Source organism: Streptomyces acidiscabies (assembly GCF_020010905.1).
Lineage (GTDB): Bacteria > Actinomycetota > Actinomycetes > Streptomycetales > Streptomycetaceae > Streptomyces > Streptomyces acidiscabies.
On sequence record NZ_JAGJBY010000002.1, the window covers coordinates 2821170 to 2877478 of the forward strand.

Sequence of the window (56309 nt, forward strand, 5' to 3'; positions counted from 1 at the left end):
ATACGTATGGCCCGGGGCCGGACCCCGGGCCTTTCATGTGTCGAGACGCCATACCGAGGCGGACGACGCCGGTCGAGTGTCCTCCCCCTCGGTTCGGCGCAATCCCTCACGGGCGGGCTGCGGCCCGGCGCCCGGACCCCGGCGACCGTACGCACGCCCGGTTCGCGATCGGCAGCGGCCATGGCATCGGATGTCCTCATCCCGCTGCATGCCGCCCACCGCTTTGAAAAGGATAACGATGCGAAGAACGAACGCGGCCGGGACAGCCCTCGCGTCCTCTCATGTCATGGCCTCGCCGAGCCGGCTCCCGGCTGCCGCTCGGGCCGCCTTCCGAAGGGCGGGCGGCCCGAGCGCCTCCATGCGTCGACGGACGTCCGCCGCACTCCTGGCCGTTCTGTCCCTCGTGCTGGCCGCCGGGGGCACGCTGACGACCGCCGCCCCCGCGCAGGCCGAGATCACCGACGGGCTGCTCCTGCGGTACAAGCTGGACGAGACGTCCGGCACGGTCGCGCACGACGCCTCCGGCCACGGGAGCGACGGCACGGTCAACGGCACCACCGACTGGGGCGACACGGACGGGCTGGGCTTCAACGGCTCCAACACGTACATCAAGGTGCCGAACAACATCATGGCCGGGCTCAGTTCGGTCACCGTCGCGTTCGACGTGTGGATCGATCCCACCATGGGCAAGCCGTACTTCCTCTACGGGTTCGGCAACACCAGTGGCACCAGCGGCAACGGCTACCTGTTCAGCACCGGGAACCAGTTCCGCACCGGCATCACACTGACCGACTTCCACGCCGAGCAGCAGACCCGGCCGCCGACTTCGTACGCGCTGTCCCGCGGCATGTGGAAGCACTTGACGTACACGCAGACGGGGAACACCGGTGTCCTCTACGAGAACGGCGTGGAGAAGGCCCGCAACACGTCGGTGACGATCACCCCGGGCGCGATCGGCGGCGGGACGACCACCGCGGACTACATCGGACGGTCGCTGTATTCCTCCGACCTGTACTTCAAGGGCCGGATGCGGGACTTCCGCATCTACAACCGGGCCCTGTCCGACTCCGAGGTACATGCGGTGGCCACCGGCGCCGAGGCGCAGTGGGAGCAACTCCAGGCGCTCGCCTCCTACAACGGCGCGATCGCGGCGTTCGACGACCCCGATGTCGGACCGGTCGTCATCTTCCCGTCGGACTACACCGGCGACATCTACGACCTGCAGATACCGCCGGACTGGACCGATGAGTTCGGGCAGACCCCCACCGACTGGCCGGACCTCACCCCCGGACTCAGCCAGCAGTTCACGGTCGACCAGATCAACGCCCTCCAGGACGCGGTCACCGCACAGATACAACCGGACGGCGACACCACCTACCAGCTGAACGTCCACTACGACGGGATGCACGACTGGGTGGTGGCGGAGACCAACGCCCCCGCGTCGGTGACCGATCCGCTGGTCGCCCAGTACGCGGGCAAACTCGAGATCAAGACGTACACCCTCGACAATCCGCCGCTGGCCAAGTGCACCCCGGACCAGATCGCCGTGGGCAAGATAGCGACCACCGCCGCTGCGCCCGCCTCCGGTTTCAGCGACGCCGCGACGAAACTGCAGTGGCAGCAGATCCAGGCGCTCGCCGACTACAACTGCGCGCTCGCCGCGTTCGACGACCCGAACATCGGACCGGTGATCATCTTCCCCTCCGACTACAGCGGCGACATCGACGACCTGCAGAAGCCGCCCGGTTGGACCTCCGCGTACGGAGAGATCCCTGCCGACTGGCCCGACCCCACCACCGCGAAGAGCCCCCAGTTCACGCTCGCTCAGATCACTGACATCCAGAACGCCGTCGTCCGGCAGGTGTCGGCCGACGGCGACACCACCGCCTACAGCGTGGCCGTGCACTACGACGGTACGAGCGACCGGGTGGTGGTGGACACCGACGCCCCGGCGTCGGTCACTGACCCATTGACGGCCGCCTACCCGGACGAGGTCGTGATCAACACCGTCACGGCACCCACTCCGGCCGCCACCACCGACAGCTCAGCCGTGATCGGTGGCTGACCCTCGTGCACGCGTCACGCACTCCTCGAAAGGACACAGCATGAGGATTCCCCTCCCCTGGGCACCCCGCGAAAGACCGCACCGCCGCCGTGGCGGCGGTCTCCTGCGGACCAAGTTCATTGCGCCGCTGCTCGCCGTGGCCGTGCTGGCCGACGTGCTCATCTCCCTCGGAACACCGCAACACGCCGCCGCCGCGGTGGAGGACTACCGGCCCGCGACCTACAACATGCAGGGCGGCGGCGGCAAGTGGTCGACCGATATCCCCCAGCTGACCAGCGCCGGCTACAACGTGATCTCCTTGCAGGAGGCCGGCCCCAACCCGCCCGGACAACTGATCTGGACATCCCCCTACCTGTCGGAAAGCACGCATTGGAGTGGGTGGCGCGTACAGGAGTACCTGTGGCGGCCGCCCGGCCAGTCCCAGAACTGGCACATCTACTTCGTGCGCACCGACTTCGGCGCCAACAGGGTGAACCTCGCCATTCTGACCAGCTACGACGCCCCTGAGGTACACGTCGCACGGCCCGCGTTCTACGGCAACAACGGCCTTCCGACATCCCGGCCGGCCCTCGGTATCACCCTGGGCAGCACGCTCTTCTTCTCCGTGCACGCCCTGGCGAGCGGGGGAAACGACGGCGCACAGCTGCTGGCGAACATGAGCGCGGTAGCGGGAACCCGCATCTGGGCCGCCATGGGCGACTGGAACCGCGACCCGAGCAATCTCGCCATCAGACGAGGTTGGCACAGGTACACCGCCGGAACCTCCACCCAGCAGAGCGGTGGGGAACTGGACTACATGGTGTCCAACGAGCGGATCGCCGGCTACGGCGGCGTCCTGCGCGGCATGACGTCCGACCACTACGCCGTCGGGTTCCGCCGCCTGGCCGCGAACGCGGGCGTCCACCTGCTCAACGCCCACGACAGCAACCGCGACCTGGGCGTCGATACGACCGCGAACGGTGCACACGTGAACGCGTCAGGATTCAGGGGCTACAACACGGTGAACGGCAGCTGGAAGTTCGTGTCCGCCGGCAACGGTCTGTACAGCATCGTCAACCGAACCACCGGAAAGTGCTGGAGCGACAACTCCGGAAGGATCATCCAGTGGTCCTGTAACGGCGCCTCCGATCAGCTCTTCGACCTGAACTACTGGAACGACACCGGCCAACTCTCGATCAGGCCCAAGAACCGCACCACATGCGTCGGGGACGATTCCCAGTTCGGATATGGAACCGACATGCTCACCACCGATAGCTGTAGTGGAGGCGAGACCCGGATCAACTTCAGATTCGACTACGACCCCGGCCCGAACGCACCCCTCGTCGTGTTCTGACCGGTAGGGGATCCGCTTTCCGACGGCAGCATGCTGCACCCGCGCTCAGAACGGCGGTTGGCAGCATGCTGCCCTGCGAGGGTGTGACCTGCTCGCCGTACGGGTGTCTCCTGGCCTGACGGGGCTGAAATGCTGACGGGCTGCAGTGCGCCTTGGCGCGGGAGCGGCCCCTGGCAGCTTACGCAGCCAAATGAGATGACTTCCTAGCCCTCGCGGGGGTATCGATCTTGTCTATGCTCACCATCGGCGATCTCTTGTTCCCCAAGCACATGTTCAAGAGCGAGAGTTGGACATGAAAGCCCCCCCACGTAATGAGGACACGAGTCCTGGTGTCGCGGGACCTTCGTGTCATCACAAGGAGCCTACAGACATGAATTTGAGTAAGCGCCGGTCCACCAGCACATCGAATACTCGGCGCAGCCGCAGGATGCGGACAGCTGGTACCACATTCGCCCTCGCCGCTGTCGCCACCGTGGGCGGTGTCGCTGTGGCCACCCCCGCCAGCGCCGCCGTCCTCGGGCAGGTGCCCGCCACGGCCTACGGATTCCCCAGTAACATCGAGGCGGCGACCAAAGACCTGGCATTGGCCGTGTGCAAGGCCAATTACCCGGGGACCAAATCGGTCCAATACCTTGACGGCAGCATCCTCACCGACAGCTCAGGCAATGTGTATGCCCTGGCGCACTACAACTGCATTGGCTGATCCGACGCGCACTTGGGCCGACGGAACGAATCCGCCGACCGACGGCTACAAGCGGTGCGACAACGGGGTTCTCCGCCTGTAGTCGTGCCCGAAGTTGTCATGCTGTCAGGGGTTCCCGTTGGCCGTGGCGCCGGAGGCAATGGCGTCCCGGTCGACGAGGACCTCGATCGTTCGGAGGTTGCGGGAGAAGAACCCGGCATCGCTGTCCGCCCTGGTCTTCAACTGCCTTACGAGCACCGCGATATGGCTGCGGTTCGTGCTCTCCGAACAGCGTGTCTACGCCGCCACTGCCGGAGTCGACCGGGTTAAGCGCTCCGCGCCATACCGGCGGCGACGAGTCGGCCGGCCTCGGCCGCGGTCCGCCGGAACCAGATGTGCGCGGGGTCGCGGGCGTGCGCGGGATGCCACCACAGGGACTCGACCAACGTCCCCGTGTGGGAGGGCCAGTCCACGACAGCCGTCCCACTGTCGGCGGGAAACAGGCGGGCGGCTCGTTCGGGGGCCACGCCCACCCGGTCGGTGCCCGCGATGAGGTACGGCATCGTGAGGAAGCTCTCGATGGTCAGCTCGACCCGTGGTTCGGTGCCGTGCGCGAACAATTGGCGCCACGCCGGGAAGCCCGTCGCCAGGAAGGGATACGGCACCACCCAGGGGCGGGCGGCGAGTTCCTCAGGGGCGGGCGGCGTCGGCGTGACGGTGTCGACGGACACGACACACGCCCACCGGTCTTCGTACAGATCGATGGCCGGGACGTTCGTGAGCACCCCCGGCGGCAGCAGCATCCCGTCGACGACGCGCAGATGTTCCTGGGCGTTCCTGACGAGGTGCGAGGTGGCGTGCTGGAACCGCAGCCGCACCTCCGGTGCCGCGTCACGCACGAGAGCGGCGAGGGTGCGCCCGAAGGTCGCCAGTTGGATGTCGGTCACCACCAGGCTGAACTCCCGCCGGGCGCGGGCGGGTTCGAAGACCGAACGGGCTTGGAAGACCCGGTCGGCCGAGCCGAGCGCCTGTACGGCATGCTCAGCCAGGCTCTCTCCCAGCGGGGTGAGCTCGTAGGCGTTCCCCATCCGGGTGAGCAGTTCGTCACCGAAGTGCCGTCGCAGCCGGGCCAGCGCCGCGCTCACGGTCGGCTGACTCAGACCGAGCCGCCGCGCCGCCCGGCTCACGCTCCGCTCCTGCAGCAGCGCCTCCAACGGCACCAGCAGGTTCAGGTCCAGCCCCATGACGCCAGGCCTCCACCGAGCTTCTCAGCGACGTGTGCTGCCGCCGTCCGCGACAACGATCTGCCCTGTGATGAACGCGGCGTCCTCGGAGGCGAGGAACGCCACGACGCCCGAGACGTCGTCCGGCATCTGCACCCGCTGGATGTTCTGCCCCTGCACAGCCTGTTCGAAGAAGGCCTCGCTGGTGTTCTCCAGGGCCGCGGCGGTCCGGACCAGACCCGCGGCGACGCCGTTGACGGTGATGTTGTGCGCGGCGAGGTTGGCGGCCAGGACGGAGGTGAGGCCGTTCAGCGCGCCCTTGGCGGAGACGTAGGAGACGAAGGGCGGCGGCGCGGTCCAGTAGCTCGACGAGGTGATGTTGATGATCCGTCCCGCCCCGGACTTCTTCAGGTCCGGCAGGAACGCCCTGGAGGCCAGGAAGGGGCCGTCCACGTTGACGGCGAAGGTGCGACGCCAGTCTTCGTAGGTCACATGGTCGAAGTCGGCCAGCAGCACCACGGCCGCGTTGTTCACCAGGATGTCGACGGAGCCCAACTCGCTGCGGACCTTCGCGGCGAACCCGTTGATCGCCTCCTCGTCCGAGATGTCGACCGTGTCGCTGAAGAACCGGCGGCCGGTCTCCGTGACCAGTTCCCGCGTCTCGTCCGCCGCGTTGACGTCCGGGACGGCGATGTCCGCTCCCTCCGCCGCGAGTCTCCGGGCGATCTCCTGCCCGATGCCGGAACTGCCTCCGGTCACAACGGCGGTCCTGCCCACCAGTCGTCCAGCCATGGCTCATGTCTCCTCGGTCGGCGTCGAACACAGCCGGAGCGGGCGCCGCCCCGTGGGGCGCCCGGTGCCGCAAGGTCCTCACCCTTGATCTTGGTGCGTCGAGGCCGCGGGCGAGTACGGCTTGTCCGTTCAATGAACACCCACCCGCGACGCTCACGAGAAAGCCGCGACGGCCGTCTCATCGGTAGGGAGGCAGGTAGGTGATGTCGATCGGGGAACGTCGATGACGACGCCGGAACGGATGAGGGTCTCTGTCTCCTCGGCGGTCTCGCCGCTCTCCGCCCGCAGTTCGACGGAGTGTTCGCCGAGACCGGGCGGCATGAAGTACGTGTCCACTGTGGTGCGGGCGAAGTCCGTGAGCTGGTCGTTGGTGACGAAGCGGCGCCCGTCCGTGGCGGTGAACGTGCCGAGGAGGTGTCCGGCGTGCAGTCCAGGGTCCGTCGCCACTTCCGACGCGCGCCGCGCCGGCACTGCCGGAACGCCCGCGGCAGTGAGCTTCGCGACCGCGCTCTCGCGGGTGCATGACGCGAGCACCCGGGATATCACCGTCACCGGGTCCGATCGCAGTGCCGTGTCGTCCAGGTCGATCCGGCCGCGCGCCATGTCTCGGGTTCCAAGACCGCTGTCCGCAGGCGTACATGACCGTCGCTCACGGGACAGAAGCGGTCCGTGGGCCCCGGCCCAGCGTAGTCCCGCCCGCCCCACCGGCCCGCCGGGCGATCCGCGTACTCGACGAGGTCCGCCGACTGAAGGAACACGGACGTCGTCGCGAGTGAGGTCGACAGGTGCTGTCCCTCCCCGGTCATTGCCCGGTGTAGATACCGAGCACCGAGGCGAGCGTCCCGCACACTCCGGTCGTCATGTCGTTCGGCCGTTCGCCGTACGCCGTACGCCGTACGCCGTCACCAAAACCGTGACGATGTCCTTCGTGTCCTTGGCTAGGTCCTCATGCCTCGTGCCGAGTCGCCGTGTGACACCGAGTCGAAAGTTGTCGACGATCACATCGCAGGGGGTGAGAAGCCGATAGAGCGCCTGCTTTCCGCCCTCGCCGGACAGGTCGATCGCGGGCGACCGGTAAACCCGGTTGAGGCTGAAGCCCTGCATGCGCCACGGATCACCGACCAGCGGTTCGACCTTGATGACGTCGAACCCCAGCTCGGCCAGCAGACGACCGACGTAGGGCCAGGCGACATAGGCGCCTGAGACGGCGGCCCCTTAGCCGGCCAGCGCTCCGAGTCGCTCCGCGCCCCGCAGGGCACGCCTTAGCCCGGTGGGCCCCGGACACCCCGGCTCACCGGGTCGGCCGGGGCACCACGATGCATGTCAGCCTGGCCGCCGAGCCGGTCACGGTGGAAGGGGCGGTCACCGCACTGGTCGTCGAGCACGGCGCGGTGCAGGTGGTGTGAGTGCTGGACGGGGCCCGATCGGTGATCGGGGTCGAACCGGTGACCGTGTCCTTGCTGGACTGATGGTCGGCCCCCTATGCGCCCATCAGGGCCGACGACACCCCTAGAAGCCCAGGCCGGCCCTGGCGCGACGCCGCAGCGAGCCTACCCGTGGCGGGGCTCGTGTTCGCCCGGCTCTCCCCGTTGCGGCTGAGCAGTACCCTTTCCGGCAGCGATGGGGTGAGTGGTGGACTGGGCGTACCAGCTGGCCAGGATGCGTAGTCTTCCAAGGTCGTCGTCGGTTTTGCCGGCATAGACGAAGAGGATCTGGTCGGGGTCGCCCGGCAGGGAGAGGGCTTCGTAGGTGATGTCGAGGCGGCCGACGACGGGATGGTTGAACCGTTTGCTGCCCCAGGTGCGTTCGACCACGGTCCGCTCGGCCCACCAGGTGCGGAACTCGGGGGATGCGGAGCGCAGTTCGGCGACGAATTCGGCGATCTGCGGGTCGTCCGGGTTACGGCCGGCCTCCGCACGCAGCACGCCGACGACCTCGGAGGTGATCTGCGCCCAGTCGAGGTACAGGGAGCGGGCGGCGGGGTCGAGGAGCAGCCAGCGCAGCAGGTTGCGCTCGCCGGGCGGGCGGTGGTTGAACGGGGTGAACAGGGCGTCGAGAAGGTCGTTGGAGGCCAGGACCTCGTTGCGGCGGCCGAGGACGAAGGCGGGCTGGTCGTGCAGCCCGTTCAGCATACGCAGCAGAGCGGGCCGCACCTGCTGGGGCGGCGCCGGTTCAACGCTGCGGCGGGGCTGGGGGCGCAGCAGGTCACGCAGGTACTGGGTCTCGGCCTGCGTCAGTCGTAGGGCCTCGGCGATGGACAGGATGACGCCTTCGGAGGCGCTGGTGAGGCGTCCCTGTTCCAGGCGTGTGTAGTAGTCCACGCTGACCCCGGCGAGCTGCGCGACCTCTTCGCGGCGCAGGCCGGGTACCCGTCGGCCCGGGTAGTTCGCCAGGCCGACTTCGGAGGGACGGACCGCGTCGCGCCGGGCGCGCAGAAACTTCTTGATCTCCTCGGCATTGTTCGCCATGTCCGCCAGTGTTCCCCGGGTCGCAGCGGGGATCCACGGGCGTGAGGGGGAAGGTTTTTCCCCGGCAGCAATGGCCCCCGTTCACGGCTTGGTCCGCCGCCTCACGGCGTGCATCGTTGGTTGGGCGGCCATCGCAGCGACCTTGAGAGGTTCGCGGCCCGCCTGCCGTGTGCGTGACACAGGCCGGGCGGGTGTCGCTTTCCCCCGTACATAGCACCCCCTTCGCTGTCACATCTGGTGATCGCCGTGGGAGAAGTGCGCCCGTTCTGAGGAAGATCCGCATCGTGACTGTTCAGCAGAAGGTCTGGTTCATCACCGGATGCTCGACCGGCTTCGGCCGTGCTCTGGCCCAGGAGGTCCTCGCCGCCGGCCACAAGGCGGTCGTCACCGCCCGCGACGTCGCCCAGGTCCAGGATCTCGTCGAGGGCAATGACCAGGCGCTCGCCCTGCCCCTCGACGTCACCGACGGCGCGCAGGTCAGGGAGACCGTCGAGGCTGCGGAGAAACACTTCGGCGGCATCGATGTGCTGGTCAACAATGCCGGCATCGGCTACTTCGCCGCCGTGGAGGAGAGCACCGACGACGAGATCCGCCGGATCTTCGACATCAACGTCTTCGGCCTGTCCGACGTCATCCGCGCCGTCCTGCCCGGTATGCGCGATCGCCGCTCGGGAACGGTCGTGAACTTCTCCTCCATCGGAGGACTCCGCGCCTTTCCGGCTGTCGGCTACTACGCCGCCACCAAGTTCGCCGTCGAGGGCCTGACCGACGCCCTGCGCCAGGAGGTCGCCTCGCTGGGCATCACCACGCTGCTCGTCGAGCCCGGCCCCTTCCGCACCGACTGGGCCGGCCGGTCCGCCAACGAGACGCTGCCCGAGCGGGAGATCGCCGACTACGCCGACACGGTCGGCGCGCAGCGCGCGGTGTTCCGCGCGGACACCGGCAAGGAGCCCGGCGACCCCCACGCCGCCGCCCGGGCGATCATCACCGCCCTCGCCTCCGACACCCACCCCCAGCGCCTGCTGCTGGGCGCTCCGGCGTACGGCATGGCGATCGAGCAGTTGGAGTCCATGCTCGCCGAGATCCGCGCGAACGAGGCGCTGACGAAGTCGGCCGACTTCCACGCCTCCGCCGGCTGACCTCGAAATCGGGCGGGCCGGCCGGTGACGACGCCGCACAGCCTGTCGCCGGCCTCGGCCTCACCCACGGCCCAGGGAACGCTGGTACCGCACACGGTTCTTCGACGACCTGACCTACCAGCCCGACGCGATCACGGACGCCGATGTGGACTTCTGCGCGCGCACCGTCCGACCAGTGCGCACGGCAAGGAGGAAGCCACCTTGGCAGACAGCCACGAACCCCACTTCCAAGGCCGCGTCAGCGCCATCACCGCGCCTCCTCCACATCGGCGCGACCACCGTCCGCGTCGTCCCAGCCGCCCACAACGCCGATGTCACCCACCCAGACGACGTCGAGGGTCTATAGGTTTCACCGCCAGTGAGTACGGCCCTGCCAGCCACCTGGTCAGCAACGCAGGCCCGATGCTGTTTCTCCAAGTGGTCCGACCGTGCAGTCGACGACTGGGACAAGATGATCGACACCAACCTCCGTGGCTTCCCGCACGCCGGCAGCGCCGTCCTGCCCGGAATGATCGCCCGCCGGTCGGGCCACATCGTCAACCTCAGCGCGGTGCCGGCATCCGCGTCGGGGACGTCGGCGGCGTCCACAGTGCCACCAGGTTCTTCATCCGCGACATGACCGAGAGCCTCCGCCAGGAGGTCGGCACCGTCCACGGCATCCGGGTCTCCTTGATCAGCCCCGGTGTCAACGACACCGGCTGGGCTGACGGGGTCTGCAACGCCGAGGGGGACAAAAAGCCCAGGGCCGCAGCGGGTGCCATCCGCCCGGACCGCGTGGCCGACGCCGTTCTACGCCCTCGGCCAGCCCACCGACGTCACCGTCAACGGCCTCGTCATCCACCCCACCCGCCAGGACTGATACCCCCACCCCCGGCCCCATGGTCGGCGATCGGCAGCACCGGCCAGCAACCAGCCCACGAAAAGGAGCACCTCTCATGAGCAGCATCACCTCCCACCGCCCGCTCGCCCTGGTGACCGGGGCCTCCGCGGGCATCGGCCACGAACTCGCGAAACTGTTCGCCATCAACGGGTTCGACCTGATCGCCACCGGCCGTGGTGAGCACACAGACCAGGCAGCGGCCGACCTCGCGCGGCACGGCGTCCACGTCACACCCGTGCGCGCCGACCTCTCCCGGAGCGAGGGCGTAGAGGCGGTGTGGCGGGCAGTGCAGGCGACCGGCCGACCGCTCGACGCCGCGGTCCTCAACGCCGGCCGGAGCATCGGCGGGGCCTTCCTCGACACCGACCTCGACGACGAACTCTCCCTGATCCAGCTGAACGTGGCCTCCGTCGTCCACCTGGCCAAGTACGTCGCCCGGCACATGGCCGGCAACAGCCGCGGCCGCATCCTGATCACCTCGTCGCTGTCGGCGACCCTCCCCACCCCCTACGAGACCGTGTACGGGCCCTCCCGCGCCTTCACCCGTATGTTCGCCCTCGGACTGCGCGAGGAACTCAAGGAACACGGCGTCAGTGTCACCTGCCTCATGCCCGGAGCCACCGACAGCGACTTCCACGCCAGCGCCGGCATGAACAACACCGCCTTCGGCCCCGGCATGAAGAAGAACAGCCGCAAAGAAGTCGCCCGCCAAGGTTTCCTCGCCCTGATGAACGGACGTGCCGAGGTCGTCGGCGGCGACACCGCCACCAAGCGCACCGCCATCGAACACCGCTTCCTGCCCGAGACCTACAAGGCCGCCCGCCACGCCACCAAGGCCAAGCCGCGCCCTGAGCACTAGCCACAGCTAGGCAACCGTCACGTTTCAGGGCCCGGGGTGGCTCGCAGTCGGGTTCGCGAAACGCTTCCTGGTACCCGTCCCGTTCTCCCGGTTACGCCACCGGCTCGCGGGTCCCGTCGGCGCGCTGAGCGCGAACCGGAGCATGGGAACGGACCAGCGGCGCGAACGAGACATCGTCCAGTGCTCTGCCGGGGGCTGTACGTTCTCCAGCTTTACAGACCCGGTGGGTGCCGACGGTCCACCAGGGCAGCCACATCTCACCGGCAGCGACGGTGTTCGGCAGCAGCGGACCCCTGTGTCTTCCGCGACGGTGACGTCATTGGTGATGCAGCGGTCGTACCCACCTTCCAGCGGACGCGATAGCCCACCCTATGGAGGCGGACAGCCTCGTCCTGACGCCATTGTTCGATGAACGGACAGACGGCTTAAGGACAGGGCGTCGGCGAAAGAGAGTTCGCTCAGCGGAGGTGAGGCACCACATGCCAACGTCACGGCCATCGACGGCTGCTGCTTCGCGACGACCGAGGCCCGTGACCGGTGAACCGGTCACGCCCGTCGTCGGGTGGAACCGGCGGCCGTCCCACTCGGCGAGCACCACGAAGACATCGTGACCACGAAAAGCCGCGAGGTGGGCGCCGCGCTGCTTTGGCGGGTCTTCAACGTGCACGTCGCCGAGGCCATGCTCCCCGAATCTCCCCCCAAGGGCGAGCCGATCGATGTCATCGGCGGGACACGGAGCGAGATCGCTTCAACATAGTCGTCGCCCCGGCGCGGGCATGAGGCATTAGGACAAGGAGAAGACAGACGATGGGCGATCGAGTGACGGAGATCCGTAAGCTTGCTCCCGATCTCTTCATGATTCGGACGGGCTTCCCACAGGTCTACCTCTGGTGCGACGGATCAGGGGTCACGATGATCGACGCGGGGTTTCCCGGGGACGAGCCCCGGCTCGCCGCCGCCTTCGCTGAGCTGGGCTTCCGTACCACGGCCCTCCGGCGGCTGGTGCTCACGCATCATCACGAGGACCACACGGGCGCGGCCGCGGACGTGGCGAACTGGGGCGATGTCGAAGTGATCGCGCATCGCGCGGACGCTCCGGTCATCCGCGGCGAGCGCCGACCTCCGCGCCGGACGCTCACTCTCGAAGAACGCGTGGTATTCGAGCGGCTTTCCGCCGGCATCCCACCCGCCCCTCCGTGTCGCGTCGATTCCGAGGTGGAGGCGGGAGACATCGTCCCGATCGGGGGCGGGGCGGTGGTGATCAGTGGAGCAGGGCACACGGAGGGCAGCATCGGCCTGTTGGTGAGGGAATCCCGCGTCCTGTTCACCGGTGACCTCATCGTCACCACGCCGGAAGGGCCGACGCTGGGCCATTTCAACGATGATGCAGCTTTGGCCCGTCGCTCCGCCGCAGCCATGGCCGCCCACGACGTCATGCTTCTGTACCCCGGACACGGCGAGCCGCTGGCTGATCCGCGGGTGCTGAGCGGGTTGGGATCGGCGCTGGCGCCCTCCGCACCCGGCGACCTGTAGCGTCGCGCGCGCCAGCCCCGGCGACACGACCCGCGCAGACGCCCCGTCCGGCTGAGTGGGGAAACCCCAGCCGCGTACGCCCTGAGAACGCTCCCGGTCGATCCACGTCGCTGACGCGGGCATGCCGACGCGATCCGCTTCCAGCAGGGACCGGATCGCGTCAGTACTCAAGTCTGGTGGGGTCACTCGAGTCCGTGGATGACCTTGCCACCGGGCGGCGGACGGAAGGCATCCCAGTGCTCGACGAGCAGCCCGTCCCGTATGCGGAAGACGTCGATCAGCATCCCGTCCTCGCGGATTGCCTGGCGGGCGATGAACTCGCCGTCGGCGATGACGTTCACCTGGATCTCCTTCGCCGGGTCGAGACGCTCCTCCGGGGGCAGCGAGAGGATGTAGGTGAAGAATTTCCGGAGCCCCTCGCGCCCCTGCTCGATGTTCGGGTTGTGCTGGATGTAGTCCGCGGCCACATACCGGTTGAGGTGCTCCAGGCCCGCCACCGTGCCGTGGGCGACATCGAAGAACTCGGCGACGATCTGCTTGTTGCGCTCAAGATCGTGAGTCTCGTCGGCCATTCCCATTCCCTTCGCTGGATCAGAATTACAGAAGAAGCTCGTTCCCTGGCGGGAGCGCCGGGTTTCTCAGTGCTCACGGAGCATGCCGTCGCTCAGCCGACGGAAACCGTGCCGCGGGCGCGGTCCCTGATCGAGCGCGCCCTTGTTGAAACCGCCAGGGACCTCGGACGCCTCGCGGCCCTGGCCGGCGTGAGGATCCTGCTGAATGTAGTTTTTGACGCCTCATTCGAGACCGTGGATGATCGCGCCGCCGGGCGGCGGGCGGAATGCGTCCCAGTGCTCCTTGACGAGGCTGTCCTCCAGGCGGAAGACGTTGATCAGCAACCCGTCTTCGCGGATCTCGTGCCGGACGACGAAGTCGCGCTCCGCGATGAGACGCACCTCGATTTTCTTGGAGGGGTCAAGGCGCTCGGAGGGCGGAAGCGAGAGGATGTGCGCGAAGAACGTGCGCAGTCCGTCGAGCCCTTGCCCGATGTTCGGGTTGTGCTGGATGTAGTCCGCGGACACGAACTCGCCGAGCCGGTCCAGGCCCGCGAGATCGCCGTGGGCGACCGCCAGGAAATCCTCGACGAGCCGCTTGTTGCATACCAACCGCTCGGGCTCCGGCTCCGATCCGGGCGCCTCACCGGGTCCGATTCCCGCCATCACGAGCCCGCCGGCGGGTCACAGCCCGGCGTCGAAACGCCACGCGTCCCAGTGCTCCTGGAGCATGCCGTCCCGAACCCGCCAGATGTCGATGTGAAGTCCGTTGACACGGATCTCGTGACGCACCACGAGATACCCCTCGCCGATCAGGTGGATTTCGATGGTCCCGGAAGGATCGAGGTCCTTCTCGCGTGCGCGATGAAATCCGGCGAAGTACGCGCGGACGCCCTCTCGTCCTTGCCCGGCGTGTGGGTTGTGCTGGATGTAGTCGACCGCGACGAGGTCGTCAAGACGGTCGAGTCGCTTGGCGATCGCCACATCGCTGACGAACGCCTCGACAACCTGTTTGTTCCGCTCGGTGGTTTCGTCGCCTGTCATCTAGTTCTTGCCCCAGAGTTTGAGGAACCCGTTCGCGTAGTCGGCCTTGCCGTACCACGAGCCGCTCGACCACCCCTTTCGGGTGAGGTCAAGGCCTGTGACGTTGGCGGACGTGAACAGACGCTGGAACGGGAAGTCCAGCTCGCCCGCGCGCGGCTGACCGACCATGAGCCGCAGCAGCGAGTCGGACATGTACCAGGAGAGTGCCGGAAGACTGAACGCGGCGACCGCGCCGACCCACTGGGACTGGCCGAGCTGCTGCATCACGGCCAGGGCACCGCCCACGGTGCCGATCCGAGTGTCCGCGGCGCTGCGGCCCGCGGCCTGCGCTCCCGAGACGACATCGGGGATGTAGTTGTTCGTACCGGCCACGATGTACTTCATCCGGGAGTCCGACACCAGCGACGTCGACACCCCGGTGGAGATCTTGTCCTGGTTGACCGTGTTCACGTCGATCACCTTCGACGAACAGCCGCCGCAGTCGTCCTTCAGCACCTTGACGACGCCGTCGTCGGCCCAGGCCGGCGTGATGTCGTTCGAGGTCGTGCGCATCGCGAGCACATGGGCCGACCCCTTGGAGTCGACGATGAACTGATCGGTCAGCCAGGAGTGGAGCTTCACGAAGCCCGGGGCCACGTAGCTGACGAGCTTCGGGGCACCGGGGCCGGAGGACGTCGTCATGCCGTTCACCAGCGGGATACCCGCCCTCGCGACGTCGGCGATCGCGCTCGGGGCGGTGTTCTGAGTGATGCCGACCGTGACGATGCCAATGGCCTTCGCGTTGATCGCCTGGTGAAGGCAGTTGGCGACGCCGTCCGGCGAGCCGCCGGTCGTGCCGCACGCCTCCACGTCGACGCCGAAGCGTGCGAACACGCTCTTGATCTCGTCGGCGACGACCGAGAAGTCCTGCACCTCCAGCGCCGGCACGACGACGTAGACCTTGCCGCCGGTGATCTTCGACGTGTCGATGGCCGGACCTGGCCCCGCGAACGTGTCGATCGGCTGTCTCGCCGCCTTGACCGCCTCCGCGACGCCGGCCGGGACGGCACCCTTCGCGTCCCCGGACGAGCCTGAGCTCTCGGCGGTGCTGCCGCAGCCGACGAGGGTGAGTGCCAACACCGTGCAGGCCGCGAGAAGTCCGTGCGACCGATTGCGCCCGTTCAGCATGAGATTGCCTCTCTTCATTGAGTGTGTGATCACTTGGCTCTCCTTCGAGAGCAGACCGCTGTCACGTCTACGGGCGGGCAACGTCAGGGCCCGGCCCGGGTCTGACTTGGCGACGAGATGTGGCAGCCGCCGGTCAGGAGGGCTGCCGCGGAACGAGCTGCCCTTCATGAGCCGCCCGACTTCACCCGCCGTGTCGCGCTTCGCTTCCTGGCTGGAGGAAGTGGCGTGCAGGAGCCGCTTCAGGTACGTGTGCGGCGCCGGAGAAGCAGCGACACGGTGATGGCGATGATCAGCGCCGCACCGTAGAAGACGTTCGTCACCCAGCCGGACAGCCCGAGCAACTGCAGGCCGAACATGCCCGTCAGCAGGAAGTAGGCGGCGATGAACATGCCGATCGCGTTGAAGCGCCCGGGGACCACCGCGACCGTTCCGAGGAACACCGCGGCGAGGGCCGGCATCATCTGCACCTGAGCCGTCGCGGTGCTGAACCCGCCGACGCCGCATGCGAGGATGACGCCGATGCCGCCGCTGAGCAGGGAGGCCATCAGGTAGCCGCCGAAACGGATGCGGCGGACGGGGATACCGGCGAGCCTTGCCACGTTCGGGTTCGAGCCGACGAACAGCATCGATCGGCCGAGCGGGGTCGCGGTCATGACGTACGCGGTGATGACGACGAGGACGACGCCGTACCAGAACACCGCAGGCAGGCCGAGGAAGCTGCCGATCGCGATCTGCGCGAGCCCCGGGTCGAGGCCGCTCACGTTCGACTGGTTCGACATCAGCAGCGCGATCCCCAGGGCGAGGCTCCCCGTGCCGAGGGTGACGACGATCGAGCTGATCCCGACGATGACCACGAGTACCGCGTTGAGGAGGCCGACGAGCACCGCGGCGGCGAGGGCTGCGAGGATCGCCAGCGGAACCGGCCAGTCGTGCAGGACGACCAGGGCGGGGAACGTGGTTCCCGCCAGGCCGTAGATGTAGGCGAACGACAGGTCGAACTCGCCGACGGCGATCGTGACGATGACCGCGAGACCGAGGAATACCACCGGTGTCTGCTGGCCGAAGACCGCGCGTGAGGCGCTCGTGAGGTCGACGCCGTTCGGAAGCAGCGTCAGGAAGAGCACCACCATGATGATCCAGAGCAGCACGAGACTGTAGCGCTGGAGCACGTAGGAGGCCGCCCGGGTGAACGGAAGGTCTGCCTTCCGAGGTGCGACGCCCGAGGCGATCGTGGGTCGTGACCGTGTGGTTGCCATCAGGCCTCCTTTGCGGGAGTCGGTGCGGAGGCGGGAGTGTGCGCCGCCTCGTCGACGGCGAAGACCGCGAAGAGAAGGGCGTCCGCGTCGAACGGTCGCGTCATCTCGCGAATGATCCGGCCGTCCTGGAGGATGAGAACCCGGTCGCAGATCGCCGCGAGATCCTCGACCTCGGCGGAGCAGACCATGACCGCCGATCCGTCGGCGGCTGCCTGCCGGCTCGCCGTGAGGATCGCGTGCCGCGCGCCGACATCGACCGCCTGGGTGGGGTCGTCGAGCACGAGCAGGTCGGGCGTCCCAAGGAGCCATTTGCCGAGCAGCACCTTCTGCTGGTTGCCACCGGACATCGAGGCCACGGGCATCGTGGGGTTCGGCGGCCGGATGTCGAACCGCGCGATGATGCCCTCGGTCTCGGCGCGCTGCCACTTGAACCCGGTCCACCAGGGCTTTCCTCTGCGTCGCAGGTGGGGAAGGGTCGCGTTCTCCTCAACCGTCAGTTCGAGCGCGACGCCCTTGTCGTGCCGGTCGGCGGGGATGAAGGCGATCCCGGCGTCAAGGAGGTCGACGACCTTGCCACGGGCCAGGTCGACGACGCGTCCGCCGAGCCTGACCTTGCCCGTGCCGCGCCGGTCGCCGCCGAGGAGCGGCCCGAGGTCAGACAGGCCGGAGTCCACCGTCCCCGTGAAGCCGACGACCTCGCCGCGACGGATGGTGGCGCTCACACCGTCGACCCGTCCGCCGCGGACGTCGACGAACTCGACCGTCTCGGGCCGGGGCTCGGGCGGCAGGCTTTCCATGATGTCGCCGAGCTCAGCGGCGCGCCCGAGGACGAGTCCGGCCAGTTTGGCCTCATCGAGCCCGGCCGTCTCGATGCCCGTCTCCACGACGCGGCCGTTGCGCAGGACGGTCGCCCGGTCGGCGATCTCGAGTACCTCCTTGAGGTTGTGGCTGATGAACAGCACGGCCGTGCCCTGGCTCTTGAGCAGGCGGATCATGTCGTAGAACGTCGGTAGCGCGTCGTGAGGGACGGCGCGCGAGGACTCGTCGAAGACCACGACACCCGCGCCGGGGGTCCGGTCCTGCAGCGCGCGTGCGACAGCGACCGCGACCCGCTCGCTGGGTAGCAGGGTCGAGACCTTGGCCGACGGGTCGATGTCGGTGCGCAGGTAATTCAGCGTCTCGCCTACGGCGACGGCGTCCTCGGAGGTGCGGATCCAGCGGAAGATCCGGTTGACCGAGTGCCGGCCGACCCGCACGTTGTCACGCACCGAGAGGTCGGGCACGAGACCGAGATCCTGGTGCACGAACGACAGGCCCTGTCCGTGCAGCGCCTTCGCGTTGACCGGCGGGCCGATCCGCTCGCCGTCGAGGAGGATCTCGCCGCCCGGATCCGCCGAGTGGACACCGGAGATCAGTTTGATGAGCGTGGACTTGCCGGAGCCGTTCTGCCCGACGAGGCCGTGCACCTCCCCTGGGGCGATCGTCAGGCTCGCGTTCTCGAGGACCGTGACGCCGGCGAACGTCTTGGAGAGACCGCGGACCTCAAGTCGGGGGATCGGCGGTATCGCGGATTCAGCGGCCATGGCTAGCGACCGTGCCATGCGGGGTTGGTCTCAGCGACGCCGCCGAGGAGACCGGAAAGGGCGGTCCACGCGTGGCGGACGGCGTGAATCGCGGTGGGCAGAGTTCCCGAGATCCGGGGGCGTCTGCCCCCTTCCCCCTGTGCCTCATCGGGTGAATCGGTCTGAACCATGGATGACTCCTTGCGCGTAAAGCGCTCCTGTCGGAGCCGACGTTCACCGGCGACCCCTGATGCGGGTGCTTCTGTCGCGGCCACACCGGCAACACCGCTGCCGAACCGCCCATGGGCCTTCGCGGAGTTCCTCCGCGCGGCTCTTCAACCGACCTGACGCAAACCACTCGGCACGGTGACCGGCCGACGAGCAGCGTCAAGGTAGGAAGTGACCGGCGTCACGCTCAAGGGACATGTTCATTGGATGAACAAGTCACCCATATCGCCGACTTCGCTGTGCACCATCCAGTTACGACCTGGCCGACCGGCCGCCCCTGTCCTGGCTGGAGGCAAAGAAATGACGGTCCCGACAAGCCGTGATGTCCTTGAAGGCTTTCTCTCGGCCCTGGAGGCTCATGGCGCTCGCCAGGCCTTCGAGCAGTACGCGGTTGAGGACTACGTCCAACACAATGCCAAAGCCGGAGAAGGCCGAGAAGGCGCCATCGCCTATCTGGAAGAAGAAGCAGTCAGGGGCGGTCGGGCCACGGTCAAGCGGATCATCAGCGACGGGGAGATGGTAGCCCTTCACCTGCACATGGAATTCGCGGACGGGAGTCCCGATCTGGCGATCGTCGATATATGGCGCGTCGAAAAAGGTAGGCTCGCGGAGCATTGGGATGTTTCTCAAGAGATCTCGAAGACGAGCACCTCTGTAGTATTTTGACAATTCATCCAGCCGTCGGACAGAAATCGCCTGACGGCTGACGGGCGGAGCGCCGGAGGGCGTCCGAGCACCCCCGTCGGGGCGGTCGCCACACACTCCCGCGCGCGCATCCGGATACACGGCCCGCGTCAGCCGCCTAACGAGGCCCGGGCCCCGACACGTGAACGGCGCCGGCCCGCGGAGTGACACCCGCGATGGGCGCCCACCATGATGCGGAGCTGGTCGTGGCCGCGCTGAACATGGCTGGGGCCACCCGGTGCGGTGACGTCCGCGCTGCAAGCTGGGCGTCACCCTGTCCATGGGCCGGGTCGGCTCGTGTTTCGACAACGCTGTCAGCGAGGCGTTCGACAGCGTTCTCAAGGTCGAGTGCACACAGCGGGTGCGGGTTCAAGAGTCCGACGGACTACGAGAACGAGTACTGCGCCGGCCTCACCTCCCGGGCGGCAAGCCAGGACGATTGCTCGGAGAAACGCTCGCCGAGGCCGATCCGACACAACGCGCTCGCCGATGGTCCGCCGCGCCGATCAGCTCACCTGTGGCGGCGCTCGGCCTGAATCCCCACCAAATCACCGGGAAAGTCAGCGACTTGTTCAGCCGCGCAAAGCCTTTCGGACGGTCTCCGTGGGAGTCTCACCATATTGCTGCCGGTAATACGAGGAGAATCGGCCGAGGTGCAGAAATCCCCAGTGTGTGGCGATGTCGGTAATGGAACGCCGACCGGCCAGGGCCATCAATTCATTTCGGACTCGTTCGAGACGGACTTTTCGAACGTATGCCATCGGTGTGATTCCCGTGGCCTCACGAAATCCTACTTGCAGCGACTTCGCGCTGACACCTGCGACCCCGGCCAGACGCGCGAGGGACAGGTCTGACTCAGGTTGCGAATCGACAAGGTCGATGACGTCCTTGATCCTGTTGCGCTGCGCCGGCTTCGTCGGCGTACAGAGCTCGTCACTATAGCTGTGCGGCACGGCCAAGAGCAGTTGAGTCAACACGAATGACTCCAACTGCCTCAGAGCGAGCGGAAACTCGGCAACGCCCCCGGGCCGAACTAGTTCAGAACGCAGAAAGCGGATCGCTGAGACCAGGCCCTGGCCGGCTCCTGTAGTCATGTCGAAGCCGAGCGAAAAATCGATGGGCCCTTCCACAGGACGGTTCAGCAACACTCCCAGATGTTCCTCGACCGCCTTGCTCGGCAGCAGGACGGCGTACTGCAGAGCATCGGGGCTCCAGCGGACGGTGAAGTCATCGAACGGCCGGACCATCACCCCCTGACACATCCCCGTCGTCACCGCACGCCGGCCGGCCTGTGTCACCCTGCTCCTGCCCTGCATGGTCAGGTTGAGGTGGTAGTTCTGCAGCATCTGCGGGACCAGCAGCTCGGCGTCCGCCCCGTAACCGAGGTGCCCGATGAGCAGTTGCTGAGACCGTAGAAAGTGAAACTTGAAGTCCAGCGGTTTCCCGTCGTGAGACTTCAATTCGTGAGGCACGTAAACGGACGCAATCACGTCATGGGCCTCGTCGAAGTCCCTGGTCCTCAGGGTGTCGGGCCGCAGTTGCGGATCCGGCTGCCGAGAAGATCGATCAGGGGTGCGCGAAAGGAGGCGCCCCGGTGCCGGAATGGCGGGCTCAGAGCTGCGAAGAAGATCTCCCGCATCTCGCTGCACATGCTTGGATTCCACTCCGGAGCGGCCTTGAGTATCGCCGCTCAAGCCTGTGATCACTTCGCCACCTCCACCCGCCACCATGGGAAACCGCATGGCCTAGACTTGCGCAAGACAATAGAGCAAGTGTGGGCGGGTGTCACTATCCACAGAACGTCGCGACTATCCGTTCCGCGAATTCATCCACCAATAACGGCTCTCACTTTTACACGCCGCCCACCACGGCACCCCTGTCGTCCGGTATGGACTCGCTGCTCCATCGCGACTGTCGGAACCACGGGTCAGACGATGTCCAGTGCATCGAGCAGTGGAACAGCGAGCTCCTGCGGGCCGTCGATCTTGCAGTGGTCCACCCAAGGACGCCGGGTTGTTCCCCACGCTACGAACGCACTCGCGTCCGAAATCACGCGCACCGCTCCGAAGTCACCCTCGCCAGTGCTCAGGCCTCCCTCCATGAACCGGCTGACCGTCCACACACTCGCCCCGGCGCCAGTGAACTCGAAAGTCACGGGCGCCGTCACCGTCTCGTCGAGCAACGAGCCCTGCATCTGCGGCAGCCCCCACATCATCCACTGCACCGCCGCGTACAGTGCGGCGTGACTCACCGGCTCGAGGGCTCGGGCCGCCGGGGCGGGATCGACAGGCCCGTACGGCCGCAGGATGTCGTGCCGCAGATGACAGAAGTAGTCGAACACCTGGGCGTTGGCCAGGGCGTGCGTTGGATAGGTTCCCAAAGTCGGGATCGTCACAGGAACCGACGCTTGAGGCTCTTCCTGCTGGGCGAGCAGCTTCTGCTCGAACAGTGGGACATAGGTGTGGAACTCTTCGAGAATCTCCTCGATCGAACGGTTCCGGCGCCGGTCGACACGCACATCGTGCTGTCGTTCACGGTTCGATGGGAGCGGCGGCGCGCCCTCGGGTTCGGGGATGGGATCGATGGCCTCATGAGCGTTCGCAGCCATGTGGGCCACCACATCACGGATCCGCCACCCGGCACAGGCCGAGTCCATCATCCACTCTTCGCGAGTCAGCGTCCCGATGACGCGCTCTACGTCGCGCCGCAGGGCGGGGAACTCCTGAGCTGCTTCCCTGGTCACGAGTTACTCACCTTTCCTTGCCGGTGACAGTGGAGGCGTTGCCCGCAGGCACAGGAAGTCCGTACTTGCCGCCGAAGAATACGAGTGGATGCTGAGTCGCATCGGAGCCCAGCGTCCGTATCTCCGCGGCGACGATCGTGTGGTCGCCACCGTCGTACTCCGCCCACACGGTGCAGTCGGCCCACGCGATGGCACCGTCCAGGATGGGGGCCCCGGATGGTGCGGGCGACCAGTGCACACCCGCGAACTTGTCGGCGCCTGACCTGGCGAAGGCGTTCGAGATCTCTTCCTGGTGCGTCGCCAGGACGTTGACGCAGAAGTTGCCCACGGCGCGGATGCGCGGCCAGGTCGTCGAGGTACGTGCGGGATTGAAGCTCACCAGTGCCGGATCGAGAGAGAGCGAGGCGAACGACTGGCACGTGAAGCCGATCGGACCGGTTTCGTCGGCGGCGGATATGACGGTCAGACCTGAGCAGAACAGCCCCAGGGTTTTGCGCAGATTCCGTGGGCTGAGGGGTTCCTCGACCAGAAGAGTTTCTGCCATGGTGCCGGATGATATGGACATGATACTCCCATCACTTTCCAGATAACTGGGGAAATCCGTGGGATGAATTGTGCCGCCAGAGTCGACGGCATCGGCGGCACAATTCGATTGAAAGACCGCGAGTCTTCAGCGGTATGTCGAAGAGGGGCCATGGCCCCTTCTTCTGACCGAACGTCAGAAGATGGGCAGTCCTTTGGTGACCACTCGATCCGACAGCAGAGGAACAATCTGCCCGAACACGATGTCCTTCACGTGAGGTGTGGAGAAATGGTGGTCGAAGTCAGCTGCTTCCTGGTACCTCTCGACGATGAAAAAGACATTTTCATCGTCAGTCGATCGATGCGGTTCGTACGAAATGCAACCGGGCTCCTTCAGAGTCTCTTCCCGTACCTGCCGCAGCAGGTCCAGGAGCCGGTCAGTGTGTCCATCGGTGACGGTGTATCGAGCGACAACCGTGAAGGTCACGATTCCTCCCTTTCCGGAGACGACGCGCGGTCGGTCGATCAGTGCCTGAGGCCGGCATCACGCATCAGGGGCATGACCTTCTCGTTGAAGTACTCGAGTTCCTCGGCGTAGTCCAGGAATCCGATCAAGGCGCCGTCCATTCCGGCATCGGAAAGCTGCTGGAACTGCTCGACGACCTGTTCGGGCGTGCCGACCAGGTTGATGCCGCCCCAGCCGGCGATGAACCGCTCCTGCATCTTCTCGATCTGCGCGTTCGACGACTGGCTCTCGATCCCGAGAACACTCATGATGTTGCGCGCACCCGGCCAGTCACCCTGGTCGATGATCTCCTGGTGCACCGCCTTGGCTTCGGCTTCGGTGTCGCGGCACACGACCAGCGCCATGGTCATGACCTGGATGTCGCGCTGGTACCTGTTCTTCGCCCGGGCCTTGATCGTGTCGGAGTACTCTTTCATGCTCTCGCGGGTGTCGAGAGCGGTGAAGTTGACGTCGACGTGCTTGGCGTTGAACTCCAGTGCGGCGCGTGACGTGCCGGCGTTGAGCAGTAGGGGCCGGGGCTTCGACAGTGGCTTCGGGTATGCCTCGACGCCCTTGGACTGGAAGTACTTGCCGTCGAAGTCGAATGAGCCGTCCTTGGTCCACAGCTCTTCGGCGAACTCGACCCACTCGCTACCGAACGCGTACCTGTCGTCGTGTTCCAGCTGCTTCTTGCCGAACATCTCCATTTCCGGCGTGAACCAGCCCATGACCAAGTTGATGCCGTAACGGCCGTTGGAGATGTGGTCGATGGTCGTGGCCATCTTGGCGGCCGCGATGGGATGCACCGTCGGCAGGTGACAGGTGGTGAAGACGTGGATGTTCTCCGTGGCCTCCGCAAGGCCCGCCGCCCACGTAAAGGTTTCGTAGCACACGCCGTTGAAGTTCGTCTCACCACCGAAGCCTCGCCACCGCGCGATGGGAACGATCGCTTCGAAGCCGCTCCTGTCGGCGAGCTGAGCGATTCTCTTCTGCTGCTCCCAGGTGACGCGGAAGGACGTGGGGGCGTGGCTGTTGACGATGCCGCCGCTGCAATTGAAGGCGAAAACCCCGAGCTTGAACTTCTGGTCGTTCATCATGGGTGTGGTGGCGACATCAACTTCTCCGACGCCGAAGGTGTCCTGCTGATGCACGGGCATGGTCACGGAATTACTCCGGTCACGTCGAGATGAGTACCAGCCGAAACGGCTGGGCTACCTGGCTGTCACAAGGTAGCCATCTGTGGCCGCTATCACTATCCGAAAAATAACGCCGATGTCCGTCTGCCAGAGAACCCGACCCAGCGATACAGGAACATCTGGTTCAGTCGTAAAGCCTTCGTCAGAGAACGCGGTGCGGGAACAGCGTCGGCGACGGGTGAATCGTGGCCCTTCCAAGATTTCCGTGAAGCCGGTCATGCTTCCGTGCGCCGGTGATGCTCCGTCACGGCCGACGGGATGCTCGGTCAGTGTGAGGAGTTGCTGAAGACGGTGCTTCCGCACCTTGGCGGGGTGCTGGTGGAGCAAGTGGTGGCAGAGGCAGGTCTGTTACGGATCGTGGCGAGTACGGCATCGACGATCTCGGCGTCATGTCTGGACTGCGAGGTTGCTGTCGAGACGTCGGCACAGCGGCTACGAGCGCCGGCTCGCCGACGACGCAGTCGGAGGCCGACGAGTGTCATCACGTGGACCATCCGGCGCCTGTTCTGCGACAACCCGGGCTGCGCGAGAGTGACGTTCGCCGAGCAGGTTGATGGACTGACCGTGCGTTACGGCCGGCGGACTCCGCAGCTCAAGGGCATGTTGGGCGCGATTGCGGTGGCCTTGGCAGGCCGCACCGGTGAACGCCTGGCGGCCCGGATGTCGGCTCCGGTCAGCGACACCACGCGCTGAGCCTGGGGAGGATCATCTGCCGCGACCGTGGCGGCGCCTTCGCGGACGGCGCGCGCACCGGTGCCCCCAACGCCGTCCAGGTCGCCGATTTGTGGCACGTCTGGCACGACCTCGCCGAAGCCGTGAAGTCCCTGGTCAGCAAGCACAGTTCCTGCTTTCGCGAACCGGCACCTGCCCCGGACTCGCCCCCTGAAGTCCTGCACCCGCCGCTCTCCCACGCGGGCCCTGCGGTCAGCAGCGCCACGCTGGTCACCGCAAGCAGCGCGGTGACCAGTGGTCGGCAGGGGAGGCGGTCCCCGAGGGGGACGAGCAGGAAGATCCCGACGGCGTAGCCGAGCTGGGTCAGCGTTGTGAGGGTGGTTGCCGTGCTGTCGGAGACGTTGACACTCCGGGCGATCAGGGGGGTGACGGCTTGCGGGAAGTAGGCGTTGGCCACGGTGACACCGCAGGCCAGCGCCATGACGAGGGGGCCTGCGGCCGAGGGGCGGCGCCGCGAGGCCTCAGCTCGTCGGCCGGGGCGCCCCGGCGCGGACACTCCCGCGGTGCCGGGGGAGGAGAGCATCCTGCGGCGCGGGTTCGAAGCCTTCGCGGAACTGGGGTACGACCACGCATCGGCAAGAGAGTTGGCCCGCCGCCTGGGCGTCAGCCACAACTTCATCAACGACCGGTACGGGTCCAAGGCCGCGTTCTGGCGGGCGGTGGTGGAATTCGCCCTCGGGGCACGACTGGCCGGTATGCCGCAGGTGGACCCCTCGCTGGACGATGCCGAGCAGTTGCGGCAGATCATCAGCAACTTCTACCGAACGGCGGCGGACGCGCCCCTCGTAGGACGGCTGTTCGTCGACGAGCTCAACCGGGACACGGAGCGGCTGGACTACCTGTACACGCACTACATCGGCCCGGTCCTGCAGACCATCACGGCCTGTGTCGATCGGCTCGTCGCTTCCGGCCGCATGGCGCCCATCCCGGTGGACGTGTTCTTCTTCGCCGTCATCCCGCCTGTCTCGGGCATGGTGGACGTGCCCCTGGCTCGACGACTGGGCCGACCCGCGCCGTCCTCACCGCAGCAGCTGACCGCCACAGCGGACGCGCTTGCGGCCCTCGTGGTCAACGGCATGCTCGCGACGGGAGCGGATGGTCGCCGCTGAGACCGATGCCACGGCGTGGGACCCATCAGGGGCGTTCGTATCCGTGCCGGCCGCGACCGGCCGGCACCGCCGCGCAGGGACATGCGGCGACCGGTAGCCCAACAAGCGCCGGGAGAACAGGTCAATGACCGTGGCGAGGTGGAGCTTGCCCTTCTCGGTGACGATCTCCGTCATGTCGCCCTCCCAGACGAGGTCCCGCCTGACAGAGTCGGGGGCAGCGGGCCGCTTGCCCGGCCTGGTCCGCCCGCTTCGGCGTCTTACCACCCGGGCGACGAGGCCGAGTTCGGCCATCAGCTTCGCGACGGTGTTCACCGAGATGCGCCAGCCCCAGCGGACCAGCAGAGTGAAGATCCTCGGGTGATCGGCGTGCGCTTGGACCAGCTCGACGACGTCGTGACCGCGACGAGACGGAGGCCCGCACAGCGCTGGCCGCCGCACCACGGCCCGTGACGGCGCGGGATGTCCGGGCCTTGCTGGACAGGCGTACTGAGGGGCGGGGAGATCACTCTCCCGGGTTCTGCCCTGCCGGAAACTGGTGTGAGTGCGGATGGCCGTGCGGGTGCGCGTGGTGGCGCGGCTTGATCGCGCCCGACGCCAGCTCGTCCGCCGTCAACGGGGCGGCGTGGTAAGGGCCTTCGTGGGCAACGACGGGTGAACGTTTCTCGGCCAGTTCCGGGTGGCGCTCCTCCAGTGCCGCGCGTGCGTCGAGGGTGCGGCGCCAGCGCGCGATGTACTCGGTGTTGCCCTGGTGGGTCCCGTCCCAGGACTTGGGCGCGGCGTCGGCGGTTGCGGGCAGCCGCGCCTGGCCGAGCAGGGCAGCGCCCGCGGACGGCAGGCGCCGGGTCGGCCGGCCGCAGTCGGCGCATGGGGGCGGGGGCGCGTCGGGGCCGCTGACCATCGCCTCGAAGCGGGTGCCGCACGCGCAGGCGTAGTCGTAGATTCGCATGGTGACCGTCCTTGGGCCGGGGGCAGGCGATACCCGCCCCCGGCGGTGTGTCATCAGGAGTAGAAGGCGGGGGCGACCTTGAGCTGGGTGATCTGCTCCTCGTCGTGCCCGAACACCACGGTGGCGTTGGTCCGCTCGGCGATGCTGCGGATCTTCTCCACCGAGGCGAACCACTTTCGGCTGTCGTACACGACTCCGGCACCGACCGACGGGGGGCCGTAGCTCTCGGAGCGGTAGACGGCGTCCGACGTGAAGATCATGGTGCCGCTGTCGGGGAGGTCGACCTGCAGGGACATGGTGCCCCAGGTGTGGCCGGGGGTCTGCAGCAGGGTGACCCCGGGCAGGATCTCGGTGTCGCCCTCGACCGTCTCGAAGTTCAGTCCCGCGTAGTCGTTCTTCACGTGGGCGCCGAGGTTGTACCCCTCGAAGCCGAAGGCGCCTTCGTACTCGTCCTTGCTGCAGATGACCCTCGTGCTTGGAGCGTCGTTCCACAGGTCGGCCTGGCCGGCGTGGTCGAAGTGCAGGTGGGACAGGACGAGATGATCGATGTCGTGGGGCTCGTAGCCGAGTTGCTCCAGCCGCGAGTCCAGCCACTGGTCCTCGGTGACCTCATCGACGGGGAAGTACTCCTGCAGGCCTGTCGGGGCCCAGCGGGTCTCCCAGTCGCGGGGTACACCGGAGTCCCAGAGCAGCTTGCCCTCGGGGTGGTCGATGAACACGCAGTGCGTGGGCACGCCGACCCACTGCGAGGGCCTGTTCTTCTCCGCGCGCGACGCCATCACCCTGGAAGGGTCCAGGAGCAGCCAGGTGAGGTCGGCGTGCATGGTGCCGGTCGGCAGGATCTGCAGCTTGATGTTGTCCGGCATGGTTCACGTCCTAAAAGTCCGTATCGGGGACGGGGGTGGAGTGCTGCTGGAGGTTTGCGCTGTGCGGGTGGCCGCGCCGGTCACGGGCGTTCTCCCGTGCCCTCGTAGACCCGTACAGTGCGGGTTGCGAGCCGCGGAATGATCTCGGTCTTGCCAATGGTCTCGAAGTGCTCGGACTTCAGGTGGGCGTCGAAGCCGGCGGCGTCCACGTATCGCTCCAGGACGACGACGTGGGCCGGATCTTCCGCGTCGCGGAAGAACTCGTAGCTGATGTTGGCTGGTTCGGTCCGGCTTGCCGCGGCGAGGCGTGCGAGGTGGCCGAGCACTACTTCCTCGGTGCCTTCCCGCAGCCGGTAGTCGGCGATGACCTGGGATCGTGGGACCTGCGGGGCGTCGTTGCCCATCATGGCGTTCTCCCCTTGCAGTCTTCTGCAGTTTGTTGTCCGTGCGATCAGGGCGCCTGCCGACCCCGGACGGTTCGACGGGCACGGTCGAGGTCAGCGGCCCCAGATAGAGGTACCGCCGTCGACGGTGAGCACGCTGCCCACCACGAACCCGGACTCTTCGGACGCCAACCAGACGATGGCGTCCGCGATCTCCTCGGGCTCCGCCATCCGGCCGACAGGCGCACGGCCGTCGAGCGAGGCCCGCAGGCTTTCCGGGTCCGGCGACTCGGCGAGCATCTTGGCGAAGTAAGGCGAGTTGACGGTGCCGGGCGCCACGGCGTTCACCCGAATGCCCTGGCCGATGTGGTCCACCGCCATGGCCCGGGTCAGGGACGCGATGGCCCCCTTCGACGCCACGTAGGCGGCGCGGTCGGCGATGCCCTGGGCCGCCGTGTACGAGGCGACGTTGACGATGCGGCCGCCGGTCTTGGCGAGCTCGGGGATGGCGTACTTCGAACAGAGGAAGACACCCTTGGCGTTGACCGCCATCACACGGTCCCAGTCGGCTTCCTCAATGGTCTCGACGGTGCCCCGGAACCCGAAGCCGGCGTTGTTGACCAGGACGTCGATCCTGCCGAAAGACTGCACCACGGTACTGATCAGCGCCGCGACCCGGGCACTGTCGCTGACGTCCACAGACACCGCCTTGCCGGGCGTCTTCAGCTCGGCGACGGTCCGGGCGGCCGCGCCCTCGTCGACGTCGGCTGCGACGACCGTCCAGCCGCGCTCGGCGAACCGCAGCGCGGTCGCGCGGCCGATGCCACTGCCCGCACCGGTGACGATGACGACCTGTCCTTGTGCACTCATGCCGGCTCCTGTTCCTTCGCAAGGTCGATGATCTGGCGCAGGACCGATCCCGCGTGGAGGTCGTCCATCGCCTTGTTGATGTCGGCGAGGGCGATGTGGCCCGTGATCAGCTTGTCCAGCGGCAGCCGGCCTTCGAGGTACAGGGCGGCATAGCGCCTGATGTCCTCGGCGGGGTCGCCGGAACCGAGGTACGAGCCGATCAGTGAGCGCGCCTCGGTGACGAGGGAGAGCGGCGAGATGGTCAGTTGCGTCGAAGGGTGCGGCAGGCCGACCGTGACGGTCCGGCCGCCCGGACGCGTCAGCGCGATCGCCGTCTCCAGCGCACGTACGTTGCCGGTGCACTCGACGACGAGGTCGTAGCGTGCGTCGGCGGCGACCGCTTCCTGCGGGGTGAGCGAGCGCGTCGCACCGAAGCCCCCGGCCCGGGTGAGCTTTCCGGGCAGGACATCGACCGCGAGGACCGCTGACGGCTCGGCGCTGGCGGCGACCATCATGGCGGCGAATCCGACACCGCCCAGACCGACTACCGCGACCGACTCCCCGGGCTTCAGTCCGCCGGCGTTGAGCACCGCGCCGCCGCCGGTCAGCACCGCGCATCCGAGCACGGCGGCGACGTCGGCCGGCACCTCGGGCGGAACGACCACGAGCGAGGCGACGTCGACGATGGCGCGGGTCGCAAACGCCGACACGCCGCCGTGATGGTCGATGGGCCCGCCGCGCCAGCGCAGCCGTCGCCCGCCGCCCAGCATTTCACCGCGCGCGTTGGCGGCGCTCCCGCGCGAGCACAGGGCCCATCCAGGGCTGGTGCACGCCTCGCAGGTACCGCAGATCGGGAGGAAGGTCATGACGACGCGGTCACCGACCGCGACGCCGTCGGTGTCGGGCCCGCAGCGCACGACGGTGCCGCTGCCCTCGTGGCCCAGCAGCATCGGCACGACGACCTCACGGTTGCCGTTGACGCGGGAGAGGTCCGAGTGGCAGACGCCCGCCGCCTCCATCCGGACCTCGACCTCGCCCGGTCCGGGCTCGTCGAGTTCGAGCACGTCCACCGTGATCGGGGTCGACTTCGACCACGGCTCGGCGTCACCCACCCGTTCGAGGACTGCGCCTCTGATACGTGTCATTGCGGACCGTCTCCCTTCACCTTCGTGCTGTGTACATGTCGGTTTCGCGGACCAAATGCGCCGAGGGCTTCGCCGGGTGCGTCCGCTGCCTCTCCGTGATGCGTCCTTCTGCGGCGTCAGGGCCGGACGACGGCTCTTGGGTCACGGGGGTCAGGGGCAGGCGCCGCTTCAAACGGAGTGGGCGGGCCAGTCGGAGGCGCTGGATCAGCTTTCGAAACCCGACAGCCATATGACCGTAATACCGTCATCGGCAATGTCAAGGGAACGGGACGGATCCCGTCCGGATTGACATCGAGCGAGGCCGGCGTGGGACTGCGCGGCTGCCCACCTGGGCATCCTGATGGCTGTTGACTGACACCCTCACGCCCTGCGGGCAAGGGGGGTCAGCGACCCCAAATGGACGTGCCGCCGTCGACGGTGAGCACCGTGCCGACGGCGAAGCGCGACTCGGAGCTGGCCAGCCAGGCGATGGCATCGGCGATCTCCTCCGGCTCGGCCATGCGGCCGATCGGCGCGCGCCCGTCGAGTGAGGCTCGCAGCTGCTCCGCGTTGTCGGACTCGGCGAGCATCCTGGCGAAGTACGGGGAGTTCACGGTCCCCGGTGCGACCGCGTTGACACGGACGCCCTGGCCGATGTGGTCGACGGCCATGGCCCTGGTCAGTGCCGCGATCGCGCCCTTGGAGGCGACGTAGGCAGCACGGTCGGGGATGCCGACCTGAGCGGTGTAGGAGGTGACGTTCACGATGGCGCCGGATGTCTTGACCAGTTCAGGAAGTGCGAACTTTGAGCAGAGGAAGACGCTCTTGGTATTGACGGCCATCAGTCGATCCCAGTCGGCTTCGGAGATCGTCTCCACCGTGCCGCGGAAGCCGAACCCGGCGTTGTTGACCAGGATGTCGACCCTCCCGAACGCCTCGACCGTCGCGGCGACCATCTTCTGCACGTCAGCGGAACTGCTGACGTCGGTGCAGGTTGCCACTGCCCGCTTTCCGGCCAGGCCCGCTGTTTCCTCGGCTGCCGCCAGGTTCTTGTCCGCAGCGGTCAGCGAGGCGCCGAGTGCGGCCAGCCGCAGTGCTGTGGCCCGGCCGATGCCGCTGCCGGCGCCGGTGACGATCGCGGTCTTGCCGTGGAAATCCATGGATGCTCCTCAGTCAAAGGTGTTGATATGGCCCAGGGCCCCCGCTGCTTGGTGTCGTACCGCCGAATGTCCTCGGCAGGGGAGCCCACGGAGAGCCGATCGCGCATGGGTGACCAAGGCCGGTGGGGCTGCCACACCGCATGTGTTGATCATGTTCCTGCTGCGGTTGCCGGGTTCTCGTGTGGCGCCGTAGTGGTGTCAACTTCGCTGATCTCGTCGAGGGCCGGCAGGAGGTATTCGCGAAACAGCGCATAGTTCTCCGCCATCGGGAAATGCCCGATCCCTGCCATCCGCCCGCCACGGGCGCCGCTGATCCTGCTGATGGCTTCTTCGGTTTCGTCGGCCGTGCAGGCATGGTCGTACTCACCGGTGAACAGATAGACGGGGCACCGCTTCGTGTCGAAATCCCCTGTCTTCTCCGTCAGGTCCAGGTCCTCGGAGTAGAAGTAGGTGTCGCCCCGGTAGATGCCCGGGCCGCCCTGGCTGTAGATCCACCACACCTCCCGACGCCATTCCTCCGGGCTCGAGGGGGCCATCAGGCTGTAGGTCCAACTCGGCACGGACTGCTGGGCGTTGATGTCCGGGCGCAGCGACCAGTCCTGGAACCGACCGTGCACCTTGAGCGCACCGGACAGGCCGATGACGGCGCGCCAGCGATCCGGGGTGCGCCGGGCGAGTTCCAGCACGATCGAACCGGCCATCGAGCACCCAAGGACGATTGGGGAGCGCAGTTCGAGCGCGTTGGCGAAAGCATGGATGATCTGGAGGTAGGAGTCCGTCGTCAGCAGGTACTCCTCGCGCCACCAGCCGTCGGGAGGCAGGGAGCGGCCGTGCCACGGAAGGTCGAAGGCGATCACGCGATACCGTGAGGTCAGCTCTCGGTCATTGATCATCTGCCGGAACTGCCGCGAGTCGGCGCCGGCCGTGTGCAGGCACAGCAGCACCGGGCCTGAGCCCGCTTCTTCGAAATAGATGCGGTAGCGCACACCGCCTGCAGTGAGATGGACGTAACGTCCGACCGTCTCTTCCAGGACGACCGATTCAGTGGATTTCGACATTCTTCCCCAATTCCACCAGGCGCGTAATGACCCGCAAATTACGAATGAGTGTGAGCCGGCCTTTGCGTAGTTCGATTCCCTGAGAATGCTTGAGCAGAGCCAGGAGATCATGCCGGAGCGGCTGGGGTGGGCCGTGGAACAGCTCGGTCCATGTGTGGAGATCCGCGCACAGGGTTAGGGTTTCTCCGTCAGATTCTTCGCTGTCGCCGAGAGCCAGTGTTCCCGCTCGGTAGGTCAGCTTGATTTCTCGACCGTCACTCACGACAAGCTCGATCAGGAAATTGCTGAACCTGCCCGTGTGGCACAACTCGGGGTCTTTCCAAACGTGTTCGATCCATCGCCCGATCCATGATTCATCGGGAAAACTCGCGGTGCCCGATGTGGTCACCATTCCTCCTTGGATCCGATAACGGCGGCGTGTTCCCCCAGATCGCCCCGTTGAGGGCGGAATCGCTGGAGTGTCGAGGCGTCGTGGCCCGTCACCAGGTGGCGCACTCCAGACGCCTGCAGGTCACGGACGGTCTGGAGTCCGCTGTACGTGTCGAGAAGGCTGGTCAGCGAGACGAAGGGCATGTCCCGCTCCACCTCCTCGTAGAAGTGCACCGCGTCGGACGCGAGCAGCGTCGGTCCCTCCGAGGTCTCCACCAGTACAGCCAGCTGTCCTGGGGTGTGCCCGCTGATTTCCAAGAGGGTGATCCCGGGCGCGGGCGAGTATCCGTTCTCCACGAAGATCATGCGGCCCGCTTTCTCGGCAGCAACGAGTTGATCGATCTCCGCGGCTTCGGTGAATTGCCGGAGAAGGGTCTTGTCGGAGATCTCGGAGGTCCAGAAGTCGTATTCGCGCCGGGACATGAAGACGGTACTGTTCGGCAGGGAGCCGAGATTGCCGATGTGATCGTAGTGTGCGTGGGTGACGATGACGTCGTTCTGGGCCTCCGGGTCAATACCCAGGGACCGCATCGCTGTCACGGGGTCCACACACGTCGTGCGTTGCCTCTTTCGGCCCGCCTCGTTGTTGAAGCCGGTGTCCACGATGAATGTCCGGTTGGGGCCGCGGACCACCCAGAAGAAGTAGTCGACAGTCATAGGTCCGTCGGAGAGGCCGTAGAACGGGTAATTGAGGAAGACGTCGCTGCGCAGGGTTTCTCTGGTGCCATAGCGAACGATGGTCACCTCGTAGAGGTCTTCAGGAACAGCCTGTTTGTTGCTCATCTTTTCTCCGTGAGGTCGCGTCAGGGCGGCGAAGGGACCGAGCCCGGCAACGATCGCGAGCGCAAGGTGGTCCCAGAGTGCTGGGCCGCCTCAGCGGCCGACTGCCGGGGATGCCTCGAGCGGGGGAGAACAGCCGGCCCGCGGTCGTCGCGAAGAACGTGACGACCGAAGTCGGGCCGCCCCGTCAAACTGCCGACACCGACCGCGACGGTGGTCCTGGCCCCATGTCCGGCAAGCGGTGGGCGAGGACCTGTCGGCGCTGTTGTGTCCGCTCTGGCCACGGGAACGATGCCTTTCGGATGGAGCCAGCCAGCTATGGACGGCCTCATCGGGGCGGGGTGACTGCGTCCTTCTGTTCACCAGCCTTGGATGAGATGACGATATTACGGTATTACACTATGGGCAAGGCCTACTTCTGCCTGCTCTGGGAGGTGTACATCCCGGCGGTGGTCTCAAGAAGGCGGCGCGCGCAGGGCACCCGGCTGTTGTCCGTCCGGCGTTGATGATGGGCCGACGAGACGTGTGATGCGCAGAATGCGCGATAGATGGTCAGGGGCGTAGTGAGGCCGGCCGTTGCGATCAGGCCTCGACGGCCCGCCTGGCTTCGCGTGCAGAGCGCATGGCGGCGGCGGCTGCTGCCACGTGCTCCAGGCAGCGGATCCGGGCCAGTTCCGGGTCTCGGCGCACGACGGTGGCTTCTACGATGCCCTCCAGTTCCCGCAGTGTGTGGGGGAGGCGGCCCTCGGCCTGCAGCGACAGCGAGCGCAGCATGCGGATCTGGGTGTGGATGTTGCGCAGGGCCGTACCGATGACACCGTTGCCCGACCCTTCGATCAAGGCGTCGTAGAAGCTGTCCTTCACCTCCAGCAACCTGACAAGCGAGCCGTCGGCGAGCGCCGTACGCACCTGATCCAAAGCACGTAGGAGCTGCTCCCGCTGGGCGGGCGTGGCTCGCTCGGCGAACAGCTGGCCGGCCAGGCCCTCAAGGGCCCCGCGCACCTCGTACAGCGAGTCTGCCTCCTGGTCGGAGAGCACCCGCACTACAGGACCCCGGTTCGCCACGATGTCGACCAAACCCTCGGCCTCGAGATGCCGAAGGGCCTCACGGATCACCGTCCGGCTCACGCCGTAGCGCGCGCACAGGACTTTCTCCACCAGCCGCTCACCTGGTTGGAACTGCTCCCCAGAGATCGCGTCGCGAAGCCGTTCGATCACCTGCTGACGCAAAGGGGCAGCCATCCTCGGAACGGCATCGACGGTCGAATCTGCAGCCTCAGTCGTCATGTTCCTGATAATACGGTAAGACCCGACGTACTCGTCGAGGAGGGCGAGGGCATGGCGGCATTCCGGGTGGTCGCGGGGTCCCAGTTGTTGACGGGGCCGCGCCTTGGTCCCGGAGCGATGAGGGGGACCAAGACACGGAGGACGAGGTCAGTTGGAGCCGGAACCGCCCTCATGCACCTTGACGGTGGGCTCGAGACCATCGGCCCCCACCACCTCGCGCCATGCGTCGAAGCCTGCCTGGAAGGCGACGATGCCGGCCTCCGGCAGGGCGATCTCGATGGCTTCGAGGATCTCTCCCGGACTCAGCCCGAGGTCCAGGGCGACGCGGATGTGGGTCTGGATGTGACCCTTTGAGGCCCGCATCACGGTGAGGCTGACGATGAAGATGAGTTCCTTGGTCGCGCGGTCCAGCTTCCGCTGCTTGAGATAGGCGCTGGACACCAGGTTGTTGGTCGCTGTCAGGACGTCGAAGTCCTGCTTGGCCATCACCTTGTGGTAGTCCAGCACGTAACCGCGCGCGCGAGCCATGTCGTCGATGTATGCCTGAGCCTCGGCCTCGGTGGCCATGCGGCTCTCCCTTCGTCGTACGGATGGATGTTGCCGATGTGGTGCGGGCGGCGCCTACGCCCAGCGCAGCTTGGCGCCGACCATGCGTTCAACGCACGGGTAGGTGGGCGACGCGACGCAGGGGCGCAGCCCTGGCCGCTTCGCCCGTGCCCGCAGGTTTGGGCGCTCATACGGATTCCGGCACGGAATGGTCCGCGCGTGCGATGTTGCCCGCCGTGAGCACGGGGTATTGATGCTCGCTCCGAGACGGGAACCGGCCCGCAACGCGCGTCTGCCCATCCGTCATGGCTGGGTCTCCTCGCGAAGCGGGCGGCAGGCTGGCGGGCGACCCTTTGAGCGCCTGAGTTCGTGGGCCTTCGCTGTGTCCGTGGGGCGGCGACCCGTCATCCGGAGGGATGGGCCCGCCCTCCACCGGAACAGTATTACGGTAATACGAGTCGGGCAAGGGTGTGACTCACCGTTTGCGAGCGGCAGAGGCCGGGTGCCGGCTTGGTAGAGCCGGGTGGGGGCCGATCTGCCGGGCTTGGGACCAGCTCTCCCCCACGAAGCCGCGACGTGCGCTCAAGTGCAGACCTCGCGAAGCGCCGCCGGCCGGTGTCGGCCCGATGGGTGCTGGAGGTGCCGGTTGTTTGCGTGCGCCCTTGCAGGAGAGGAGCCCCGGCCGAAGACGAGCGAGGGCCAGGTCATGGTGGATGTTCTCCCCGGTAGGACCGAAGTCGATCAGAGATGCCGGGGTGAGGAGTGTCGAGGATCTTTGCCCACCCCCTTGTCTGCGCATGTCGACGGTATTACTGTCTGCTCGCCACAGTGCATCGGGCGGTGCGACGATCAGTCGCGGCAGATCGGCCGCGAAGGACATCGGCGTCGAGCTTCCGGCGAACCGCCGGTATGCCGACCCCGGCGGGCCCATCCGACCTAGCCGCATTTCCCTCTATCTCCTTCCGGGACAACCAGATCGAACCGGATGAAAAATGTCTCACTATCACTGAGGGAACGGGCGCTCAGCGACAGCCGAATGGATCCGACGGCGAGGGTCACGGTTATTTTCGCCAGGCCTAAGACGGATGCAGCGCGGGTTACGCATGCGGCAGATGCAAGCCCCTCCGATGAAGGAACTCACCTTGTTGAAACGAACCCAACTTGCCCTGCTTGCGGTCCTCGCCGCACTGGTCCTGGCAGTCGCCGGATGTGCCGGATCGAACGGAGCAGAATCCGGCACACAGAAGTCATCACAGCAGGGGCTGAAATCGCTGCCGAGCGACATAAGAGCGGCTTACACGGACTTTGACGGGCCGACCGGCTCATCGCCCTTCGTGAACTTCAAGCCGAAACAGAGCCCACCGTGGACCATCGGATACGCCAGCTCGTACGCCGGCAACACCTGGCGATCCGGGTCGCTCAACCAGCTGCAGAAGGTCCTCGTCCCCGCCTACAAGAAGGCCGGGCTGGTGGACAAGATGATCGTGACCCAGTCCAACCTGAATGACTCGACGCAAATCCAGCAGATACATCAGCTGGTCAACCAGGGCGCCGACATCATTCTGCTGTGCTGCTCGTCCACCGCCATCAACCCTGCCGTCAACTACGCCCAGGCGCGCGGCGTTCCTGTCGTGACGTTCTCGGGATTCACGTCGGCCGAGGGATCGGTGAACGTGTACGGCAACTACGTCCAGGGCGGTGCCGCCATGGCCGACTTCGTGGCCAAGCAGATGGGTGGCAAGGGCAACATGCTCTATGTCAACGGCATTCCCGGAGCCGCATCCAGTGACAGCGTCGACAGGGGCGTCAAGGCTGCCCTGAAAAAGTATCCGAACATCAAGCTGGTCGGAACCGTGGCCGGACAGTGGACCGATCAGATCGCGAAGACCGAGGTCCTGAAGTTCCTCTCCACCCACCCGGAGCACATCGACGGCATCGTCACCCAGTCCGCGCAGGAGATCGGCGTGATGCAGGCCGTGCTCGAATCAGGGCGCAAGCTGCCGCCGATGACCATCGGCGGTGAGAAGGGCGCCGCCTGCTACTGGACGAAGCACCCGGAGTGGAAGACCCGGCTGTTCAACGTGTGGCCGCCCGGAAGCGAGGCGACCGGTGCCATGAGCATCATGGTCCGCATCCTCCAGGGACAGGGTCCCAAGATCCAGTCGATCACCCGGAAGCTCACCGAGTACGGCATCGACGACATCCGCAAGATCGTGCCGAGTGGCTGTGACGTCAACGACGCGACCTGGATCGAGCCCAAGGAATGGTTCTCGGAGAAGTATCTCGACAATTTCTTCCTGCGGCCCAAGGCGCCGCTCGGCAAGGACGTGGCAGTCCCGGACAGCGGGAGCACGGGATGACACGTACTACGCGCCGGAACCGGAGGGAGGACACGTTGACGGCCGAGGTCACTTCCGGTCCGCGGGACGCGAGCGTGACCGCACGAGACGACATCGCGGACGATGTCCTCTGCGTGCGCGACGTGCACAAGGCGTTCGGTGACACCAAGGCGCTGCAGGGCTGTTCGTTCACCGCTCGGCGCGGCGAGGTCCACGCGATCGTGGGGGAGAACGGCAGCGGCAAGAGCACGCTCGCCAAGATCATTTCGGGTGTCTTCCCCGCCGACTCGGGGACCGTCGAACTGCAGGGCGGCACGCCGGGCAGCCCCGCGCATGCGCGAAGCCTCGGTGTGGCCACCGTCTTCCAGGAGGTCCTCCTGGCGGAAGGCATGACCGTGTTCGACAACCTCTTCATCGGCACGGAGGCACCCCGGATCCGGAAGGGGCCCAGGGCCGAGCAACTTGGCCGCGCCGCAGAGGTGTTCACCGGGCTGCTCGGTGAACCACTCGACCTGTACGGCCTCGTTGACGACCTTCCGTTGAGCAAGCGCCAGTGGGTCACCATCGCACGGGCTCTGCTCAGCGAGCCGCGTGTTCTCATCCTCGACGAATCCACGGCCGCCCTGGACCACTCCGGAGCAGAGCGGCTGTATGAGGCGGCGGTCCGCCTCAAGGCCGCGGGGATGTGCGTGCTCATCGTGACGCACCGGATCGAGGAACTGACGAGGTTCGCCGATCGGGCCACCGTCCTGCGCAACGGGGTGGATGTCGGCACGCTCGAGGGCTCGCAGATCACTGAGAACCGTCTCCTGGAGATGATGACCGGCGATGCCGCCAACTTCGGCGAGGGTGCGGCGACCGCCGCACATCCGCCGCCCGTGCTCCAGGGAGAGCGTGCCCCCGTGGTACGTGCGACCGGTGTACGCCTCCGCCATGGTGCGACGCCGTTCGAACTGGACGTGGCCGAAGGCGAGATAGTCGGCGTCATAGGCCTGGACGGCCAGGGACAGGCCGGGTTGATCCAGGCAGTGGCCGGCATCCGGCCCGCGGCCGAAGGCACGATCACCGTCGCCGACAGGCAGGGGAACGAGCTGCGGATCACCAGGCAGAAGGACGCGGTGAACGCCGGCGTCGCCTACATCCCCGGTGACAGGAAGCTCGAAGGAACCTTCCCCAACCTGTCGATCCTCGAGAACTTCGGTATGCCCCTGTTCCGCACCCAGCGGTCCGGAGGCGTGATTCGATTCGGAGCGGTGCAGAAGGCTTTCGAGGAGCAGCGGGCAGCGTTGTCGATCCGTCTGAACCGGCCCTCAGCGCCCATCGGCACCCTGAGCGGAGGCAACCAACAGAAGGTACTCATCGGCCGAGCACTCGCAGCCGATCCTGGGGTCATCCTGCTCAATGATCCCACCCGTGGGGTCGACATCTCCGCGAAGCACAGCCTCTACGACCTGCTGCGCCAGCTCTCCTCGCAGGGAAGCACCGTCCTGTTCCTCTCCTCGGAGATCGTGGAGTTCATCGGGCTCTGCCATCGCGTCGCCGTGTTCCGCGACGACTCGTTGTTCAGGATGTTGGAGGGCGAACAGATCACTGTGGACGGCGTACTCGCCGCCATGTTCGGCCAGGCAGACGGCCGTCCCGACGGGGACAAGGAGTTGCGATCATGACTGCGGAAAACAGTTCCCTCCTTCGTCGGCTCGCCGATCGCCATGGATATGCGGCTGTTCCCGTGAGCCTGCTGGTGTGTCTGCTGGCGCTCGCCGCGGTCCGCGGCCCCCACCTGTTCACCAGCGACGGAGCGGCGTATGCGATCGTCAGCGCCGCACCACTCATCATGGCCACTATGGCCCTGACTCCTGTCGCCATGGCCGGCCGGGGAGGGGTGGACCTGGCGATCGGGCCGCTCGTGGGCTTCGTCAACGTGAGCCTGGTGTTCTGGCTGATCAAGTCCGGAGTGACCAGCCCCCTGCTCATCATCGCCTTCGCGATCGGGGTGTCGGTGCTCTTCGAGGTCGTCCAGGGCCTCCTCATCGCCGGTCTCAGACTGCAGCCGGTCATCGTGACGTTGAGCGGATTTCTGGTCCTGGCCGGTGTCAACCTGATGATCACCGACAAGCCCGACGGCATGGCGCCCGCCTGGCTGACCGCCTGGGGTGCCCCGACATCGGTGTTCTCCCCCGTAACGGGTGTCCTCGTGGCAGGTTTCGTCGTGTGGACGCTGATCGCGCGGACCTCTTTCTTTCACAACCTGCGGGTTATGGGGTTCAACGAGCGCACCGCGTTCGCAAGCGGCGTACCACTCGTCCTCACGCGTGTCGGCGCGCACGCCATCGCCGGTGTCTACGCCGGTCTCGCCGGGGTGCTCTACACCGCGGTGATCGCCTCGGGCGATCCGGCGTTCGGTCAGCAGTACACGCTGATCGTCGTCACCGCGCTGCTGCTCGGCGGCATCAGCGTCGGCGGCGGACGCGGGGGCGCGCTGGGCGCGGTCGTCGGGGCGATCGATGTCTTCCTGATCAGTGATGCCCTGGCGACGTTCGACTTCGGGGCCGCTGCCAGCTTCGTGGTGCAACTGGTGTACGGCCTGATTCTGGTTCTCGCGTTGGCGGTCGGGACCGTCTTCACGAGGAGCGGTCTGCGAAGGCGACGTCGCCATGGCCGAGTGGAGGTGCTCGCATGAGTGGGATGTCCGCGCGGAACGAAAACCCCGTAACCGGTGACGGCCACGTGCAGCCGCGCGCTACGCGTGCTGTTCTGCGCAAGTCGGCGCAGAACAGCAGCCTCATGGCCGGCGTTCTTGTGGTCGCCCTCGTCCTCACCGGCATGCTCGCCGTGGACGGCTTCGGGTCGGGCACGAACCTCAAAACCATGCTGGTGTTCGGCGCCTTCCTGGGCATCGTGTCCATAGGCCAGACGCTGTGTGCACTCCTCGGCGAGCTCGATCTCTCGATCCCCTTCGTCGTCGGCGCCGCCAACATCGTGATGCTCTGGCTCCTCGGCCAGGGACTGTCCTCGTGGTCCAGCGTGCTGATCGTCGTCGCACTGGCGCTCGTGGTAGGCACGGTCACAGGCCTGATCAGTTACTTCCAGCCCGGAAGATCCCTGATCCTGAGCCTGGGCATGGGCTTCGCCGTGCTGGGAGGCGCGCAGATCGTCGTCAGTGTCGGTGCCGACCAGGCGGGGACTGTGTACGGTCGGGTTCCCGGATGGCTCACTGACGCCGGGTCTGCCAACGGCAGTTTCCTTGGGACCGGCGTCGGACTCACGGTGTGGCTGTGGGCCGCGCTGGCCGTCGTGGTCATCCTCGTCCTGCGCCGCACCTGGCCGGGGCGCGGACTGTATGCCATGGGAGGCAATCGGACGGCTGCCGAAAGAGCCCTGGTGCCGCAACTCGGCATCTGGCTGGGCACCTTCGCCCTCAGCGCCGCGATGGCATCGGTGGTCGGCATCCTGCTGCTCGGGTTCAGCGGAGGCGCCTTCGCGGATGTCGGCCGCCCGTACCTGTTCACGACGGTCGCCGCGGTCGTCGTCGGTGGCACGTCGCTGCTTGGTGGCCGCGGCGGATACGGGGCCACGGTGCTGGGCGTCGCCGTCATGACCCTGTTGGGGACTGTTCTCGTGGGACTGGGGCTGTCCGCAGCGGCGCAGCAGGCGGTGCTCGGTCTGCTCATCGTGCCCATGGTCGCCCTGTACGGGCGTCAACCGCATCCCCGCACCCAGATATAGGGCAGTGCACCGAAGTGGTTCCCTCCATGCGCACAGCATGGCGGGAACCACTTCCGTGCTGTCCGGCGACAACGCGGGCGTCCAGGCTCAGGCGGCGAGGGGGGCCTGCTGCTCGGAGAGGTCGGCCAGGTGCGCCCTGACCTGCCGTACAAAGGCCCGCAGGTTGGCGGAGCGGGCGTCACGGCGCCAGGTGAGCCATGTCTCCGCACGTCCCAGGTCACCCTTGATGGGGTGGCAGGTCACCCGGTTGCTTCCGGGCAGGGACTCGTAGAGGCAACGCGGCATCATGCAGATGCCGGCTCCCGCGGCCACGCACGCGAGCATGCTGTAGTAGGACGAGATTTCCACCATTCTTCCGGGTTTGATGCCGCTCTCCTCCAGCCAGTCCTCGAATCGCTGGCGGTAGGAGCAGACGGTGCCGAAGAGGAAGACAGTCGGGTTCGACTGTCGGAAATCGTCATCGATCGTCTTCACCGGCTCGGGGGTGAGGATGACCAAATTCTCGGTGAACGCGTGCATTCCCGTGAGAACCGGGGAGGCGGGCGGGCCGTCGGTGAAGACGGCGCTTACCTGACCCTTGAGAACATGATCGAACAGCATGCCGGAGGCTCCGGCTTCCAGCTCGAGGTCAACTTCCGGGTAGCTCAGATGGAACTCGGCCAGCAGCGAAGGGATCCGTACGGCAGAGGTGCTTTCGAGAGCGCCGATGCGGAATCGGCCGTGCGGCCGCTCACCGTTGGCCAGAGACTTCGCCTCATCGGCGATGTCGATCAAACGCCGCGCGTATTCGAGGAACGCCTCCCCTTCGGCGGAGAGGGTGACCTGTCGCTTGTCACGCAGAAGCAGGTCCATACCCAGCTCCTTTTCCAGGTGCCGGATACGGGTGGAAACGTTGGAAGGGGCTCGTAGCAACTTCTCGGCAGCGGCGGTGATCCCACCGTGCTCGGCCACAGCCACGAACATCTCCAGCTGGGCGAATTCCATCGTTCTCTCTCGCTGAAGTTTAGGTTCTGAAACTGCTCGTTCACAGCAGCGTGACACTCTCCTAACCTTTTATCAAGCGGTCGCCGGCCCTGAGAAGCACGGAGGGACCGACGACACGGAGAGACCAACCGCAGGGGCTCACCAGCCGCCCCGGACGGAATCGGTCCCGCGCCGTGAAAGCGGCGCTCACCTTTGACAGGCCGGCATGAGGACGCACACCGCCCCTCCGCCGCCGGCCCCGTCGGATGCCCGCTCACTCACTGCACTGCGCGGAGCTGTCCACCCACTTTGCGCTTTTTCCCCCACCCGGCTCCGAGAGGACCAGATCGTGACTCTGCAAGCACCCGCGGCCGCGAGGTCGGTCAACCCCGCCACGGGAGAGGTGATCGACACCTACCCGTTCGTCGGTGGTGACGAACTGGATGCCGTCCTTCGCCGTACCCGGCAAGGCTTCGCACAGTGGAGCCAGAGCATTCCCGAGGTCCGGTGCGCCGCTCTGGCCCGCATGGCCCGGCTGCTGCTGCGGGATGTGGAGGAACTGGGCGCGCTGATCACCGCCGAAATGGGCAAGCCCATCACGCAGTCCCGTTCCGAAGTGGAGAAAGCGGCCTGGGTGGCGTCCTGGTACGCCGACAACGGCGCGAAGATGATCGCCGACGCTCCCACCTCGATCGGGCCCGCGGCTCATGTGGCCTACCGTCCACTGGGACCCGTGCTGGCTGTGGAGCCGTGGAACTTTCCTGTCTGGCAGGTGATGCGCGGGGCGATCCCGATCCTGCTGGGCGGCAACGCCTACGTTCTCAAGCCCGCCCCTAACGTGGTCGGCTGTGCTCTGGCCGTCGAACGGCTGTGGCGGGAGGCCGGAGTTCCGGAGGGGACGTTCAGCGTCCTCAATGCCGACAACGACGTGGTCTCCCAGGCCATCGCTCACCCGGCCGTTGCGGGTGTGACGGTCACGGGCAGTGTCCGTGCGGGCTCGGCCATCGCCTCCCAGGCCGGGCGAGCCATCAAGCGCAGTGTGCTGGAACTGGGGGGCTCGGACGCCTTCATCGTTCTCGGCGACGCGGACCTGGACGCGGCCGTGGAGGCGGCGATCCACGGCCGGTTCCAGAACAGTGGACAGATCTGCATCGCGGCCAAGCGCATCATCCTCGACCAGGCCATCGCGGACACGTTCACCGAGCGGTTCGTGGCCGAGGTGCGCAAGCTGACGGTGGGCGACCCCACCCAGGAATCGACCTACATCGGGCCCATCGCCCGCGACGACATCCGCCAGGAAATTCACCGCCAGGTCGAGCGCACCGTCGCCGAGGGTGCCCGGCTTCTGGCGGGAGGGAGTCCGATCGAGGGGCCGGGCAGCTTCTTCCAGCCGACCGTGCTCGCCGATGTCACACCAGCCATGACGTCCTTCCGTGAGGAGATCTTCGGCCCTGTCGCCTCTCTGGTGGTGGCCGAGGACCTCGATGACGCCCTCGCGATGGCCAACGACTCCCAGTTCGGCCTGAGCGCCAGCCTGTGGACCAGCGATGCGGACCTCGCTTCCCGCGTGGCCCAGCGTCTGGAGGTGGGCGGGGTGTTCATCAACGGCATAGCGGTCTCCGACCCCCGGATCCCCATCGGTGGAGTGAAGAACAGCGGCTACGGCCGCGAACTGTCCCACTTCGGGGTCCACGAGTTCACCAACATCCAAGCCGTGTGGAACTGCACACCAGGTTTCGAAGGAGCAACACGTTGAACAAGGAACTGTTCGAGAAGGGCCTGGCCACCCGCCGTGAGGTACTCGGCGACGCCTACGTCCAACGCAGCCTCGACGGTGCCGATGACTTCTCGATGCCGATTCAGGAAGTGGTCACCCAGTACTGCTGGGGCGATGTGTGGGACCGCCCGGGTCTCGATCGATCTCAGCGCAGCCTCATCAACCTGGCCATGATCAGCGCTCTGAACCGCCCGCACGAGCTGAAAGTGCATGTGCGCGGGGCGGTCCGCAACGGGGTGACGAAGGAGCAGATCCAGGAGGTCTTCCTCCAGGTCGCGGTCTACTGCGGTGCCCCCGCTGCCCTCGAAAGCTTCCGGCTTGCTCGGGAGGTCTTCGCCGAGATGGAGGCCGAGGCATGACGACCATCGGGTTCATCGGACTGGGCAACATGGGTTTCCCCATGGCTCAGCGTCTCGTCCAGGCCGGACACAGTCTGATCGTCCACGACCGGAGCGCCGAAGTCGTGGAGAAGTTCTTGGCCGCCCACCCCACTGCCGCCGCGGCCGGGACCGTCGCCTGGCAACGCGCAGACGTCATCATCACGATGCTGCCGACCTCCGCCATCGTCCAGACCGCTCTGCTCACCGAACAGGTCGTGGCCGCGGCCTCACTGAACACCCTGTTCATCGACATGTCCTCGGCCGAACCCAGCCGCTCTCAGCAGCTGGCGGTCACCCTGGAGGAGAAGGGCATGCGCTATGTCGATGCCCCGGTCTCCGGGGGAGTGCGAGGAGCGCTCAACGGCCGGCTGGCCATCATGGCCGGCGGAACCGCCGCCGACGTGCATGAGGCGAAGCCGCTGTTCGAGGTGATGGGCAAGTCCCTCATTCACGTCGGGGGACCCGGCTCCGGGCACGCGGCCAAGGCTCTGAACAATCTCGTCTCGGCCGCGTCGGTGGCCGTCACAGTCGAGGCGCTTCACATCGGGCAACGGTTCGGAATCGAACCACAGACCCTGACCGACGTGCTGAACGCGTCCTCCGGGCGCAGCAACACCTCGGAGAACAAGGTGGCCCAGTTCATGCTCTCGGGCAGCTTCGGTTCCGGATTCACCGTCGGACTGATGACCAAGGACGTGGACATAGCCATCGCCCTGTCCGAGGAACTGGGCGTCGACGCGGAGCTCAGTCACCACTGCGCCGATGTGTGGCACAAGGCCGTCGACAGCGGCTTCGCCGCCGAGGATCACACGAGGATGTACGAGATCCTCGACCGCCCCGACAACACCCTCGAAACCACAGAGGAAGGACATGCCCATGCGTGACTTCGCGGCTGTGCTGAAGCAGGCCAACGAGGACTTCGAGTTCTCCCGGGAGATGCGCTACTACACCGGCAAGCTCCATGTGACCATCGGTGACCAGGCGTGGCTGGGCGTCTATGACGACGGCCGCCTCCTGTCGGTGGACCCGAGCGACATCGATCCCAAGGATGCGGCGATCGCCGTGTCCGGCACCCGCGAGCAGTGGGAGGAGATGACCGCCGAGCACCCGCGGCCGTTCTTCCAGTCGCTGCAGAGTTCGTCCATCAAGCATGGCGTGCAGCTGAGCAACACGGAGCAGCTCTACGCATATCTGCCGGCCCTGAACCGGCTGATGCAGATCTTCCGCCGGCTCAACGCACAGGGAGCGTGAACCATGGCCAGGCATGAACCGATCACCGGACGCTACGTCCACCTGACCGTGGAAGACGTCGAGTACCGCGTCTACTACGAGGAGGCCGGTCAGGGCATCCCTCTGATCGTGGGCCACACCGCCGGCTCGGACGGGCGGCAGTACCGGCACCTGCTCAATGACCCGGAGGTCACCGACCGCTACCGCGTGATCGCATTCGACCTGCCGTACCACGGCAAGTCCCTGCCGCCGCACGGTGTGCCGTGGTGGACGCAGGAGTACCAGATGACCAAGGCGCGCATGATGGCGTTCCCCAACGCGCTGTCCGAGGCCCTGGAGCTGGACCGGCCGGTCTACATGGGCAGTTCCATGGGCGGGCATCTTGCCATCGACCTGGCTTCCAACTGTCCTGACAGCTACCGGGCGACCATCGCTGTGGAAGGGGCCCTGCGCTCCGCCGCCGAGTACGTGGACGTGGGTATGGCCGGGATCCGCCGGGAGTTCGACAACCCCAACGTGTCCCGCACCTCCACCGGGGCCGCGATGCTGCTGAACATCTCCCCGTACAGCCCCGAGGAGAACGTCCGGGAGCTCCAGTGGGAGTACCAGTGCGGCGGACCGGGCGTGTTCGCGGGCGACCTCTATTACTACTACTACGACCACAACGTCTCCCCCGAGGAGGCGCGGGCCATCGACACCGACAGGTGCATGCTGTACCTGCTCACCGGTGAGTACGACCCGAACACCTCGCCGGCCGACACCAAGGAACTGGCCGACCTCGTGCCCGGGTGCAAGTACTGGGAGATGCCCAAGCTCGGCCACTTCCCGGTGACCGAGAACTACGAGGAGTTCCGCAGGTACCTCCTGCCGATCCTGCTGGAGATCGAGGGCGGCTCCGAGGCGTCCGCACCCAGTCGGACCGGCAGCCTGAGCCAGTAGGTCGCAGGCGGAGGCCGGCTGACCAACCGGCCTCCGGTCCCCTTTCCCTTGCAGGCGCATGAGGCGCATCGCGCCCATGTCGCAAGCGCACACACTCCCCGCTCGCGACTTTCAGTAGTTGATCGACAGCGAACGGTAACAATCTTGGAGGTGGGTCGATGACGATCCAGAGCGAGAACACCTGGCGGCCTCGGCCCGTCACCAATCGACAGATCACATACGCCACTGTGCTGGCCTTCCTGGCCTGGGCGTTCGCTGTCTACGACTTCATTCTCTTCGGCACCCTGCTGCCGGAGATAGGCAAGGACAAGGGCCTGGACTCAGCCGAGCAGGCCACGCTCGTCACCTGGATGTCCATCGGCGCGGTGGCACTCGGCTTGTTGGCCGGGCCGGTCGTCGACAAGTTCGGCCGCAAGGCCGGCGTGGCCGTCACCACCGCCGGAGCCGGCGTAGCCTCGGTTCTCACGGCTCTGGCAGGTGTCGTGCCGGCCTGGGGGCTGGTCGCCATCCGGTCCCTCAGCGGTCTGGGTCTGTCGGAACAGGGTGTCAACGGCGCCTATCTCAGCGAACTCTACGGGGCCTCGGACGATCCGCGGATCAAGAAGCGTCAGGGCTTCATCTACTCGCTGGTCCAGGGCGGTTGGCCGATCGGAGCGATCCTGGCAGCCGCGCTGACGGCAGTGATGCTACCGATCACCGGCTGGGTCGGGTGTTTTCTCTTCGCCGCTGTCCCGTCGCTGGTCGTCGCGCTCCTCGCACGCAAGCTGCGTGAGTCCCCGCAGTTCGAGACCGTGCAGAAGCTGCGGCAGCTTCAGTCCCGCGGCGCACGCCGAGAAGCCGAGCAACTCGCGGCCGCCCTGGGCGTCGACGAGTCCGAGACCCGTAGCACCTTGGCCGACATCTTCCGCGGCAGGGGCCTGCGAACCACGCTCTCCCTGGGGCTCGGACACATCCTCAACTACTTTCCCGTGCAGGTCTTCAGCGTCCTGGGCACCACCGTACTCATCAACGTGCACCATGTGTCGTTCACGAACTCGCTGGTCATCCTGCTGCTGTCCAACATCATCGCCTACTTGGGCTATCTCACTCACGGATTCCTCGGGGACCGGTTCGGCAGGCGCAACGTCATCGCCGCCGGCTGGATCACCGGAGGTCTCGTCTTCACCGCAATGATCTACGGGCCCAGCAACTTCTGGACCGTCGTCGCGCTCTACAGCATCGGGACCTTCTTCCTTATCGGTCCCTACTCGTGCGTCCTGTTCTTCGTCGGCGAAAGCTACGAGACGCGTATCCGAGGCCGCGGCGCCGCCTTCGTCGCAGCGGTGGGTCCGATCGGGGCGATCCTCTCCTCCGCCCTGGCAGCCACGCTGCTGAGCAACCACGGCACCTGGGCCACCGCCGCGTTTCTCTTCGGCGCGGTCCCCTGCACGCTGTCAGGCCTGGCGGTCCTGTTCTCGCGCAAGCGCCAGAACGTCGACGCGCCGGTACATGCCGGCCGCCACGCTCGGAAGACTGAGCCGGCCATCTGATGTCGCGCCCCTGCCCGCCCCCTGCCTCGCCCTTGCGGTCGAGCGCCGCCCTCTGGGAGGCGGGTTCCCGCTCCTCCAGCGGGCCCACGCGACGCGACCTCCGCGGGGCGTTCCAGCCTCGCCGGGGTGGGGTGCACCTTCGCCCGAGCCGCTGAGATCAGTCGGCTCACGGCCCTCAAGACACCGGTGGTGCGGCTCAAACCCCAAGGTCCGGCCGGGCGAAACCAGAGGGTTACTGGCTGAGCAGTAGTTCGGCCCAGATGGTCTTGCCCCTGTGTGTGTGGCGTGTGCCCCAGCGTTGTGCCATCTGGGCGACCAGGAGCAGGCCGCGTCCGCCCTCGTCGAAGGCGCGGGCGTGTCTGAGATGGGGAGCGGTGCTGCTCCCGTCGGTCACTTCGATGACGAGTGCGCTGTCACGGATGAGCCGAAGCCGGATGGGAGGGGCGCCGTAGCGGATGGCATTGGTGACCAGCTCGCTGACTACGAGCTCGGTGGTGAACGCGAGATCGCTCAGCCGCCAGGCGGTAAGTTGCCGGCGCGCGTCAGCACGCGTGGGAGCCACGGCCACCGGGTCGCTCGCCAGGTCCCAGGTGGCGACGTGGTCGCCGTCGAAGGCCCGGGTGCGGGCAAGGAGCAGGGCGACATCGTCGTCGGGGGCCTTGGGGACGAGTGCATCCATGATGGCGTCGCACGTGGATTCCAGCGAGCGGTGCGAAGCTCCCAGGGCCTCGCGCAGCGTATCCAGGCCGACAGAGATGTCATGGGCTCGGGATTCGATGAGGCCGTCGGTGTACAGGGCGAGGAGACTGCCGGCCGGCAGGTCGAATTCGGCGCACTCGAAGGGCAGGCTGCCCAAGCCGAGGGGCGGCCCGGCCGGTATCTCGGGGAAATCGACCGTATCGTCCGGGAGCACGATGGCAGGCAGGGGGTGTCCGGCCCGGGCGATGCTGCAGTGCAGCGAGACGGGGTCGTACACGGCGTACATGCAGGTCGCACCGACGTCACCGTCGACTTCTTGGCCGCTCACGCCTTCGGAATCGACGGACAGGCGGATCACCAGATCGTCGAGGCGGGTGAGCAGCTCATCCGGGCTGAGGTCCACATCGGCGAGTGTGCGTACAGCGGCCCGCAAGCGTCCCATCGTGGCGGAGGCCTGGAGCCCGTGCCCGACGACGTCACCGACGACGAGGGCGACCCGCGCGCCGGAGAGAGGAATGACGTCGAACCAGTCGCCGCCCACACCCAGGGGGGAGTCTGCGGGCAGGTAGCGGGAGGCGAATTCCACAGCAGGTTGTTCTCGAAGCCGCTGGGGGAGCAGGTTGTGCTGGAGTGTCAAGGCGGTGGCGTGCTCACGGGTATAGCGGAGGGCATTGTCAATGGACACCGCCGCCCTTGCGGCGAGCTCTTCCACGAGGACCGCGTCGTCTCTGTCGAAGGGATGCTCAGGGTGGAGGCGACGTAGCAGGGAGAGGACACCCAGCGTCGTACCACGAGAACGCAGCGGTACCGCCAGCGTCGAATGGAACCCGAACTCCTGCACGCGGGCCCTGCGAACGCTGTCGTTCGCGAGCCACCGTTCCCATGCGAGGTCTCCAGCTCTCGCCAGAATCGCTCCTCCCGTGGCCAGACAGCGTGTGTAGGGCGAGTCCGCCGTCTGAGCGGTGGACTCGCCGACTGCGACTACGGCCTCCGGAGAGCCCGCAGTGGCCGAGCATTGCGCGACACGGCGCAGCGCAAGCGGCGAGTGGTCGTGCCTCAGAGCCGGATCCGTCCCTTGGAGCACCGAATCGAGGAGATCGACGGTGACGAAGTCGGCTAGTTGTGGCGTGATCGTCTCGGCGAGTTCCTGCGCGGTCTGCGACACGTCGAGGCTGGTGCCGATACGGGTGGCCGCATCGTTCAGCAGAGACCACCGCCGTCGGCCCCAGTACTGTTCGCTGCTCTCGTAGGTTGTGACGATCGCACCGCACAGGCGCCCCGAAGCATCCCTGACAGGCCCTATTTCATGCGCCCAGGGGCGCTCGTGAGTCACGCCCGGCACGCTGTAGTAGCCCTCGTAGTGCACCGGCTCCCCGGTCTCGATCACTTGACGCAGATGTCGCTGGAATGCCGCGTAGACCGGCTCCGAGAAGACATCGGAGACCAGACGACCCCGCAGCTCTTCCTCCGTGGCGGCGAACCGGCGGGCGGCGGCAGCATTGACCCGTGCGAAACGTAGTTCCGTGTCGTAGATCACCTGGACGACCGGGCACTGGGTGAAAGCCCGGTCTGCGAGAGTCTGGCCGCCTTCCGACCTCGTCGGCTCACCGGGCCGGGCCATCGTCAGAACCCAGTGAAGATCCCCTCTCCCCGACGGCATCGGCTGGGCCTGAAGTACCAGTTCCAGGACTTGTCCGTCGTTACGCAGGAACGCGAGCCGACCTCTCCAACTCGCCTGACGCGCAAGCACTCGCTGCAAGGTCGCGGCGTCGTCCCCGGACAGCAGGTCCTGCACCGGGTGCCCTTCGATCTCGGTGCGAGAGAGGCCGAGCGGCACACGGGACTCCGGACCCCAGCCGATCACCACTCCTTCGGCGTCCGTCAGCGCCACAGCCGCGTATGACATATCAGCGGCTGCACCCCAAGGAGCCGTGCCGAAATCCTCCATAGCAAAGCCAGTCTCCCACCGATGCGGGCATTCAGCAGCGGTGAGAATTTCGATGTCAGAGGGGCGTTCTGTTCCTGGTGAGGTGGCCGGCCCGCGGGATGACACCTGGTCGCCGCATGTCCCTGCGCGGCGGTGCCGGCCGGTCGCGGCCGGCACGGATACGAACGCCCCTGATGGGTCCCACGCCGTGGCATCGGTCTCAGCGGCGACCATCCGCTCCCGTCGCGAGCATGCCGTTGACCACGAGGGCCGCAAGCGCGTCCGCTGTGGCGGTCAGCTGCTGCGGTGAGGACGGCGCGGGTCGGCCCAGTCGTCGAGCCAGGGGCACGTCCACCATGCCCGAGACAGGCGGGATGACGGCGAAGAAGAACACGTCCACCGGGATGGGCGCCATGCGGCCGGAAGCGACGAGCCGATCGACACAGGCCGTGATGGTCTGCAGGACCGGGCCGATGTAGTGCGTGTACAGGTAGTCCAGCCGCTCCGTGTCCCGGTTGAGCTCGTCGACGAACAGCCGTCCTACGAGGGGCGCGTCCGCCGCCGTTCGGTAGAAGTTGCTGATGATCTGCCGCAACTGCTCGGCATCGTCCAGCGAGGGGTCCACCTGCGGCATACCGGCCAGTCGTGCCCCGAGGGCGAATTCCACCACCGCCCGCCAGAACGCGGCCTTGGACCCGTACCGGTCGTTGATGAAGTTGTGGCTGACGCCCAGGCGGCGGGCCAACTCTCTTGCCGATGCGTGGTCGTACCCCAGTTCCGCGAAGGCTTCGAGCCCGCGCCGCAGGATGCTCTCCTCCCCCGGCACCGCGGGAGTGTCCGCGCCGGGGCGCCCCGGCCGACGAGCTGATTCGGCGCTTGCTCCCATTTCCTGCCTCCATGCCTGACTGTTCGTGCCCGCGCAGCACGCACCCTGTGCTGCCGCACGGCGGCCTGATGGACCAGGAACAGCTTACTTGACACATGTCAGATTGGGGGTAATCTGACATGTGTCAGGCGGCCTTCCCCCATGATCGCCGGTCCGCCTCGCCCTCTCGGAAGTGAGAGCCACATGACTGCGAACCAAGCACCCCGCGAAGCCCTCGAGCGAGTGATCGACCTGGAAGCCGCGCGACAGCGGCACAGCTCCCAGACCGAGCACCTCGTCGTCCTGCTCACGGCCGGGGATCCGCTCGCCGACGCCGCCGTCGCCGAACTGGACCTCCACGGCACGTCGGCACGACAGGCCTTCGACATGGGCCTCAAGGAAGGGATGGCGAGCCTCGGTGAACACTCCCCCACAGCCATCACCGCACTGCTGAAGGACCTGGAGGCCACTCCGTCCTGGGCCGCCCCTTCGACGCTGCACCGCGGCGACGTCGTGAGCCGGTCCGTACCGCCCATATGGTCCGGGCTCTGCTCGATCACCAGCGCGCTGGCCCACACCTACGCCTCCCCGGCCGTCGCCCGGCTCCTGGCCGGGAGCGGCACACCCACGGACACGGCTTCGCGCAGCCTCGTGGAGACCGCGGTGTGGGCCCGTCGGATCGTCCAACCGGGCGGGCTGCTGCGCGGAGGGCAGGGATATGTGGCCGCCGCCGAGCTTCGACTGCGCCACGCCCGTATGCGTGCCACGTCGCTCGCGGACTGGGACGCGGGCGCCCCCGGCCTGCCGATCGGTCAGCTCGACATGGCCCGTACCTGGCTCGGCTTCACCCTGATCTCCTACCGAGCCCTGGCCGCCGTCGGCATCGAGATCAGCCCCGCGGAAGAGCGCCACCTCTACCGGTACTGGTCGTACGTGGCCCACCTGCTGGGACTCGACGAACGCCTCCACCAGGACGTCGCCGACCACGCCGGAGCCCGCCGGTTGCAGGACCTGCTGGACTCCGTGACACCGTCGCCCGACGATAACTCACGCACCCTGACGATCGCGATGGTCGAGATTCAGGCTCACGCCATGGCCCGCGCGCCGGGAATGGCCCTCTCCGAGGAACAACTCAGCACGCTGATGCACACAGTGTTGCGGCAGACCTTCGGGGAACCGGCGTCAAACCGTATGGGCCTTCCTGCCTCGGCCACGCCGGATCTCATGCCGCTGATCGGCACACTCGACCGGCAGGCCCGGCGCTGGCAGACCTTCTCCCGCGCCTCGGCGCGAGAAGCCCACCTCCGGGCACTCGAGGACTCCGGCCCGGACGTGGTCCCACGTGTCCCTCGCCGTGGCACACGTCGTCGACAGAACTCAGGAGCGGGTCTCCCGAAGTTCCCGGCTGCCTGATTCTCCCGCCTCCAGTTCGCGCGGAGCACCGGCCGCCTCACCGGCTGCCGTGCACCGCCCCTTACCACGTGACGAGCTCCGACGACGCAGCCGTCCCGCACCGCGCCACCACTATGTGCACTCCTCGATTCGTCTGGAGCCCCGCCATGTCTCAAACCACCACCGACGCCCATGACGGCACGGCCAACGTGTCCTCACTCCCTGCGGCCGAGCCCCCGCCCCACCATCGCTGGTGGATCCTCGCCATCATCGGCGTGGCTCAGCTCATGGTCGTCCTGGATGCCACCATCGTGAACATCGCCCTGCCCTCCGCACAGAAGGACCTGGGCTTCTCCGACGGTGACCGGCAGTGGGTCGTCACCGCGTACGCCCTCGCCTTCGGCAGTCTGCTGCTGCTCGGCGGACGCATAGCGGACCTGTTCGGCCGCAAGATGACCTTCCTCATCGGCCTGGTCGGCTTCGCCGGCATGTCCGCCCTGGGCGGTGCCGCCACCAGCTTCGAGATGCTCGTCATCGCCCGTGCCGGGCAGGGCCTGTTCGGCGCCCTGCTCGCCCCCGCCGCCCTGTCACTGCTGACCACGACCTTCACCGACCCCAAGGAACGTGCCACGGCCTTCGGTGTCTTCGGCGCCATCGCCGGCGCCGGCGGCGCCATCGGCCTGCTCCTCGGCGGTCTGCTCACCGAGTACTTCGACTGGCGCTGGACCCTCTACGTCAACCTCGCCTTCGCGGCCGTCGCCTTCATCGGCGGCATGATGCTGCTGCGCCGCACCGCCCGCAGCAAGACCACCTCCCTCGACGTCCCAGGAGCCGTTCTCGTCGGCGCCGGCCTCTTCAGTCTGGTCTACGGCTTCTCCAACGCCGAGTCCCACGACTGGAGCTCCCCGCAGACCTGGGGTTTCCTCATCGCCGGAGCCGTCCTGCTCGCCGTATTCACGTGGTGGCAGACCCGGTCCTCCCACCCCCTGCTCCCTCTGCGCATCATGCTAGACCGCAACCGCGGCGCCTCCTTCGTAGCCGTCATGATCAGCGGTGCCGGTATGTTCGGCGTCTTCCTCTTCCTCACCTACTACCTGCAGCAGAGCCTCGGTTACACCCCCGTCAAGACCGGCTTGGCCTTCCTGCCCATGGTCGCCGCGCTCATGGTCGCCTCCGCCCTCGCCACCAGCGTGCTCGTCCCCCGCATCGGCCCCAAGCCGGTGGTCCCGCTCGGCATGGGCCTGGCCGCCGCCGGTATGGCATGGCTCACCGCTCTCGGCCTCGACAGCAGCTACACCGCCGACGTCATGCCGCCGCTCATCGTCGCGGGCCTCGGCCTCGGCCTGGTGATCGCCCCGGCCATGAGCCTGGCCGTCGCAGGCGTGGACACCGATGACTCCGGTGTCGCCTCCGCCACCGTCAACGCCATGCAGCAGGTCGGCGGTTCGATCGGTACGGCCCTGCTCAACACCCTGGCCACCAGCGCAGCCGCCGACTACATGACCGGTCGCGACCCCAAGGACCCGCTGGTCCAGGCGCAGGCCAGCCTTGAGGCCTACTCCACCGCGTACTGGTGGTCGGCCGTCTTCTTCGCAGCCGGCCTGGCCGTCAGCGTCGTCCTCTACCGACGTGGAGTTCCCGAGCAGGACCCCAACGCAGCACCCGTCGTCCACATGTGAGAACCGGCAAGGGACGGCCCGCGAGGAACTCCTCTCGGGCCGTTCCGCATAACTGGGAGACCGCCACCGAACCGCCTTTGACACCTGGAATGCCTGGATGAGCGGCATGGACGGCATGGACGGCATGGACGGCAGACAGAAACGACGATACCTGTAGCGCGAATACGACCCGAATTCGATCCCCAAGGGTTTATTTACTGGAAAACATGGGCTCTGAACTCGGAAATACGAAGCGACAGACGAGTCGGGCTGTACCAGGGTTCTGCACACAGACGGACCTCTGCTTGTTCGTGGCGACCCAGCCACGTGGGACTCCGAAGCTGAATTATGAGTCAGTCATGTGCGTCGGTTTGTCGGACGCAATCGACAGGAGCTGGCTGGTTCTCGATCCATGCGAGCCCACCGAGGTCCAGTTGGTGGCGGGCGCGAGTGACGGCGACGTAGGCGAGACGGGCGTCCGTTTCACTCACAGTCTCAGGGATCGGCCGGCCGTTGCCGTCCACCTGGTCGCTGTCCGGCGGCGGGGAAAAGTCCTCGGCGATTCTGATCCCGAGCCACTCCCGGCCTTTTGCCTTGTGAGCGGTGGATACCGTGACCTCGGCTTTGTCTTCGTCGGTCAGCGCGTCGACGGCGGCGATGACGGCTTCGGGCCCGTGGGTATCGACAAGCTCCACGAACGGTTGGAGATCTCGGCCAGCGGGATCGTATTCCGCGTATTCCTGCAACTCACCCCATGAGGAGAAGAGAACCAGTTCGGGGTGGGATGTGCGTCGGCCGTCCTTCAGGTCCCGCGCGGCGCGTGCCAGTGCGATGAGCGTCTGTCCGCCTCGGGTGAGCGCCACCCGACGATCCTCCTCCAGCAGTCTCATGACCTCGGTCATGGCCCCGATGTTGGTGCGGCACAGCACCGCGTCCGGACAGGTGACCGGGCCGACCTTCGTTGGAATGGCGTCGGAACCAGTCAGCCGGATCGGCGCGTCGGTGAACGCGAGCCACCGGTTGGCTTGTTCGGCGAGGAGCGGGCCGAAGCGGAAGGAGCGGGTCAGGGTGAGGTGGGTGGCGTCGAAGCCTGTCATCACGTCCCGGGCCCCGCGCCACCCGTAGATCGCTTGGGCGGAGTCGCCGACCATAACCAGCTGGGCGTGCCCGCGTTGGGCTGCGAA

55 protein-coding genes and 1 pseudogene (1 of these 56 only partly in view) are annotated in these 56309 nt (G+C 66.8%); 22 read left to right on the top strand and 34 right to left on the bottom strand.

What is annotated here, in order from left to right; genetic code table 11:
- Window positions 1-358 precede the first annotated feature (358 nt).
- The 3 genes from J8M50_RS49865 (at window position 359) to J8M50_RS39095 (ending at window position 4101) form a co-directional block, all read left to right on the top strand.
- Complete coding sequence (locus tag J8M50_RS49865) at window positions 359-2065, top strand: LamG domain-containing protein (RefSeq protein ID WP_010356429.1); 1707 nt, start codon at window positions 359-361, stop codon at window positions 2063-2065.
- A gap of 40 nt (window positions 2066-2105) precedes the next feature.
- Window positions 2106-3398 carry an RICIN domain-containing protein gene (locus J8M50_RS39090; RefSeq protein ID WP_010356427.1) on the top strand — a complete coding sequence of 431 codons (1293 nt, stop codon included), beginning with the start codon at window positions 2106-2108 and terminating at the stop codon, window positions 3396-3398.
- Between the two features lie 370 nt (window positions 3399-3768).
- Window positions 3769-4101, top strand: coding sequence for a hypothetical protein (locus tag J8M50_RS39095; protein ID WP_141655615.1), 333 nt, complete (start codon window positions 3769-3771; stop codon window positions 4099-4101).
- Window positions 4102-4206: 105 nt separating this feature from the next.
- Here the strand turns inward: J8M50_RS39095 and J8M50_RS49430 are convergent, their stop codons facing one another.
- The 6 genes and pseudogenes from J8M50_RS49430 to J8M50_RS39120 all read right to left on the bottom strand — a co-directional run bounded on the left by J8M50_RS49430 (window position 4207) and on the right by J8M50_RS39120 (window position 8563).
- Window positions 4207-4338 carry a hypothetical protein gene (locus tag J8M50_RS49430; protein ID WP_010356424.1) on the bottom strand — a complete coding sequence of 44 codons (132 nt, stop codon included), beginning with the start codon at window positions 4336-4338 and terminating at the stop codon, window positions 4207-4209.
- A 68-nt stretch (window positions 4339-4406) separates the two neighbouring features.
- Window positions 4407-5324 carry a LysR family transcriptional regulator gene (locus tag J8M50_RS39100; protein WP_010356423.1) on the bottom strand — a complete coding sequence of 306 codons (918 nt, stop codon included), beginning with the start codon at window positions 5322-5324 and terminating at the stop codon, window positions 4407-4409.
- A gap of 24 nt (window positions 5325-5348) precedes the next feature.
- Window positions 5349-6095: an SDR family NAD(P)-dependent oxidoreductase gene (locus tag J8M50_RS39105; protein ID WP_029184216.1), complete on the bottom strand. Its 747-nt coding sequence runs from the start codon at window positions 6093-6095 to the stop codon at window positions 5349-5351.
- 153 nt (window positions 6096-6248) lie between these two features.
- Window positions 6249-6698, bottom strand: coding sequence for a CoA transferase (locus J8M50_RS39110; protein ID WP_010356421.1), 450 nt, complete (start codon window positions 6696-6698; stop codon window positions 6249-6251).
- A 255-nt stretch (window positions 6699-6953) separates the two neighbouring features.
- Window positions 6954-7283 (bottom strand): annotated as a pseudogene (locus tag J8M50_RS39115) (CoA transferase); the annotation flags it as partial.
- A 362-nt stretch (window positions 7284-7645) separates the two neighbouring features.
- Window positions 7646-8563 (bottom strand): helix-turn-helix transcriptional regulator, encoded by a 918-nt coding sequence (locus J8M50_RS39120; protein ID WP_010356418.1) that lies wholly within the window; start codon window positions 8561-8563, stop codon window positions 7646-7648.
- 284 nt (window positions 8564-8847) lie between these two features.
- Here J8M50_RS39120 and J8M50_RS39125 point away from each other — a divergent pair, with 284 nt between their 5' ends.
- Window positions 8848-9702, top strand: coding sequence for an oxidoreductase (locus tag J8M50_RS39125; protein WP_010356417.1), 855 nt, complete (start codon window positions 8848-8850; stop codon window positions 9700-9702).
- A 114-nt stretch (window positions 9703-9816) separates the two neighbouring features.
- On the opposite strand, the gene J8M50_RS50470 is transcribed toward J8M50_RS39125, so the two are convergent.
- A complete protein-coding gene (locus J8M50_RS50470) occupies window positions 9817-10356 on the bottom strand; it encodes a hypothetical protein (protein ID WP_029184215.1) in 540 nt (179 codons plus the stop codon).
- Between the two features lie 281 nt (window positions 10357-10637).
- Between J8M50_RS50470 and J8M50_RS39135 the strand changes: the two genes are divergently transcribed.
- From J8M50_RS39135 to J8M50_RS39145, 3 genes are all read left to right on the top strand, one after another.
- Complete coding sequence (locus J8M50_RS39135; protein ID WP_010356413.1) at window positions 10638-11441, top strand: SDR family NAD(P)-dependent oxidoreductase; 804 nt, start codon at window positions 10638-10640, stop codon at window positions 11439-11441.
- Between the two features lie 607 nt (window positions 11442-12048).
- Window positions 12049-12198: a hypothetical protein gene (locus tag J8M50_RS39140; protein ID WP_158002818.1), complete on the top strand. Its 150-nt coding sequence runs from the start codon at window positions 12049-12051 to the stop codon at window positions 12196-12198.
- Between the two features lie 50 nt (window positions 12199-12248).
- Entirely contained in the window at window positions 12249-12974 is a 726-nt protein-coding gene (locus J8M50_RS39145) for an MBL fold metallo-hydrolase (protein ID WP_010356410.1), read from the top strand.
- Between the two features lie 182 nt (window positions 12975-13156).
- Here J8M50_RS39145 and J8M50_RS39150 read toward each other — a convergent pair whose 3' ends face one another.
- From J8M50_RS39150 to J8M50_RS39175, 6 genes are all read right to left on the bottom strand, one after another.
- On the bottom strand, window positions 13157-13546 hold the full coding sequence (locus J8M50_RS39150; RefSeq protein WP_010356408.1) for a nuclear transport factor 2 family protein: 390 nt from the start codon (window positions 13544-13546) through the stop codon (window positions 13157-13159).
- A 222-nt stretch (window positions 13547-13768) separates the two neighbouring features.
- Window positions 13769-14191 (bottom strand): nuclear transport factor 2 family protein, encoded by a 423-nt coding sequence (locus J8M50_RS39155; protein WP_010356406.1) that lies wholly within the window; start codon window positions 14189-14191, stop codon window positions 13769-13771.
- Between the two features lie 18 nt (window positions 14192-14209).
- Window positions 14210-14569 carry a nuclear transport factor 2 family protein gene (locus J8M50_RS39160; RefSeq protein WP_010356404.1) on the bottom strand — a complete coding sequence of 120 codons (360 nt, stop codon included), beginning with the start codon at window positions 14567-14569 and terminating at the stop codon, window positions 14210-14212.
- Window positions 14570-15736 (bottom strand): sugar ABC transporter substrate-binding protein, encoded by a 1167-nt coding sequence (locus tag J8M50_RS39165; protein ID WP_010356401.1) that lies wholly within the window; start codon window positions 15734-15736, stop codon window positions 14570-14572.
- A 239-nt stretch (window positions 15737-15975) separates the two neighbouring features.
- Window positions 15976-16992 carry an ABC transporter permease gene (locus tag J8M50_RS39170; RefSeq protein WP_010356400.1) on the bottom strand — a complete coding sequence of 339 codons (1017 nt, stop codon included), beginning with the start codon at window positions 16990-16992 and terminating at the stop codon, window positions 15976-15978.
- Window positions 16992-18575, bottom strand: a complete 1584-nt coding sequence (locus tag J8M50_RS39175) for a sugar ABC transporter ATP-binding protein (protein ID WP_010356399.1) — start codon at window positions 18573-18575, stop codon at window positions 16992-16994. Before J8M50_RS39175 ends, J8M50_RS39170 begins: the two co-directional genes overlap by 1 nt.
- 378 nt (window positions 18576-18953) lie before the next feature.
- On the opposite strand from J8M50_RS39175, the gene J8M50_RS39180 reads away from it, so the two are divergent.
- The gene (locus J8M50_RS39180; protein WP_141655614.1) at window positions 18954-19448 is read left to right on the top strand and encodes a nuclear transport factor 2 family protein; all 495 of its coding nucleotides are present in this window, start codon (window positions 18954-18956) and stop codon (window positions 19446-19448) included.
- Window positions 19449-20038: 590 nt separating this feature from the next.
- Here J8M50_RS39180 and J8M50_RS39185 read toward each other — a convergent pair.
- The 5 genes from J8M50_RS39185 to J8M50_RS39205 all read right to left on the bottom strand — a co-directional run bounded on the left by J8M50_RS39185 (window position 20039) and on the right by J8M50_RS39205 (window position 24393).
- Window positions 20039-21172: an AraC family transcriptional regulator gene (locus J8M50_RS39185; protein ID WP_158002817.1), complete on the bottom strand. Its 1134-nt coding sequence runs from the start codon at window positions 21170-21172 to the stop codon at window positions 20039-20041.
- A 221-nt stretch (window positions 21173-21393) separates the two neighbouring features.
- Window positions 21394-22209, bottom strand: a complete 816-nt coding sequence (locus J8M50_RS39190) for a maleylpyruvate isomerase N-terminal domain-containing protein (RefSeq protein ID WP_010356393.1) — start codon at window positions 22207-22209, stop codon at window positions 21394-21396.
- Window positions 22210-22216: 7 nt separating this feature from the next.
- Complete coding sequence (locus tag J8M50_RS39195) at window positions 22217-22753, bottom strand: flavin reductase family protein (protein ID WP_010356392.1); 537 nt, start codon at window positions 22751-22753, stop codon at window positions 22217-22219.
- 174 nt (window positions 22754-22927) lie between these two features.
- Entirely contained in the window at window positions 22928-23218 is a 291-nt protein-coding gene (locus J8M50_RS39200; protein ID WP_010356391.1) for a putative quinol monooxygenase, read from the bottom strand.
- A 38-nt stretch (window positions 23219-23256) separates the two neighbouring features.
- Window positions 23257-24393: an LLM class flavin-dependent oxidoreductase gene (locus J8M50_RS39205; RefSeq protein WP_050987318.1), complete on the bottom strand. Its 1137-nt coding sequence runs from the start codon at window positions 24391-24393 to the stop codon at window positions 23257-23259.
- A gap of 318 nt (window positions 24394-24711) precedes the next feature.
- On the opposite strand from J8M50_RS39205, the gene J8M50_RS39210 reads away from it, so the two are divergent.
- Window positions 24712-25125 carry a hypothetical protein gene (locus tag J8M50_RS39210; protein WP_141655613.1) on the top strand — a complete coding sequence of 138 codons (414 nt, stop codon included), beginning with the start codon at window positions 24712-24714 and terminating at the stop codon, window positions 25123-25125.
- Here the strand turns inward: J8M50_RS39210 and J8M50_RS39215 are convergent.
- Window positions 25106-25585, bottom strand: coding sequence for an MFS transporter (locus J8M50_RS39215; RefSeq protein WP_010356388.1), 480 nt, complete (start codon window positions 25583-25585; stop codon window positions 25106-25108). The two genes, J8M50_RS39210 and J8M50_RS39215, sit on opposite strands and share 20 nt — an antisense overlap.
- Before the next feature lie 82 nt (window positions 25586-25667).
- On the opposite strand from J8M50_RS39215, the gene J8M50_RS39220 reads away from it, so the two are divergent.
- Complete coding sequence (locus tag J8M50_RS39220; protein ID WP_010356387.1) at window positions 25668-26273, top strand: TetR/AcrR family transcriptional regulator; 606 nt, start codon at window positions 25668-25670, stop codon at window positions 26271-26273.
- A gap of 502 nt (window positions 26274-26775) precedes the next feature.
- On the opposite strand, the gene J8M50_RS39225 is transcribed toward J8M50_RS39220, so the two are convergent.
- From J8M50_RS39225 to J8M50_RS39275, 11 genes are all read right to left on the bottom strand, one after another.
- Window positions 26776-27219: an FmdB family zinc ribbon protein gene (locus J8M50_RS39225; RefSeq protein WP_010356385.1), complete on the bottom strand. Its 444-nt coding sequence runs from the start codon at window positions 27217-27219 to the stop codon at window positions 26776-26778.
- Window positions 27220-27272: 53 nt separating this feature from the next.
- Complete coding sequence (locus tag J8M50_RS39230) at window positions 27273-28085, bottom strand: N-acyl homoserine lactonase family protein (protein ID WP_010356384.1); 813 nt, start codon at window positions 28083-28085, stop codon at window positions 27273-27275.
- 80 nt (window positions 28086-28165) lie between these two features.
- A complete protein-coding gene (locus J8M50_RS39235; protein ID WP_010356383.1) occupies window positions 28166-28492 on the bottom strand; it encodes a putative quinol monooxygenase in 327 nt (108 codons plus the stop codon).
- 90 nt (window positions 28493-28582) lie between these two features.
- A complete protein-coding gene (locus tag J8M50_RS39240; protein ID WP_010356382.1) occupies window positions 28583-29338 on the bottom strand; it encodes an SDR family oxidoreductase in 756 nt (251 codons plus the stop codon).
- Window positions 29335-30462, bottom strand: a complete 1128-nt coding sequence (locus J8M50_RS39245; protein WP_010356381.1) for an alcohol dehydrogenase catalytic domain-containing protein — start codon at window positions 30460-30462, stop codon at window positions 29335-29337. The genes J8M50_RS39240 and J8M50_RS39245 overlap by 4 nt, the downstream gene beginning before the upstream one ends.
- A 383-nt stretch (window positions 30463-30845) precedes the next feature.
- Window positions 30846-31601 (bottom strand): glucose 1-dehydrogenase, encoded by a 756-nt coding sequence (locus tag J8M50_RS39250; protein WP_010356380.1) that lies wholly within the window; start codon window positions 31599-31601, stop codon window positions 30846-30848.
- Window positions 31602-31750: 149 nt separating this feature from the next.
- Window positions 31751-32659 carry an alpha/beta fold hydrolase gene (locus J8M50_RS39255; RefSeq protein WP_063748114.1) on the bottom strand — a complete coding sequence of 303 codons (909 nt, stop codon included), beginning with the start codon at window positions 32657-32659 and terminating at the stop codon, window positions 31751-31753.
- Window positions 32643-33050 carry a hypothetical protein gene (locus J8M50_RS39260; RefSeq protein WP_141655612.1) on the bottom strand — a complete coding sequence of 136 codons (408 nt, stop codon included), beginning with the start codon at window positions 33048-33050 and terminating at the stop codon, window positions 32643-32645. The genes J8M50_RS39255 and J8M50_RS39260 overlap by 17 nt, the downstream gene beginning before the upstream one ends.
- On the bottom strand, window positions 33044-33871 hold the full coding sequence (locus J8M50_RS39265; RefSeq protein ID WP_010356378.1) for an N-acyl homoserine lactonase family protein: 828 nt from the start codon (window positions 33869-33871) through the stop codon (window positions 33044-33046). Before J8M50_RS39265 ends, J8M50_RS39260 begins: the two co-directional genes overlap by 7 nt.
- A gap of 579 nt (window positions 33872-34450) precedes the next feature.
- Window positions 34451-35155: a GntR family transcriptional regulator gene (locus tag J8M50_RS39270; RefSeq protein WP_050987315.1), complete on the bottom strand. Its 705-nt coding sequence runs from the start codon at window positions 35153-35155 to the stop codon at window positions 34451-34453.
- Between the two features lie 147 nt (window positions 35156-35302).
- Window positions 35303-35722, bottom strand: coding sequence for a carboxymuconolactone decarboxylase family protein (locus J8M50_RS39275; protein ID WP_010356376.1), 420 nt, complete (start codon window positions 35720-35722; stop codon window positions 35303-35305).
- Window positions 35723-36828: 1106 nt separating this feature from the next.
- On the opposite strand from J8M50_RS39275, the gene J8M50_RS39280 reads away from it, so the two are divergent.
- Genes J8M50_RS39280 through J8M50_RS39295 form a run of 4 tightly spaced genes read left to right on the top strand, consistent with a single transcriptional unit; the run spans window position 36829 to window position 41766 of the window.
- Window positions 36829-38061 (top strand): substrate-binding domain-containing protein, encoded by a 1233-nt coding sequence (locus tag J8M50_RS39280; RefSeq protein ID WP_078481086.1) that lies wholly within the window; start codon window positions 36829-36831, stop codon window positions 38059-38061.
- Window positions 38062-38096: 35 nt separating this feature from the next.
- The gene (locus tag J8M50_RS39285; RefSeq protein WP_010356374.1) at window positions 38097-39707 is read left to right on the top strand and encodes a sugar ABC transporter ATP-binding protein; all 1611 of its coding nucleotides are present in this window, start codon (window positions 38097-38099) and stop codon (window positions 39705-39707) included.
- Entirely contained in the window at window positions 39704-40720 is a 1017-nt protein-coding gene (locus tag J8M50_RS39290) for an ABC transporter permease (protein WP_050987314.1), read from the top strand. The genes J8M50_RS39285 and J8M50_RS39290 overlap by 4 nt, the downstream gene beginning before the upstream one ends.
- Window positions 40717-41766: an ABC transporter permease gene (locus J8M50_RS39295; protein WP_100216832.1), complete on the top strand. Its 1050-nt coding sequence runs from the start codon at window positions 40717-40719 to the stop codon at window positions 41764-41766. Before J8M50_RS39290 ends, J8M50_RS39295 begins: the two co-directional genes overlap by 4 nt.
- A gap of 87 nt (window positions 41767-41853) precedes the next feature.
- Here J8M50_RS39295 and J8M50_RS39300 read toward each other — a convergent pair whose 3' ends face one another.
- Complete coding sequence (locus J8M50_RS39300) at window positions 41854-42750, bottom strand: LysR family transcriptional regulator (RefSeq protein WP_010356371.1); 897 nt, start codon at window positions 42748-42750, stop codon at window positions 41854-41856.
- Window positions 42751-43078: 328 nt separating this feature from the next.
- Here J8M50_RS39300 and J8M50_RS39305 point away from each other — a divergent pair, with 328 nt between their 5' ends.
- The 6 genes from J8M50_RS39305 (at window position 43079) to J8M50_RS39330 (ending at window position 48584) form a co-directional block, all read left to right on the top strand.
- Window positions 43079-44485 (top strand): NAD-dependent succinate-semialdehyde dehydrogenase, encoded by a 1407-nt coding sequence (locus J8M50_RS39305; protein ID WP_202950053.1) that lies wholly within the window; start codon window positions 43079-43081, stop codon window positions 44483-44485.
- Window positions 44482-44865: a 4-carboxymuconolactone decarboxylase gene (gene pcaC, locus J8M50_RS39310; protein ID WP_010356369.1), complete on the top strand. Its 384-nt coding sequence runs from the start codon at window positions 44482-44484 to the stop codon at window positions 44863-44865. The genes J8M50_RS39305 and pcaC overlap by 4 nt, the downstream gene beginning before the upstream one ends.
- Window positions 44862-45770 (top strand): NAD(P)-dependent oxidoreductase, encoded by a 909-nt coding sequence (locus tag J8M50_RS39315; RefSeq protein WP_010356368.1) that lies wholly within the window; start codon window positions 44862-44864, stop codon window positions 45768-45770. The genes pcaC and J8M50_RS39315 overlap by 4 nt, the downstream gene beginning before the upstream one ends.
- On the top strand, window positions 45757-46137 hold the full coding sequence (locus tag J8M50_RS39320) for a hypothetical protein (RefSeq protein WP_202950052.1): 381 nt from the start codon (window positions 45757-45759) through the stop codon (window positions 46135-46137). Before J8M50_RS39315 ends, J8M50_RS39320 begins: the two co-directional genes overlap by 14 nt.
- Window positions 46138-46140: 3 nt before the next feature.
- Entirely contained in the window at window positions 46141-47055 is a 915-nt protein-coding gene (locus tag J8M50_RS39325; protein ID WP_010356365.1) for an alpha/beta fold hydrolase, read from the top strand.
- Between the two features lie 158 nt (window positions 47056-47213).
- Window positions 47214-48584 carry an MFS transporter gene (locus J8M50_RS39330; RefSeq protein WP_010356364.1) on the top strand — a complete coding sequence of 457 codons (1371 nt, stop codon included), beginning with the start codon at window positions 47214-47216 and terminating at the stop codon, window positions 48582-48584.
- 232 nt (window positions 48585-48816) lie between these two features.
- Here the strand turns inward: J8M50_RS39330 and J8M50_RS39335 are convergent, their stop codons facing one another.
- Both J8M50_RS39335 and J8M50_RS39340 read right to left on the bottom strand, forming a co-directional pair.
- Complete coding sequence (locus J8M50_RS39335; RefSeq protein ID WP_223786393.1) at window positions 48817-51174, bottom strand: SpoIIE family protein phosphatase; 2358 nt, start codon at window positions 51172-51174, stop codon at window positions 48817-48819.
- A gap of 256 nt (window positions 51175-51430) precedes the next feature.
- Window positions 51431-52036: a TetR/AcrR family transcriptional regulator gene (locus tag J8M50_RS39340; RefSeq protein WP_010356362.1), complete on the bottom strand. Its 606-nt coding sequence runs from the start codon at window positions 52034-52036 to the stop codon at window positions 51431-51433.
- 243 nt (window positions 52037-52279) lie between these two features.
- Here J8M50_RS39340 and J8M50_RS39345 point away from each other — a divergent pair, with 243 nt between their 5' ends.
- Together J8M50_RS39345 and J8M50_RS39350 are read left to right on the top strand one after the other, a co-directional pair.
- Window positions 52280-53488, top strand: coding sequence for an oxygenase MpaB family protein (locus tag J8M50_RS39345; protein WP_010356360.1), 1209 nt, complete (start codon window positions 52280-52282; stop codon window positions 53486-53488).
- 146 nt (window positions 53489-53634) lie between these two features.
- Window positions 53635-55146: an MFS transporter gene (locus J8M50_RS39350; protein ID WP_010356359.1), complete on the top strand. Its 1512-nt coding sequence runs from the start codon at window positions 53635-53637 to the stop codon at window positions 55144-55146.
- 332 nt (window positions 55147-55478) lie between these two features.
- On the opposite strand, the gene J8M50_RS39355 is transcribed toward J8M50_RS39350, so the two are convergent.
- Window positions 55479-56309 carry the 3' portion of a UvrD-helicase domain-containing protein gene (locus tag J8M50_RS39355; RefSeq protein ID WP_010356358.1) on the bottom strand. The gene runs 660 nt beyond the window's last position, so 831 of the gene's 1491 nt are visible here — the last part of the coding sequence; its start codon lies beyond the right edge, outside the window — the gene reads right to left on this strand; its stop codon occupies window positions 55479-55481.

What these genes read in the sequence shown, in the direction of transcription:
- J8M50_RS39270 (WP_050987315.1), bottom strand. Translation starts at nt 35,155, where the DNA reads ATGACGACTGAGGCTGCAGATTCGACCGTCGATGCCGTTCCGAGGATG.
- J8M50_RS39245 (WP_010356381.1), bottom strand. Translation starts at nt 30,462, where the DNA reads ATGACACGTATCAGAGGCGCAGTCCTCGAACGGGTGGGTGACGCCGAG.
- J8M50_RS39275 (WP_010356376.1), bottom strand. Translation starts at nt 35,722, where the DNA reads ATGGCCACCGAGGCCGAGGCTCAGGCATACATCGACGACATGGCTCGC.
- J8M50_RS39150 (WP_010356408.1), bottom strand. Translation starts at nt 13,546, where the DNA reads ATGGCCGACGAGACTCACGATCTTGAGCGCAACAAGCAGATCGTCGCC.
- J8M50_RS49865 (WP_010356429.1), top strand. Translation starts at nt 359, where the DNA reads ATGCGTCGACGGACGTCCGCCGCACTCCTGGCCGTTCTGTCCCTCGTG.
- J8M50_RS39260 (WP_141655612.1), bottom strand. Translation starts at nt 33,050, where the DNA reads ATGGTGACCACATCGGGCACCGCGAGTTTTCCCGATGAATCATGGATC.
- J8M50_RS39345 (WP_010356360.1), top strand. Translation starts at nt 52,280, where the DNA reads ATGACTGCGAACCAAGCACCCCGCGAAGCCCTCGAGCGAGTGATCGAC.
- J8M50_RS39325 (WP_010356365.1), top strand. Translation starts at nt 46,141, where the DNA reads ATGGCCAGGCATGAACCGATCACCGGACGCTACGTCCACCTGACCGTG.
- J8M50_RS39265 (WP_010356378.1), bottom strand. Translation starts at nt 33,871, where the DNA reads ATGAGCAACAAACAGGCTGTTCCTGAAGACCTCTACGAGGTGACCATC.
- J8M50_RS39250 (WP_010356380.1), bottom strand. Translation starts at nt 31,601, where the DNA reads ATGGATTTCCACGGCAAGACCGCGATCGTCACCGGCGCCGGCAGCGGC.
- J8M50_RS39090 (WP_010356427.1), top strand. Translation starts at nt 2,106, where the DNA reads ATGAGGATTCCCCTCCCCTGGGCACCCCGCGAAAGACCGCACCGCCGC.
- J8M50_RS39110 (WP_010356421.1), bottom strand. Translation starts at nt 6,698, where the DNA reads ATGGCGCGCGGCCGGATCGACCTGGACGACACGGCACTGCGATCGGAC.
- J8M50_RS39145 (WP_010356410.1), top strand. Translation starts at nt 12,249, where the DNA reads ATGGGCGATCGAGTGACGGAGATCCGTAAGCTTGCTCCCGATCTCTTC.
- J8M50_RS39195 (WP_010356392.1), bottom strand. Translation starts at nt 22,753, where the DNA reads ATGGCAGAAACTCTTCTGGTCGAGGAACCCCTCAGCCCACGGAATCTG.
- J8M50_RS39330 (WP_010356364.1), top strand. Translation starts at nt 47,214, where the DNA reads ATGACGATCCAGAGCGAGAACACCTGGCGGCCTCGGCCCGTCACCAAT.
- J8M50_RS39320 (WP_202950052.1), top strand. Translation starts at nt 45,757, where the DNA reads ATGCCCATGCGTGACTTCGCGGCTGTGCTGAAGCAGGCCAACGAGGAC.
- J8M50_RS39295 (WP_100216832.1), top strand. Translation starts at nt 40,717, where the DNA reads ATGAGTGGGATGTCCGCGCGGAACGAAAACCCCGTAACCGGTGACGGC.
- J8M50_RS39135 (WP_010356413.1), top strand. Translation starts at nt 10,638, where the DNA reads ATGAGCAGCATCACCTCCCACCGCCCGCTCGCCCTGGTGACCGGGGCC.
- J8M50_RS39240 (WP_010356382.1), bottom strand. Translation starts at nt 29,338, where the DNA reads ATGAGTGCACAAGGACAGGTCGTCATCGTCACCGGTGCGGGCAGTGGC.
- J8M50_RS39315 (WP_010356368.1), top strand. Translation starts at nt 44,862, where the DNA reads ATGACGACCATCGGGTTCATCGGACTGGGCAACATGGGTTTCCCCATG.
- J8M50_RS39160 (WP_010356404.1), bottom strand. Translation starts at nt 14,569, where the DNA reads ATGACAGGCGACGAAACCACCGAGCGGAACAAACAGGTTGTCGAGGCG.
- J8M50_RS39165 (WP_010356401.1), bottom strand. Translation starts at nt 15,736, where the DNA reads ATGCTGAACGGGCGCAATCGGTCGCACGGACTTCTCGCGGCCTGCACG.
- J8M50_RS39215 (WP_010356388.1), bottom strand. Translation starts at nt 25,585, where the DNA reads ATGGCGCTGGCCTGCGGTGTCACCGTGGCCAACGCCTACTTCCCGCAA.
- J8M50_RS39105 (WP_029184216.1), bottom strand. Translation starts at nt 6,095, where the DNA reads ATGGCTGGACGACTGGTGGGCAGGACCGCCGTTGTGACCGGAGGCAGT.
- J8M50_RS39175 (WP_010356399.1), bottom strand. Translation starts at nt 18,575, where the DNA reads ATGGCCGCTGAATCCGCGATACCGCCGATCCCCCGACTTGAGGTCCGC.
- J8M50_RS39280 (WP_078481086.1), top strand. Translation starts at nt 36,829, where the DNA reads ATGAAGGAACTCACCTTGTTGAAACGAACCCAACTTGCCCTGCTTGCG.
- J8M50_RS39225 (WP_010356385.1), bottom strand. Translation starts at nt 27,219, where the DNA reads ATGCGAATCTACGACTACGCCTGCGCGTGCGGCACCCGCTTCGAGGCG.
- J8M50_RS39155 (WP_010356406.1), bottom strand. Translation starts at nt 14,191, where the DNA reads ATGGCGGGAATCGGACCCGGTGAGGCGCCCGGATCGGAGCCGGAGCCC.
- J8M50_RS39100 (WP_010356423.1), bottom strand. Translation starts at nt 5,324, where the DNA reads ATGGGGCTGGACCTGAACCTGCTGGTGCCGTTGGAGGCGCTGCTGCAG.
- J8M50_RS39230 (WP_010356384.1), bottom strand. Translation starts at nt 28,085, where the DNA reads ATGCCGGACAACATCAAGCTGCAGATCCTGCCGACCGGCACCATGCAC.
- J8M50_RS39350 (WP_010356359.1), top strand. Translation starts at nt 53,635, where the DNA reads ATGTCTCAAACCACCACCGACGCCCATGACGGCACGGCCAACGTGTCC.
- J8M50_RS39205 (WP_050987318.1), bottom strand. Translation starts at nt 24,393, where the DNA reads ATGCCCGTGCATCAGCAGGACACCTTCGGCGTCGGAGAAGTTGATGTC.
- J8M50_RS39290 (WP_050987314.1), top strand. Translation starts at nt 39,704, where the DNA reads ATGACTGCGGAAAACAGTTCCCTCCTTCGTCGGCTCGCCGATCGCCAT.
- J8M50_RS39300 (WP_010356371.1), bottom strand. Translation starts at nt 42,750, where the DNA reads ATGGAATTCGCCCAGCTGGAGATGTTCGTGGCTGTGGCCGAGCACGGT.
- J8M50_RS39235 (WP_010356383.1), bottom strand. Translation starts at nt 28,492, where the DNA reads ATGATGGGCAACGACGCCCCGCAGGTCCCACGATCCCAGGTCATCGCC.
- J8M50_RS39095 (WP_141655615.1), top strand. Translation starts at nt 3,769, where the DNA reads ATGAATTTGAGTAAGCGCCGGTCCACCAGCACATCGAATACTCGGCGC.
- J8M50_RS39170 (WP_010356400.1), bottom strand. Translation starts at nt 16,992, where the DNA reads ATGGCAACCACACGGTCACGACCCACGATCGCCTCGGGCGTCGCACCT.
- J8M50_RS39255 (WP_063748114.1), bottom strand. Translation starts at nt 32,659, where the DNA reads ATGTCGAAATCCACTGAATCGGTCGTCCTGGAAGAGACGGTCGGACGT.
- J8M50_RS39120 (WP_010356418.1), bottom strand. Translation starts at nt 8,563, where the DNA reads ATGGCGAACAATGCCGAGGAGATCAAGAAGTTTCTGCGCGCCCGGCGC.